General features: G+C 63.6%; 52 protein-coding genes and 1 pseudogene (2 of these 53 running past the window's edge). 32 read left to right on the top strand and 21 right to left on the bottom strand.

All coding sequences use genetic code 11. The features are described 5' to 3' along the window. A protein-coding gene (locus BLR26_RS13500; RefSeq protein ID WP_093381304.1) for an ABC transporter substrate-binding protein crosses the window boundary here: on the bottom strand, positions 1-114 show its start. It extends 1,602 nt beyond the left edge of the window; only the first 114 of its 1,716 coding nucleotides appear in the window; the start codon lies at positions 112-114; its stop codon lies off the left edge, out of view. A gap of 44 nt (positions 115-158) precedes the next feature. Next, complete coding sequence (locus tag BLR26_RS13495; RefSeq protein WP_093387463.1) at positions 159-2,246, bottom strand: TonB-dependent receptor family protein; 2,088 nt, start codon at positions 2,244-2,246, stop codon at positions 159-161. Positions 2,247-2,744: 498 nt separating this feature from the next. On the opposite strand from BLR26_RS13495, the gene fdnG reads away from it, so the two are divergent. The 9 genes from fdnG to BLR26_RS13450 all read left to right on the top strand — a co-directional run bounded on the left by fdnG (position 2,745) and on the right by BLR26_RS13450 (position 11,551). Continuing rightward, a complete protein-coding gene (gene fdnG / locus BLR26_RS13490) occupies positions 2,745-5,795 on the top strand; it encodes a formate dehydrogenase-N subunit alpha (protein WP_093381301.1) in 3,051 nt (1,016 codons plus the stop codon). Positions 5,796-5,812: 17 nt separating this feature from the next. Further along, on the top strand, positions 5,813-6,703 hold the full coding sequence (gene fdxH, locus BLR26_RS13485) for a formate dehydrogenase subunit beta (protein ID WP_305367322.1): 891 nt from the start codon (positions 5,813-5,815) through the stop codon (positions 6,701-6,703). Further along, positions 6,700-7,347, top strand: a complete 648-nt coding sequence (locus tag BLR26_RS13480; RefSeq protein ID WP_093381294.1) for a formate dehydrogenase subunit gamma — start codon at positions 6,700-6,702, stop codon at positions 7,345-7,347. The genes fdxH and BLR26_RS13480 overlap by 4 nt, the downstream gene beginning before the upstream one ends. After that, complete coding sequence (gene fdhE, locus BLR26_RS13475; protein ID WP_093381292.1) at positions 7,344-8,255, top strand: formate dehydrogenase accessory protein FdhE; 912 nt, start codon at positions 7,344-7,346, stop codon at positions 8,253-8,255. Before BLR26_RS13480 ends, fdhE begins: the two co-directional genes overlap by 4 nt. Positions 8,256-8,380: 125 nt before the next feature. Next, the gene (locus tag BLR26_RS13470; protein ID WP_045194298.1) at positions 8,381-8,608 is read left to right on the top strand and encodes a hypothetical protein; all 228 of its coding nucleotides are present in this window, start codon (positions 8,381-8,383) and stop codon (positions 8,606-8,608) included. Between the two features lie 118 nt (positions 8,609-8,726). Beyond that, entirely contained in the window at positions 8,727-9,341 is a 615-nt protein-coding gene (locus tag BLR26_RS13465; protein WP_093381290.1) for a LysE family translocator, read from the top strand. A gap of 12 nt (positions 9,342-9,353) precedes the next feature. Beyond that, positions 9,354-10,877 (top strand): FAD-dependent oxidoreductase, encoded by a 1,524-nt coding sequence (locus BLR26_RS13460; RefSeq protein WP_093381287.1) that lies wholly within the window; start codon positions 9,354-9,356, stop codon positions 10,875-10,877. 76 nt (positions 10,878-10,953) lie between these two features. Beyond that, positions 10,954-11,214, top strand: coding sequence for a YceK/YidQ family lipoprotein (locus tag BLR26_RS13455; protein WP_309475560.1), 261 nt, complete (start codon positions 10,954-10,956; stop codon positions 11,212-11,214). A gap of 1 nt (position 11,215) precedes the next feature. Then, the gene (locus BLR26_RS13450) at positions 11,216-11,551 is read left to right on the top strand and encodes a hypothetical protein (protein ID WP_045194304.1); all 336 of its coding nucleotides are present in this window, start codon (positions 11,216-11,218) and stop codon (positions 11,549-11,551) included. Positions 11,552-11,632: 81 nt separating this feature from the next. On the opposite strand, the gene BLR26_RS13445 is transcribed toward BLR26_RS13450, so the two are convergent. Continuing rightward, on the bottom strand, positions 11,633-12,805 hold the full coding sequence (locus BLR26_RS13445; protein ID WP_093381284.1) for a sugar transporter: 1,173 nt from the start codon (positions 12,803-12,805) through the stop codon (positions 11,633-11,635). A gap of 226 nt (positions 12,806-13,031) precedes the next feature. Here BLR26_RS13445 and BLR26_RS13440 point away from each other — a divergent pair, with 226 nt between their 5' ends. The 7 genes from BLR26_RS13440 (at position 13,032) to BLR26_RS13410 (ending at position 18,655) form a co-directional block, all read left to right on the top strand. Continuing rightward, positions 13,032-13,607, top strand: coding sequence for an NADAR family protein (locus BLR26_RS13440; protein WP_093381281.1), 576 nt, complete (start codon positions 13,032-13,034; stop codon positions 13,605-13,607). A 62-nt stretch (positions 13,608-13,669) separates the two neighbouring features. Next, on the top strand, positions 13,670-13,894 hold the full coding sequence (locus BLR26_RS13435) for a hypothetical protein (RefSeq protein WP_010222367.1): 225 nt from the start codon (positions 13,670-13,672) through the stop codon (positions 13,892-13,894). Between the two features lie 133 nt (positions 13,895-14,027). Continuing rightward, positions 14,028-15,527, top strand: a complete 1,500-nt coding sequence (gene glcD, locus BLR26_RS13430; protein WP_093387457.1) for a glycolate oxidase subunit GlcD — start codon at positions 14,028-14,030, stop codon at positions 15,525-15,527. Then, entirely contained in the window at positions 15,527-16,582 is a 1,056-nt protein-coding gene (glcE, locus tag BLR26_RS13425; protein ID WP_093381277.1) for a glycolate oxidase subunit GlcE, read from the top strand. The genes glcD and glcE overlap by 1 nt, the downstream gene beginning before the upstream one ends. Before the next feature lie 3 nt (positions 16,583-16,585). Further along, complete coding sequence (gene glcF, locus BLR26_RS13420) at positions 16,586-17,821, top strand: glycolate oxidase subunit GlcF (protein WP_093381274.1); 1,236 nt, start codon at positions 16,586-16,588, stop codon at positions 17,819-17,821. Between the two features lie 41 nt (positions 17,822-17,862). Next, entirely contained in the window at positions 17,863-18,126 is a 264-nt protein-coding gene (locus BLR26_RS13415; RefSeq protein WP_045194315.1) for a PepSY domain-containing protein, read from the top strand. Between the two features lies 1 nt (position 18,127). After that, entirely contained in the window at positions 18,128-18,655 is a 528-nt protein-coding gene (locus BLR26_RS13410; RefSeq protein WP_093381271.1) for a cytochrome b/b6 domain-containing protein, read from the top strand. A gap of 77 nt (positions 18,656-18,732) precedes the next feature. Here BLR26_RS13410 and BLR26_RS13405 read toward each other — a convergent pair whose 3' ends face one another. Together BLR26_RS13405 and BLR26_RS13400 are read right to left on the bottom strand one after the other, a co-directional pair. Next, positions 18,733-19,215: a copper chaperone PCu(A)C gene (locus tag BLR26_RS13405; RefSeq protein ID WP_093381268.1), complete on the bottom strand. Its 483-nt coding sequence runs from the start codon at positions 19,213-19,215 to the stop codon at positions 18,733-18,735. After that, entirely contained in the window at positions 19,215-19,826 is a 612-nt protein-coding gene (locus BLR26_RS13400; RefSeq protein WP_038995914.1) for an SCO family protein, read from the bottom strand. Before BLR26_RS13400 ends, BLR26_RS13405 begins: the two co-directional genes overlap by 1 nt. 230 nt (positions 19,827-20,056) lie before the next feature. Here BLR26_RS13400 and BLR26_RS13395 point away from each other — a divergent pair, with 230 nt between their 5' ends. From BLR26_RS13395 to BLR26_RS13365, 7 genes are all read left to right on the top strand, one after another. Next, positions 20,057-20,476: a heme-binding protein gene (locus BLR26_RS13395; RefSeq protein ID WP_093381264.1), complete on the top strand. Its 420-nt coding sequence runs from the start codon at positions 20,057-20,059 to the stop codon at positions 20,474-20,476. A gap of 106 nt (positions 20,477-20,582) precedes the next feature. Beyond that, positions 20,583-21,266, top strand: a complete 684-nt coding sequence (locus BLR26_RS13390) for a TetR/AcrR family transcriptional regulator (protein ID WP_093381261.1) — start codon at positions 20,583-20,585, stop codon at positions 21,264-21,266. A 108-nt stretch (positions 21,267-21,374) separates the two neighbouring features. Further along, positions 21,375-23,318, top strand: a complete 1,944-nt coding sequence (locus BLR26_RS13385; protein ID WP_093381258.1) for an autotransporter outer membrane beta-barrel domain-containing protein — start codon at positions 21,375-21,377, stop codon at positions 23,316-23,318. Between the two features lie 198 nt (positions 23,319-23,516). After that, positions 23,517-24,497, top strand: a complete 981-nt coding sequence (locus BLR26_RS13380) for an aliphatic sulfonate ABC transporter substrate-binding protein (RefSeq protein WP_045194328.1) — start codon at positions 23,517-23,519, stop codon at positions 24,495-24,497. Positions 24,498-24,506: 9 nt separating this feature from the next. Beyond that, a complete protein-coding gene (locus tag BLR26_RS13375) occupies positions 24,507-25,868 on the top strand; it encodes an LLM class flavin-dependent oxidoreductase (RefSeq protein ID WP_093381255.1) in 1,362 nt (453 codons plus the stop codon). Positions 25,869-25,916: 48 nt separating this feature from the next. Then, the gene (locus BLR26_RS13370; protein ID WP_045194331.1) at positions 25,917-26,531 is read left to right on the top strand and encodes an START domain-containing protein; all 615 of its coding nucleotides are present in this window, start codon (positions 25,917-25,919) and stop codon (positions 26,529-26,531) included. Between the two features lie 102 nt (positions 26,532-26,633). Next, positions 26,634-28,610, top strand: coding sequence for an alkyl/aryl-sulfatase (locus BLR26_RS13365; protein ID WP_093381252.1), 1,977 nt, complete (start codon positions 26,634-26,636; stop codon positions 28,608-28,610). A gap of 96 nt (positions 28,611-28,706) precedes the next feature. Here the strand turns inward: BLR26_RS13365 and BLR26_RS13360 are convergent, their stop codons facing one another. From BLR26_RS13360 to BLR26_RS13350, 3 genes are all read right to left on the bottom strand, one after another. Beyond that, the gene (locus BLR26_RS13360) at positions 28,707-30,044 is read right to left on the bottom strand and encodes a DUF1329 domain-containing protein (protein WP_093381249.1); all 1,338 of its coding nucleotides are present in this window, start codon (positions 30,042-30,044) and stop codon (positions 28,707-28,709) included. A gap of 14 nt (positions 30,045-30,058) precedes the next feature. Continuing rightward, the gene (locus BLR26_RS13355) at positions 30,059-31,840 is read right to left on the bottom strand and encodes a DUF1302 domain-containing protein (RefSeq protein ID WP_093381246.1); all 1,782 of its coding nucleotides are present in this window, start codon (positions 31,838-31,840) and stop codon (positions 30,059-30,061) included. Positions 31,841-31,949: 109 nt separating this feature from the next. Then, positions 31,950-32,786, bottom strand: a complete 837-nt coding sequence (locus tag BLR26_RS13350) for an AraC family transcriptional regulator (RefSeq protein WP_093381243.1) — start codon at positions 32,784-32,786, stop codon at positions 31,950-31,952. Between the two features lie 97 nt (positions 32,787-32,883). Between BLR26_RS13350 and BLR26_RS13345 the strand changes: the two genes are divergently transcribed. Together BLR26_RS13345 and BLR26_RS13340 are read left to right on the top strand one after the other, a co-directional pair. Beyond that, positions 32,884-33,804: a LysR family transcriptional regulator gene (locus tag BLR26_RS13345; RefSeq protein ID WP_045195674.1), complete on the top strand. Its 921-nt coding sequence runs from the start codon at positions 32,884-32,886 to the stop codon at positions 33,802-33,804. Then, on the top strand, positions 33,801-34,811 hold the full coding sequence (locus BLR26_RS13340) for an AraC family transcriptional regulator (protein ID WP_045194343.1): 1,011 nt from the start codon (positions 33,801-33,803) through the stop codon (positions 34,809-34,811). The genes BLR26_RS13345 and BLR26_RS13340 overlap by 4 nt, the downstream gene beginning before the upstream one ends. Before the next feature lie 5 nt (positions 34,812-34,816). On the opposite strand, the gene BLR26_RS13335 is transcribed toward BLR26_RS13340, so the two are convergent. Genes BLR26_RS13335 through BLR26_RS13315 form a run of 5 tightly spaced genes read right to left on the bottom strand, consistent with a single transcriptional unit; the run spans position 34,817 to position 40,646 of the window. Continuing rightward, on the bottom strand, positions 34,817-36,001 hold the full coding sequence (locus tag BLR26_RS13335) for an acetyl-CoA C-acyltransferase (protein WP_093381239.1): 1,185 nt from the start codon (positions 35,999-36,001) through the stop codon (positions 34,817-34,819). Between the two features lie 15 nt (positions 36,002-36,016). Next, positions 36,017-36,445, bottom strand: a complete 429-nt coding sequence (locus BLR26_RS13330; RefSeq protein WP_093381235.1) for an acyl-CoA thioesterase — start codon at positions 36,443-36,445, stop codon at positions 36,017-36,019. Continuing rightward, complete coding sequence (locus tag BLR26_RS13325; protein WP_093381232.1) at positions 36,445-37,608, bottom strand: iron-containing alcohol dehydrogenase; 1,164 nt, start codon at positions 37,606-37,608, stop codon at positions 36,445-36,447. Before BLR26_RS13325 ends, BLR26_RS13330 begins: the two co-directional genes overlap by 1 nt. 39 nt (positions 37,609-37,647) lie before the next feature. Next, entirely contained in the window at positions 37,648-39,411 is a 1,764-nt protein-coding gene (locus BLR26_RS13320) for an acyl-CoA dehydrogenase C-terminal domain-containing protein (protein WP_045194351.1), read from the bottom strand. Then, positions 39,408-40,646, bottom strand: coding sequence for a 3-hydroxyacyl-CoA dehydrogenase (locus BLR26_RS13315; protein ID WP_093381228.1), 1,239 nt, complete (start codon positions 40,644-40,646; stop codon positions 39,408-39,410). The genes BLR26_RS13320 and BLR26_RS13315 overlap by 4 nt, the downstream gene beginning before the upstream one ends. A gap of 96 nt (positions 40,647-40,742) precedes the next feature. On the opposite strand from BLR26_RS13315, the gene BLR26_RS13310 reads away from it, so the two are divergent. Beyond that, a complete protein-coding gene (locus tag BLR26_RS13310; protein ID WP_371128644.1) occupies positions 40,743-41,636 on the top strand; it encodes a LysR family transcriptional regulator in 894 nt (297 codons plus the stop codon). A 96-nt stretch (positions 41,637-41,732) separates the two neighbouring features. Here the strand turns inward: BLR26_RS13310 and BLR26_RS13305 are convergent, their stop codons facing one another. Then, complete coding sequence (locus tag BLR26_RS13305; RefSeq protein WP_045194356.1) at positions 41,733-43,151, bottom strand: amino acid permease; 1,419 nt, start codon at positions 43,149-43,151, stop codon at positions 41,733-41,735. A gap of 445 nt (positions 43,152-43,596) precedes the next feature. Between BLR26_RS13305 and BLR26_RS13300 the strand changes: the two genes are divergently transcribed. From BLR26_RS13300 to BLR26_RS27735, 4 genes and pseudogenes are all read left to right on the top strand, one after another. After that, a complete protein-coding gene (locus BLR26_RS13300) occupies positions 43,597-45,015 on the top strand; it encodes an aminotransferase-like domain-containing protein (RefSeq protein WP_093381222.1) in 1,419 nt (472 codons plus the stop codon). A 271-nt stretch (positions 45,016-45,286) separates the two neighbouring features. After that, a complete protein-coding gene (locus BLR26_RS13295) occupies positions 45,287-46,675 on the top strand; it encodes an APC family permease (RefSeq protein WP_093381219.1) in 1,389 nt (462 codons plus the stop codon). Between the two features lie 75 nt (positions 46,676-46,750). Further along, positions 46,751-48,019: pseudogene (locus BLR26_RS27740) on the top strand (HAMP domain-containing protein); the annotation flags it as partial. A 102-nt stretch (positions 48,020-48,121) separates the two neighbouring features. Continuing rightward, the gene (locus tag BLR26_RS27735; protein ID WP_371128676.1) at positions 48,122-48,877 is read left to right on the top strand and encodes a methyl-accepting chemotaxis protein; all 756 of its coding nucleotides are present in this window, start codon (positions 48,122-48,124) and stop codon (positions 48,875-48,877) included. A gap of 189 nt (positions 48,878-49,066) precedes the next feature. On the opposite strand, the gene BLR26_RS27485 is transcribed toward BLR26_RS27735, so the two are convergent. After that, on the bottom strand, positions 49,067-49,399 hold the full coding sequence (locus BLR26_RS27485) for a YdcA family protein (RefSeq protein WP_093381213.1): 333 nt from the start codon (positions 49,397-49,399) through the stop codon (positions 49,067-49,069). Between the two features lie 293 nt (positions 49,400-49,692). Here BLR26_RS27485 and BLR26_RS13280 point away from each other — a divergent pair, with 293 nt between their 5' ends. Further along, positions 49,693-51,030 carry a ferredoxin reductase family protein gene (locus BLR26_RS13280; RefSeq protein ID WP_093381210.1) on the top strand — a complete coding sequence of 446 codons (1,338 nt, stop codon included), beginning with the start codon at positions 49,693-49,695 and terminating at the stop codon, positions 51,028-51,030. A gap of 3 nt (positions 51,031-51,033) precedes the next feature. Here the strand turns inward: BLR26_RS13280 and BLR26_RS13275 are convergent, their stop codons facing one another. The 6 genes from BLR26_RS13275 to BLR26_RS13250 form a co-directional block, all read right to left on the bottom strand. Beyond that, entirely contained in the window at positions 51,034-51,786 is a 753-nt protein-coding gene (locus tag BLR26_RS13275) for a sulfite exporter TauE/SafE family protein (protein ID WP_093381207.1), read from the bottom strand. Positions 51,787-51,881: 95 nt separating this feature from the next. Continuing rightward, entirely contained in the window at positions 51,882-52,754 is an 873-nt protein-coding gene (locus BLR26_RS13270; RefSeq protein ID WP_093381204.1) for a hypothetical protein, read from the bottom strand. Between the two features lie 285 nt (positions 52,755-53,039). Next, positions 53,040-53,468, bottom strand: a complete 429-nt coding sequence (locus BLR26_RS13265; RefSeq protein WP_093381201.1) for a hypothetical protein — start codon at positions 53,466-53,468, stop codon at positions 53,040-53,042. 1 nt (position 53,469) lies between these two features. After that, positions 53,470-53,889 carry a hypothetical protein gene (locus tag BLR26_RS13260; RefSeq protein WP_093381198.1) on the bottom strand — a complete coding sequence of 140 codons (420 nt, stop codon included), beginning with the start codon at positions 53,887-53,889 and terminating at the stop codon, positions 53,470-53,472. Continuing rightward, the gene (locus BLR26_RS13255) at positions 53,886-54,794 is read right to left on the bottom strand and encodes an NAD synthetase (protein ID WP_093381195.1); all 909 of its coding nucleotides are present in this window, start codon (positions 54,792-54,794) and stop codon (positions 53,886-53,888) included. The genes BLR26_RS13260 and BLR26_RS13255 overlap by 4 nt, the downstream gene beginning before the upstream one ends. A gap of 187 nt (positions 54,795-54,981) precedes the next feature. Next, complete coding sequence (locus tag BLR26_RS13250; RefSeq protein WP_093381192.1) at positions 54,982-56,247, bottom strand: phospholipase D-like domain-containing protein; 1,266 nt, start codon at positions 56,245-56,247, stop codon at positions 54,982-54,984. A gap of 112 nt (positions 56,248-56,359) precedes the next feature. Between BLR26_RS13250 and BLR26_RS13245 the strand changes: the two genes are divergently transcribed. After that, positions 56,360-57,087 carry the 5' portion of a hypothetical protein gene (locus tag BLR26_RS13245; protein WP_093381189.1) on the top strand. 616 nt of this gene lie beyond the right edge of the window, so only the first 728 of its 1,344 coding nucleotides appear in the window; the start codon lies at positions 56,360-56,362; its stop codon lies off the right edge, out of view.

Genomic DNA, 57,087 nt, shown 5'->3' with positions numbered 1-57,087 from the left:
GCCGTCGATGCCGCTGCTGCCCTGCTCCGGCGATTGCTCCACCGGCTTGCAGGCGCCCAGGGCCAGCAGCGCGCCAAGCACGGCGGGCGCGCCCAGCCTTGCGATTACTCTCATGCGGTTCTCCTGCAGGTGCCGCGCGAACGGCACCCGCCCCTGGCTCAAAAGTTGTAGGCAATCCCGGTGTAGGCGCCGAAGCCGTCACCCGGGTACAGCGAGGCGGTGTCCTGGCCCTTGGCGTCGTAGCTGGGCACCAGGGCGGTGACGTAGTCCTTGTCGGTGAGGTTCTTCAGGTCCAGGTACACCTGCCAGGTCTTGTTCGGCGCGTCATAGCCCAAGCGTGCGCCCCACAGGGTGTAAGACGGCGCGTAGAAGCTGTTGGCGTAGTCCACCGCCGTGCTCGATGCCGAGCGCACGTTGATCCCGGCGTAAAAGCCGTTGGCGTACTGGTAGAACAGCTCGCCCTGGTAGATGTGCTTGGGCAGGCCCGGCAGCTCGTTCTTGCTGAACAGCGGGTCGTTGCGGTAGTGAAAGTCGTTGAGGGTGTAGGCCTGGCGCCAGCTCAGCACATCGCCGTTATCGCGTTGCCAGAGCTTGGTGGTCAGCCCCGCCTCGATGCCCTGGTGGATGGTCGGGCTGGCGTTGGAGGTCGAGACCACGGCGGCCGAAGTGTTGGTGGCCGGGAGGATTTCGACGTTGAGCAGCTCGTCCTTGATCCACGATTTGTACAGGGTCAGGCTGCCGTCGAAAATGTCCGAACGCCCGCGAATCCCCAGTTCAACCGTGTTGGCGCTTTGTGGCACCAGGGTCTTGGCGAAGTTGGTGGTCACCCCCGAACCGGAACTGGACCAGGAGCTGGGCGGGTCGATCGAGCGGCTGACATTGCCGAACACCTGCACGTCCGGGGTCAGGTAGTAACGCAGGCCGAGCCGTGGCGCCAGTTTCCATTGCTGATAGCGGTAGTGGCTGGGGATGCCGCTGGTGTTGGGCCGGTCGCTGAAATTGACATCGACATTGCGCTTGACCTCAATGGCCGAGAGGCCCGTGGACAGGTACAGGTTGTCGGTCAGGCCGAGGTCGTTGCCCAGCGAGAACACATGGTCGAACGAGCCGTCGTACTCGACCTGCTTCTGCAACCGGCCCAGGTCCTTGTCGCCGCTGTAGGTGCGCACCCCGGAGCGGATGTGCTGGGTGCTGCTCCAGCCGACCGTGGTGGTGCTCGGCAGGCCAAACAGCTGGTCGCTGCGGGTGTACTTGAGCGAATAGTTGATGTCGCGCCAGTCCCAGTAGTTGGGGTTGACCGTGCTCTTCTTGCTGAGGATCTGCGGGTAGTTGTGATAGACCAGCCCGGCCACCAGGGTCGAATCGTCATCGAAGGTGTAGGTGGTCTTGCTGCCGACCCAGGTCGAGCCTTCCTTGGTCGAGTCGCCGCGGGTGGCGCGGGTGCTGGGGTTGGTTTGCGAGGAGTTCTTCTTCAGTTGCGCCAGGGTCAGGGCCCCGGAGTTTTCGTGGTATTCCTCGCGGTAGCGGATGTACAGGCGGGTTTCCAGCTTGGGGTTGAAGCGGTAGCCGAAGTTGCTCACCACGCCCTTGGCCTTGGTGAAGGTGAAGTCCTGGTAACCGTCGCGCTTGGAGTTGTCGACACTGATGAAGTAGTCGGCATTGCCAGCCACGCCACCGGTGCTGAGGGTCTGCTTCTGCCAGCCGAAACTGCCGCCTTCGACCTTGATGCGGTTGCCCGGCGCAGTGAGGCCGGAGTTGGTAACGAAGTTGATCGCCCCGCCCAGCGACAAGGCGCCGTATTCGAAGGCGTTGGCACCGCGCAGTACCTCGGTGTAGCTCAGGCCCTGGGTGTCGAGCAGCTCGTAGGGCGTGCCACCGGCGCCAGTCAGGGCCAGGCCGTCGAAGAGAAACTTGGTGCCTTCGCGAAAGTAGCCAGGCGATGTGTTGGCGCCCGAGCCGCGAATGGAAATTTTGATCGCATCGTTGCCGCCGGCCGCCTGCGCATACACCCCCGGCTGATAGGCCAGGGTGTCTTCGAGGGTGGCCGAGCGGCCCTTCTCCACCTCCGCCTGCTGGACCAGCCCGGTACCGCCGGGGATCTCGTCCAGTTGCGCCTGCGCCGCTTCTACCGGGGTGGCTTTGGCGGCCTGGACGGTAACCGTCTCCAGGCGTTTTTCAGTCTGTGTGGCGTCTTCGGCCTGGGCCAGCGGCGCCAGGCTCAACAGGGCGGCGCCGACGCTGGCCAGCTTCCAGTCCTTGCCTACTACTTTGGTCGAAGATTTGGATAAAACGGATGTTGCCCGAGGCACGAAATTCAAGGTCTTGCTCCCCACCTGATTAAAAAATAGGCGAGTTTCTATTGGTATAGTCAATCTCGAAGGGAGCTGTTGCAGCGTCCGTGCCAACCACAAAATCCCTTGAAATCCTTGGGTTTGAGCGGTTTCAACGGTTTAAACAATTGTTCGAATTGCGGGTATCTGTCCAACTGCTGTTGCCTGGCGAACAGTTGATCATGGCCCAGGCCTTGATAGATCCTGTCGATAGACCTATCAACAAGGTCGATTAGTCCCACATTCCGTACGGGAATACACTAGCGCGCATACGTCCGCTTAAAACCCTGCGCCAGACAGGGACCTGCGACACACCGTGCTTCGACACCCCAGCCAACTGCGCTTGCGACGCCTTGTTGCCGGGCATGCCTATGCCCGCAGCTTTGTGCAGCCGATAAGAACGAGGAGATACCCATGGGACTTGGCAGACGACAGTTTTTCAAGCTGTGTACCGCCGGCGTCGCCACCGCCACCTGTGCAAGCCTGGGCTTTGCCCCGGGCGTGGCCCAGGCGACCCAGTCGCGCCAGTACAAGCTGCTGCGCGCCAAGGAAACCCGTAACAACTGCACCTATTGCTCGGTCGGTTGCGGGATACTCATGTACAGCCTCGGCGACGGCGCCAAGAACGCCAAGGCGCGGATCTTCCATATCGAAGGCGACCCTGATCACCCGGTCAGCCGTGGCTCGCTGTGCCCTAAAGGCGCCGGCCTGGTCGACTATGTGCACAGCGAACAGCGCCTGCTCTACCCCGAATACCGCGCACCGGGCTCGGACAAATGGCAGCGCATCAGCTGGGACCACGCCATCGAGCGCATCGCCCGACTGCTGAAGGACGACCGCGACGCCAACTTCATCGAAAAGAACGCCAAGGGCACCACGGTCAACCGCTGGCTCAGCACCGGCATGCTCTGCTCGTCGGCGGCCAGCAGCGAAACCGGCTCGCTCGACCAGCGCTTCACCCGTGCCCTGGGCATTCTCGGCACCGACAGCCAGGCGCGGGTCTGCCACGCGCCGACGGTTTCGGCCCTGGCGCCGACCTTTGGCCGTGGCGCCATGACCAACAACTGGGTCGACATCAAGAACGCCAACGTTGTGCTGATCATGGGCGGCAACCCCGCCGAGGCGCACCCGGTGGGCTTCAAGTGGGTGATCGAGGCGAAGATCCGCAACGGCGCCAAGGTCATCGTCGTCGACCCGCGCTTCAACCGCAGCGCCGCGGTGGCCGACATCTACTCGCCGATCCGCGCAGGCTCCGACGTGACCTTCCTGATGGGCGTGGTCAACTACCTGATCAGCCACGACAAGATCCAGCACGAATACGTACGCCACTACACCAACGCCAGCCTGATCGTGCGCGAGGACTACCACTTCGACGACGGCCTGTTCAGCGGCTACGACGCCAACAAGCGCAGCTACGACCGCAGCTCCTGGACCTACGAGCTCGACAGCAAGGGCTACGCCAAGCGCGACCTGACCCTGCAGCACCCGCGCTGCGTGTGGAACCTGCTCAAGGCCCACGTCAGCCGCTACACCCCGGAGATGGTCACCAACGTCTGCGGCACGCCCAAGGACGACTTCCTGAAGATCTGCGCGATCCTTGGCGAAACCAGCGCCCCGGACAAGACCGCGACCTTCCTCTACGCCCTGGGCTGGACCCACCACACCAACGGCGCGCAGATGATCCGCGGCTCGGGCATGATCCAGCTGCTTTTGGGCAACATCGGCATGGCCGGTGGTGGCGTCAACGCCCTGCGCGGCCACTCCAACATCCAGGGCTACACCGACCTGGGCCTGCTGTCGCTGCGCCTGCCCGGCTACATGAACCTGCCGTCCGACGAGCAGACCGACATGGCCACCTACCTCAAGCAGGTGACGCCGGTGGCGCTGCTGGAGGATCAGGTCAACTACTACAAACACACGCCGAAATTCTTCGTCAGCCTGATGAAAAGCCTTTGGGGCGACAAGGCCACCAAAGACAACGACTGGGGCTTCGACTGGCTGCCCAAGTGGGACGACAGCTACGACGTGCTCAACTTCAGCAACCGCATGTACGAAGGCAAGGTCAACGGCTACATCGCCCAGGGCTTCAACCCGGTGGCGGCCTTCCCCGACAAGAACAAGGCCCAGGCAGCGCTGGCCAAGCTCAAGTTCCTGGTGATCATCGACCCGCTGGCCACCGAGACCTCGAGCTTCTGGCAGAACCACGGCGAGCAGCATGACGTCGACACCGCGGCGATCCAGACCGAAGTGTTCCGCCTGCCCTCCTCGTGCTTTGCCGAGGAAGACGGCTCGATCGTCAACTCCGGGCGCTGGCTGCAGTGGCACTGGGCCGGCGCGGCGCCTCCGGGCGAGGCCTGGCACGATGGCAAGATCCTCGGCCACCTGTTCCTGAAGATCCGCGAGCTGTACGAAAAGGAAGGCGGCGCCAACCCGGCACCGATCCTCAATATGGCCTGGGACTACGCCGACCCGCTGGACCCCAAGCCCGAGGAAGTGGCCAAGGAGTCCAACGGCCGCGCCCTGGCCGACCTGCACGACGAGCAAGGCAAGCTGATTTTGCGCAAGGGCCAGTTGCTCAGCGACTTTTCGCAGTTGCGCGACGACGGCACGACCCAGTGCTTCAACTGGATCTTCGCCGGCTCCTGGACCGAACAGGGCAACCAGATGGCCCGCCGCGACAACGCCGACAGCGGCCTGGGTTGCACCCCGGGCTGGGCCTGGGCCTGGCCGCAGAACCGGCGCATCCTCTACAACCGCGCCTCGGCCGACCCGCAGGGCAAGCCGTGGGATCCGAAACGCAAGCTGATCGGCTGGGACGGTGTGCGCTGGAGCGGCGTCGACGTGCCCGACTTCGCCGTCAGCGCCGCCCCCGGTGGCAAGGTCAACCCGTTCATCATGCTGCCCGAAGGCCTGGGCCGGCTGTTCTCGGTCGGCGCCATGAACGACGGGCCGTTCCCCGAGCACTACGAGCCGACCGAAAGCCCGCTGGCGAGCAACCCGCTGCACCCGAACGTGACCTACAGCCCGACCGCGCGGCTGTACGAAAGCGACCGCCAGCGCATGGGCAAGCGCGAAGAGTTCCCCTACGTGGCGACCACCTACTCGATCACCGAGCTGTTCCGCCACTGGACCAAGCACGCGCGGTTGAACGCCATCGTCCAGCCCGAGCAGTTCATCGAGATCGGCGAGAAACTCGCCGCCGACAAGGGCATCGTTCAGGGCGACCTGGTCAAGGTCAGCACCAAGCGTGGCTACATCAAGGCCAAGGCCGTGGTGACCAAGCGCATCCGCCGCCTGGCCGTCGATGGCCAGGATGTCGACACCATCGGCATTCCTTGCCACTGGGGTTACGAAGGCAGCACGCGCAAGGGCTTCCTGGCCAACACCCTGACCCCGGGCATCGGCGAGTCGAACACCCACACGCCGGAGTACAAGGCGTTTCTCGTGAACATTGAAAAGGTCTGAGGGCGAATACCATGTCCATGCAATCCCAAGACATCGTCCGCCGCTCAGCCACCAACGTGCTGACCCCGGCGCCGCACACCCGCGATCACCAGGCCGAAGTGGCCAAGCTGATCGACGTGAGCATCTGCATCGGCTGCAAAGCCTGCCAGGTGGCCTGCAACGAGTGGAACGACCTGCGTGACGAGGTCGGCCACAACGTTGGCGTGTACGACAACCCGGCCGACCTGTCGGCCGAAACCTGGACGCTGATGCGCTTCGATGAAGTCGAAGACGAAAGCGGCAAGCTCGAATGGCTGATCCGCAAGGACGGCTGCATGCACTGCGCCGACCCCGGCTGCCTGAAAGCCTGCCCGCAACCGGGGGCGATCATCCAGTACGCCAACGGCATCGTCGATTTTCAGTCCGAGCACTGCATCGGCTGCGGCTACTGCATCGCCGGCTGCCCGTTCGATGTGCCGCGCATCAGCCAGAAAGACAACAAAGCCTACAAATGCACGCTGTGCGTCGACCGGGTTTCGGTCGGCCAGGAGCCGGCCTGCGTCAAGACCTGCCCGACCGGGGCGATCAACTTCGGCAGCAAAGAAGACATGCTGCACCAGGCCAGCGAGCGGGTCACCGAGCTGCAGGGCCGCGGCTTTGCCGGCGCCGGCATCTATGACCCGCAAGGCGTCGGCGGCACCCACGTGGTCTACGTGCTGCAGCATGCCGACAAGCCGCAGCTGTACCACAAGCTGCCCACCGACCCGCGCATCAGCAACGCCATCCAGGGCTGGAAAGGCTGGATGAAACCGGTGGCCGCGGCGGCGTTCTTCGCCACCCTGGCCGGCACCCTGTTCCATTACATCGGCGTCGGCCCCAACGAAGTCGATGAACAGGACCAGAAGATCGAAGAGGATACCCACGCATGAACAAGGACAAACTGATCCTGCGTACGCGCTTCATCGAGCGCGCCAGCCACTGGTTCATGGTGATCTGCTTCTTCGCCGTGGCGCTGTCGGGGCTGTCGTGGTTCTTCCCCTCGCTCAACGGCCTCAACGCGGTGTTCGGCACCCCGCAGCTGGCGCGCATCCTCCACCCGTTTTTCGGCGTGGTGGTATTTTTGCTGCTGATGTTTCTGTTCGTGCGCTTCGTGCGCTACAACCTGCCGGAACGCGAAGACCTGCAGTGGTTCAAGAACGTCAAGCAAGTGCTGGCCGGCAAGCATGAGCCGTCGCTGAACATCGGCAAGTACAACGCCGGGCAGAAGATCCTGTTCTGGGGCATCATGGCCCTGATCAGCCTGCTGCTGCTCAGTGGCGTGGTGATCTGGCGGCCGTATTTCGCGCCGCTGTTCAGTATCCCGACCATCCGCATCGGCTTGCTGGTGCATGCACTGGCCGGCATCAGCCTGATTCTGCTGATCATCGGCCATGCCTACCTGGCATTCTGGGTCAAGGGTTCGATCCGCGGCATGCTCACCGGCTACGTCAGCCGCAGCTGGGCCAAAACCCACCACGACCGCTGGTACCGCCAGCTGAACAGCAAGCAAGGCAAAGCCGGGAGCGACAAATGAGCAGCATCCAGATGACCCCGGTGCAGACGCCCAGCGGTGGCGTCAACGAGATCGTCGCGGTGCTGCTGCCGTCGCTCAAGGACCGTTACTCAAAACGCGCGGCGCGCCTGCGCCAGCTGGCCGACGGTCACGCCATGGGCGATTACCTGGGGTTTTGTGCCGGTATCGCCGAGGCTCAGCAGCAACTGCTTGCCACCCTGCCACTGCCTGAAGCGCTGGCGGCCGGGCTGGCGGCGCGCCTGGACGCCGGCCGGGCGCCGCTGGCAAGCGCAGAGTACCCGCGCGACGCTTACTGGCAGCAACTGCTCGGCGCCTTGATCGAGGCACTGTACGGCGACGCCACGCCAGCGGTGCGCAGCACCCTCGACGCCTTGCGCGGCTACTCGCCAGCGCAACTGGAAGAGCGCGCCAGCGCCTTGCTGGCCGGTAGCTACGAGCAGGTCGACAGCGGCCAGGCGCTGTTCCTCTGGAGCGCGCTGTCGCTGTACTTCACCCAGTTGGCCAATGCCCTGCCGGCTTCGGCCAGGGCCTCGCTGGGCGAACAGCGCCAGCACTGCCCGGTGTGCGCCAGCGCGCCGGTGGCCAGCGTGATCATGAACGGCGCCCAGGCCGGCCTGCGTTACCTGCATTGCAGTTTATGCGAGAGCCGCTGGCACATGGTTCGGGTAAAATGCAGCAACTGCGAAGCCACCGGCGCCCTCGACTACTGGTCGCTGGAGCGTCAGGATGCCGCGATCAAGGCCGAGAGCTGCAACGACTGCCACAGCTACCTGAAAGTGCTGTACCCGGAAAAGGACCGCGACCAGGAAGTGCTGGCCGATGACCTCGCTTCCCTGGCGCTGGACGCCGAAGTGGAGCGCGAGGGTTATGGGCGCAGTGGTGTCAGCCCGTTTCTGTTTCCCGGCTGATAAAGCTATCGCGGGTCAAGTCGGGTCGCCGCACCGCCGCTCCCACAAGGTCTGTGGGAGCGGCGGTGCGGCGACCCGACTTGACCCGCGACTGCCCCCCTTTTCACCCCACACCCGGAACCCCCATGGGCATCAAGAAATCTTCCGCCGAACTCAAGCGCGACCTCAAGGCCGTCGCCGGCAACCTGGAACGCACCGCCGGTGAAATCAGCAAGCTGGCCGAGCGCATCGACGGCGTCGACGTGGTTGCCGTGCTGCACCTGATGAATCGCCTGTACAAAGACTCCGACAAGCTCAAGGCCTACGCCGACGAAATCAAGGTCGGGCGCATCGTGCGTGGCAAGGCCGAGTAGCCAGGCCATGCGCCGACGACTGACTAGCAAAAGCTGCCAGGGCTCTTACACTTGATCTGAACGGTTGACGTCTGTAGACATGCTTGCAGCCAACCTTGATGAGATGGAGCCTGTCGCGATGCCGAGCCTGGATTTTCTCATTACCTCATTGATCGTCGTGCTGATTCCCGGCAGCGGCGTGATCCTGACCATCTCCACCGCTCTGGTGGCCGGCAAGCGCGCCAGCCTCTACACCGCGCTGGGCTGTACGGCGGGGATCGTCCCGCACCTGCTGGCCTCGATCCTCGGCCTGTCGGCGATCCTGCACACCAGTGCCCTGGCCTTCCAGGGCCTGAAGTTCGCCGGCGTCGCCTACCTGCTGTACCTGGCCTACGCCACCTGGCGCGACCGCTCGGCCTTCGCCGTCGACAGCATCAGCGCGGTGGGTAGCGCTGGCAGCCTGATCCTGCGGGCCTGCCTGCTGAACATCCTCAACCCGAAACTGACGATTTTCTTCCTGGCGTTCCTGCCGCAGTTCATCAGCGCCGAGGCGGGCACGGTGAGCGGGCAGATGCTCAGCCTGAGCGCAGTGTTCATGCTCATGACCTTCGTGGTGTTTGTGCTGTATGGCCTGCTGGCCAACCTGTTCCGTCGCGCGGTGATTGAATCGCCGCGGGTTCAGAACTGGCTGCGCCGCAGTTTTGCTGCCTCTTTTGCCGGCCTGGGCCTGAACCTGGCGTTCGCCCAGCGCTGAGGAGCGCCTGCGATGAACCGCTGTGACGTACTGATTATCGGCGCCGGCCCCACCGGGCTGGTGCTGGCGCTGTGGCTGAGCAAGCTGGGCATCAAGGTGCGGATCATCGACAGAACCAGCGGCCCCGGCACCACCTCCCGGGCCCTGGCGGTGCAGGCGCGGACCCTGGAGCTGTACCGCCAGCTAGACCTGACCGAGGCAGTCCTCGCCCAGGGCCACCAGGTGCCGGCGGCCAACCTGTGGGTCAAGGGCGAAACCGCCGCGCGGCTGCCGTTCAACAGCATTGGCGCCGAACTTACGCCCTACCCGTTCCTGCATATCTACCCGCAGGACCAGCACGAGCAACTGCTGATCGAGCGCCTGCAGCGCTTTGCGGTGGCCGTCGAACGGCAAACCGAGCTGCTTGGCTTCAGCCAGGACGCCGAAGGCGTCACCGCCCGCCTGCGCCATGCCGACGGCGTCGAGGAAGTCTGCCAAGCCGATTACATCGCCGGTTGCGACGGCGCCCGCTCGACGGTGCGCAAGGTCCTGGGCATCGGCTTTCCCGGCGGCACTTACGAGCAGGTGTTTTATGTCGCCGATGTCGATGGCGCGGGGCCGGCGTTCAATGGCGAGCTGCACGTCGACCTCGACGAGGCCGACTTTCTCGCCGTATTCCCACTGGCCGGCAGCGGCCGCGCGCGGTTGATCGGCACGGTGCGCGACGCGCGTGCCGAACACCCCCGCGACCTGCGTTTCGAGGATGTCAGCCAGCGCGCCATGGAGCACCTGAAGGTCGAGATCCATCAGGTCAACTGGTTCTCTACCTACCGCGTGCACCACCGGGTGGCCGAGCAGTTTGGCCACCAGCGCGCCTTCCTGCTTGGCGACGCCGCCCACGTACACAGCCCGGCCGGTGGCCAGGGCATGAACACCGGCATCGGCGATGCCATCAACCTGGCGTGGAAACTGGCGGCGGTGTTGCAAGGCAGCGCCACCGAGGCCCTGCTCGAAACCTACGAAATCGAGCGCAGTGCTTTTGCCCAGCGGCTGGTGGCGACCACCGACCAGGTGTTCAACTTCATCACCGCCGACGGCCGCCTGGCCGCCCTGCTGCGCACCCGCCTGGCCCCCGTGCTGCTGCCGCGGGTGGCGGCGCTCAAAACTGCGCGGACGTTTTTGTTCCGCACCGTTTCGCAAATCACCCTGAACTACCGCGACATGCCCCTGAGCGTCGGCAGCGCCGGCCAGGTACATGGTGGCGAGCGCCTGCCGTGGGTCAGCGACGGCGCCCACGACAACTTTGCCGGGCTGGCGCGGATGCGCTGGCAGGTTCAGGTGTATGGTGCGGCCAGCGGCAGCCTGGTGGCCTGGTGCAGCGACCGCGGCATGCCGCTGGAAGTGTTCGAATGGTGCGACGCCCACGAGGCGGCCGGCTTGCAGCGGGACGGCGTGTACCTGCTGCGCCCGGACAGCTACGTCGCGCTGGCCCAGGTCGGCGCCGGGCCAGAGGTGCTCGAAGAGTACTTCAGTGCACGCGGGATGCGCGGATACTAGCGCTGTTGTGCGAGAATGCGCGCAGGTTTCGCCTCTCTATCTGCTAAGGAATGGCATCATCAGAATCCTCACCTCTTTGCTCCTGGCCTCGACCCTGCTCCTGGCCAGTTGCGGCACTTTTCTTGCGCGCGGCTCCAACAGCTACGGCAGCGGCGACTACTACAAAGGCACCCAGGCCAACGTCCAGTTACTGACCACGATTGGCGCCAGCGGCTACGAAGGTTATTCAACGATATTCTGCTGGGTGACCATCGTCTGCCCGGTGGCTGCGATTGTCACCCTGCCGGCGGACATGGTGGTCGACACCGCCCTGCTGCCCTATGACTCGATGAACTGAAATGCCCCAGCTCGACTACCGCCGCGTGGCGTTTCTGAATATCTACATCAATGACTTCATCATCTATATCGGCGCGCCGCTGATGGTGCTGACCCTGTTCGACTGGATGCCGAAAAGCCTGGGCACCACCATTATCCTGGTGGTTCTGGGCCTTGGCTGCCTGACCTTTCCGTTGTCGATGCTGGTACGCTGCCCACTGTGCAACGCAGCGATGATGCACTTGTACAAGGATGAGGTTGGCACCGCGCTGTCACGCCGGGTCGGCTTCAGCGAAGTGCGCAAGCTGAAAAAGGTGCGTTGCCTGGGCTGCGATGGGCTGCTGAAGATTCGCGATTGATCGCGGGGCAAGCCCGCTCCCGCAGGTTTTGCGCAGTCCGTGTGGGAGCTGGCTTGCCGGCGATGGGCTGCAACGCAGCCCCTAGGCGCGGGCAAACCTGTAGGTCGTCACCCCGCACAACAGCAACCCCGCCAGGGCCAGCGATCCGCCGACATAGCCGATGTTACCCAGGCCCATGTGCACGCTGACCAGGCTGCCGATCAGCGCCCCGGCACCAATGCCGATGTTATAAATGCCGGAGAACATGGCCATGGCCACGTCGGTGGCGTCCGAGGCGAGGATCAGCACCTTGGACTGCAACGCCAGGCTGAAGCACATGATCGACACACCCCAGAACACGCTCAAGGTACCCAGCAGGCTGAAGTCGCCGGCCAACGGCAGCAACAGCAGCAGACAGGTCGCCAGCATGGCGATCGCGCCGATCAGAAAGCCCTGCGGGAATCGCTCGCTGTAGCGGCTGAACAGCACCGAGCCGAACACCCCGGCGCCGCCAAACAGCAACAGCAGCACGGTGGTCAGTTCGCCGCCGATCTGCGCGACGTTCAGGGCAAACGGCTCGATGTAACTGTAGGCAGTGAACTGCGCGGCAATCACCAGCGCCACCAGCACATACACGGTGACCAGCGCCGGGCGCTTGAACAGCACCGGTACGCTGCGCAACGAGCCGGAGTTCTGGCTCGGCAGCAGCGGCAGCGATTTGACCAGGCACAACAAGGTTGCCAAGGCCACCCCGGCAATCGCCAGGAAGGTGGTGCGCCAACCCAGGGCCTCGCCCACCACCCGCCCCAGCGGAATGCCCATGACCATCGCCAGGGTGGTACCGGTTGCCAGCAGCCCCAGGGCCTTGGCCTGTTGCCCCGGCGGCGCTACGCGCACTGCCAGCGAGGCAGTAATGGCCCAGAACACCGCATGGGCCAGGGCGATGCCGATACGGCTGACCAGCAGCATGCCAAAGCTCTGCGCCACCCCCGAAAGCAAATGGCTGAGGATGAACAAGGCAAAGACGATGATCAGCAACTTGCGCCGCTCGATATTGCGGGTCAGCAGCATCATCGGCAGCGAGGCCAGGGCCACCACCCAGGCATAGATGGTCAGCATCAGGCCGACCTGGGCGGTGGACATGTCGAAGCTGCGGCCGATGTCGCTGAGCAGCGCCACCGGGACGAATTCAGTGGTGTTGAAAATGAAGGCCGCCAGGGCCAGGGCGATGACACTCAGCCAACTGCCGGTTCGCGCATCCACGGATGTATTCATGAGTAAAGCCTTGCTCCGAGTCGTTTGCGGTTGCCGGGAACGAAAACGCGCCCAGCGCCAGACACTCATGCCGGTCGGGCCTGAGTGAAGCGTGTGCGCTGAGGAATGATTTATAAGTATGCGGGGTATCGCTTGCTGGCAAGGATAGTACGTCAGCACCGAAGCTGTCACAACCGCGCGGGCGTGGAGTACCATGGCCCGATTCGTTCATGGAAGACTCCCCGCTATGTCGCAACCCTCCCAGGCTTTGGCCAACATCCTCGACAATGACAGCCTGATCGGCGCTATCGACCAGGGCCTGGCGCCGCAGTACCTGTACTTCTGGGGCCACCGGCAAAAGGTCGAGGGCAAGCCGGACAAAAGCTGCTTCAGCCAGTGGTTCGAGGCCGGCTTCAAAGAGCAAGGCCTCCACTACCCCAGCGCCGAGCACTACATGATGGCCGGCAAGGCGCGGCTGTTCGACGACCAGGCAACGTTGGCGAAAATTCTCGCCGCGCGCACGCCGGCCGAGGCCAAGAAGCTGGGCCGCGAAGTCGCCGGCTACGATGACGCCGCCTGGGTGGCCGAGCGCTCGGCGATCGTCGAGCAGGCCAACCTGCTCAAGTTCGAACAGAACCCGGGGCTGCGCACATTTCTACTCTCTACCGCCGGCCAGGTGCTGGTCGAGGCCAGCCCGGTGGACAGCATCTGGGGCATCGGCCTGGACGCCAAGGCCGCGCAAGCGGCCGATCCACGCCAGTGGCAAGGGCTGAACCTGCTCGGTTATGCGCTGATGCGGGTGCGCGAGCGCCTGGCTGGCTGAGGGCCCAGCGCAGGATTTTTCTGCGCTGCTACACTTTATTCGCGCAGATGGAGGATTCCCTCATGTCCGATAAAGAGATCACCACAGCCCTTAACCTGATCAACCAGCGCCAGGCCCGGCTCGCTTCGGCGTGCAAGGAGATTGCCGACTGGATCGACCGCCAGGGCGATGTGCCGGTGGCCGGCAAGATCCGCGACACCCTCAAGGCCGTCGAAGCCGATGATCAGCTGGTCAGAAAAACCCTCACCTCGCTGAGCGTCGAACGCCCGCTGCCGCGTTTCCGCTAGCCCGCAAAGGCGGGTGGCGGGTGCGCGACACGCGTGAGGTCAATCGCCCAAGAGCCTGGGTCGCCAGTGCCAGGTGCTGTTTATCGTCTACGATTTCCAGCAACTTCTGGCACATTCCGGTGACTGGCTGTCAATGAATATCCTTTACGACGAAAACGTCGATGGTGCCCTGCCCGCCGTCGACAAGCAGGCGCTGCTGCAGGCCTTGCAGGCACAACTGCCCGATCTCGATATCCTCCACGCCGAGGAAGACCTCAAGCCCTACGAATGCGATGGCCTCTCGGCCTACCGCACACTGCCGCTGCTGGTGTTGCTGCCGCATACCCTCGAGCAGGTGCAAGGCATCCTCAGGCTGTGTTTTGCCCGCAAGGTGCCGGTGGTCGCCCGTGGCGCCGGCACTGGCCTGTCGGGCGGCGCCCTGCCCCTGGAAAAAGGCGTGCTGCTGGTGATGGCGCGCTTCAACAAGATCCTCGCCATTGACCCCGCCGCGCGCACCGCGCGGGTGCAGCCGGGGGTGCGCAACCTGGCGATCTCCCAGGCCGCCGCGCCTTATGAGCTGTACTACGCACCCGACCCGTCGTCGCAGATCGCCTGCTCGATCGGTGGCAACGTCGCCGAAAATGCCGGCGGCGTGCACTGCCTGAAATATGGCCTGACCGTGCACAACCTGCTCAAGGTCGAGATCCTTACCGTTGAAGGCGAATGCCTGACCCTCGGCGCCGACAGCCTCGATGCCCCGGGCTTTGACCTGCTGGCGCTGTTCACCGGCTCCGAAGGCATGCTCGGGATCATCACCGAAGTAACGGTCAAGCTGCTGCCCAGGCCGCAGGTGGCCAAGGTGCTGCTGGCGGCTTTCGACTCGGTGGAAAAAGCCGGGCGCGCGGTTGGCGACATCATCGCTGCCGGGATCATTCCCGGTGGCCTGGAGATGATGGACAACCTGGCGATCCGCGCCGCTGAAGACTTCATTCATGCCGGCTACCCGGTCGACGCCGAGGCGATTCTGCTGTGCGAGCTGGATGGCGTCGAAGCCGATGTGCACGACGATTGCGAGCGGGTACGTACCCTGTTCGAACAGGCCGGTGCCAGCGAAGTACGCCAGGCCCGTGACGAGGTGGAGCGGGTGAAGTTCTGGGCCGGGCGCAAGAACGCCTTTCCGGCGGTCGGGCGAATTTCAGCCGATTATTACTGCATGGACGGCACCATCCCACGCCGCGAGTTGCCCCATGTGCTGCAACGCATCGCCGCGCTATCGCATAAATACGATCTGCGGGTGGCCAACGTCTTTCATGCCGGCGACGGCAACATGCACCCGCTGATCCTCTTCGATGCCAACCAGCCCGGCGAGCTGGAGCGCGCCGAAGCCTTTGGCGGCGAGATTCTCGAACTGTGCGTGAGTGTCGGCGGCAGCATCACCGGCGAGCATGGCGTCGGCCGCGAGAAGATCAACCAGATGTGCGCGCAGTTCAGCAGCGACGAGCTGACCCTGTTTCACGCAGTCAAGGCGGCCTTCGACCCCCATCGCTTGCTCAACCCCGGCAAGAACATCCCGACCCTGCAGCGCTGCGCCGAGTTTGGCGCCATGCATGTGCACGCCGGGCAACTGCCCTTCCCCGAGCTGGAGCGCTTCTGATGCTGGCGCACAACAACGATGCCAGCCAGGCGCTGCTCGAACAGGTCAACCAGGCCCGCGCCGAGGGCACGCCCTTGCGCATTCGAGGCGGCGCCAGCAAGGCTTATCTCGGCCGCCCGGTAGCCGGGATCGAGCTCGATACCCGCGAGCACCGCGGCATCGTCAACTACGACCCGACGGAGCTGGTGATCACCGCCCGCGCCGGCACGCCGCTGACGGAATTGACGGCGACGCTTGAGGCCGCCGGGCAGATGCTGCCCTGCGAGCCGCCGCACAGTGACGACGGCGCCACCCTCGGCGGCATGCTCGCTGCCGGGCTGTCGGGGCCGCGCCGGCCCTGGGCCGGCTCGGTTCGCGACTACGTGCTCGGCACCCGGGTGATCAGCGGCCTGGGCCTGCACCTGCGTTTTGCCGGCGAGGTGATGAAGAACGTCGCCGGCTACGACCTGTCGCGACTGATGGCCGGCAGCTTCGGCTGCCTGGGGTTGATCAGCGAGGTGTCACTGAAAGTACTGCCCAAGCCGCGCTGCGACGCGCACATCGCCCTGCAGCTCGACCCGCAGCAAGCCCTGCTGAAACTGGCGCAATGGGGCCAGCAACCGCTGCCGATCAGCGCCGCCTGCCATGACGGCAATGTGTTGCGCCTGCGCCTTGAAGGCGGTGAAGGTTCGGTCAAGGCCGCCCGCGACCGGCTCGGCGGCGAGCGCTTCAAGGCTTGCTGGTGGCAAGACCTGAACCACCAGCGCCTGGGGTTTTTCGCCGACCCGCGCCCGCTGTGGCGCATATCCTTGCCCAACCACAGCCCGCTGCTGGAGCTGCCCGGCGAGCAACTGCTGGACTGGGCCGGTGCCCAGCGCTGGCTCAAGTCCGAGGCCCCGGCCGAGGCCATTCGCGCGGCTGCAAGCCGACTGGGCGGCCATGCCACCTGCTACAGCGCCAGCGACAGCCCGTTCCAGCCGCTACCCGCGGCCTTGCTGCGCTATCACCAACAACTCAAGCAGCGCCTCGACCCGCAAGGGATCTTCAACCCCGGGCGGATGTACGCGGAGATCTGAGCCATGCAAACCACCCTGAGCGATGCCGCCAAACGTCTGGCCCGCGCCGAAGAGGCCGAGCGCATCCTGCGCAGTTGCGTGCACTGCGGCTTTTGCAACGCCACCTGCCCGACCTACCAGTTGCTCGGCGACGAACTGGACGGCCCGCGCGGGCGCATCTACCTGATCAAGCAGGTGCTCGAAGGCCAGCCGGCCAGCGCCAAGACCCAACTGCACCTGGACCGCTGCCTGTCGTGCCGCAACTGCGAAACCACCTGCCCGTCCGGGGTCGATTACCACAACCTGCTGGACATCGGCCGCGCCGTGGTCGACCAGGCGGTGGCCCGCCCGCCGCTGCAGCGGGCCTTGCGCAGCGGCCTGCGTAACCTGGCCAGCCACCCGACAGCGTTCAAGCGCCTGGTGCAACTGGGGCGCAGCGTCGACAGCCTGCTGCCGGCAGCGCTCAAGGCCAAGCTGCCGCGCTCGGCAGCCACGGCCCAGGCGCGCCCGCAAGCGCACCATGAGCGACGGGTACTGCTGCTTGAAGGCTGCGTGCAACCGGGCCTGTCGCCCAACACCAATGCCGCCACGGCGCGGGTGCTCGATCGCCTGGGTATCAGCGTTACCGCCACGCCCCAAGCCGGCTGCTGTGGCGCTGTCGACTATCACCTCGATGCCCAAGCCCGTGGCCTTGAACGCGCCCGGCACAACATCGACGCCTGGTGGCCGGCCATCGAGGCCGGCGCCGAAGCCATCGTGCAAACCGCCAGCGGTTGCGGCGCCTTCGTCAAGGACTACGCCAAGCTGCTGCACGGCGATGGGCAGTACGCAAGCAAAGCCCGGCGGGTCAGCGAACTGGCCAGGGACCTGGTCGAGGTCGTCGCGGCCGAGCCCCTGGATAAACTGGCCTGCCACAGCGGCCAGCTGCTGGCGGTGCATTGCCCGTGCAGCCTGCAGCATGCGCAGAAGCTTGGCGGCAGCGTCGAGGCCCTGCTCAAGCGCCTGGGTTTCAACCTCAGCAATGTGCCCGACGGCCACCTGTGCTGCGGCTCGGCGGGCACCTATTCGCTGACCCAGCCGCAACTGGCCAGGGAACTGCGCGACAACAAGCTCGATGCCCTGGAAAGCGGCCGGCCGGATGTCATCGTCAGCGCCAATATCGGCTGCCAGACCCACCTCGATGGCGCCGGGCGCACCCCGGTGCGGCACTGGATCGAGCTGGTGGACGAGGCGCTAGCGAAGTCGCCAAGCCTGGCATAAGCTCAAACGGGCACCCCTGTTCGACAACCCGAGGACTCGTCATGCGTCATCTTCTGCTTGTCTCACTGCTGGTCATCAGCCCCGCCGTCCTGGCCAAGACCGAATGCAGCACTGCTGAAAAGAACCAATGGCAGGACCAGAACAACTTTCAGGAAGAACTGAAAAAGCAGGGCTACGAGATCAAGGAGTTCAAGGTCACCAAGGGCAATTGCTACGAGATCTACGGCAAGAACAAAGACGGTAAAAAAGTCGAGATCTACTTCGACCCGGTCACCGGCAAGAAGGTCAAGGAAGAGATCGACTGAGGTGAGCGACGATAGCCTGCGCCTCTGGGACCCACTGGTGCGCGTGTGCCACTGGTCGCTGGTGGTGGTGTTTGTCGGCGGCTATTTTCTCACCGAAGAAGGCGATGGCTGGCACCGCTGGCTGGGCTATTACGGCCTGACGATCGTACTGCTGCGCAGTGTCTGGGGCTTTGTCGGCAGCCCGGCGGCGCGCTGGGCGCACTTCTGGCCAACGCCCACGCGCTTGAAGTGGCACTTGCAGGCCCTGTTCAGCGGCCAAGACTACCACCGCCTCGGCCATTCGCCGTTGGGCGCGCTGGTGATGGTGCTGATGTTGCTGCTGATGGCCGGCCTTGGCGTCAGCGGCTTCATGATGGAAGAGATCTACTACTTCTGGGGCGACGACGGCCTGCGCGATATTCACGAGTTGATGGCCGATGCCCTGTTGGCGCTGGTGTGCCTGCACATTGCGGCGGCGCTGTTCGAGAGCTGGCGGCTGAAGGAGAACCTGCCGCTGTCGATGGTCACCGGCAGGCGCCGGCGGCGCTGAAACGATCGCGGGTCAAGCCAGCACCCACCGAACTGTGGAACTGGCTTGCCAGCGATGGGCTGCGCAGCAGCCCTCTATCAGTGCTGCATAGGCTGATGATCATGCCCATGCATGGCTTGCGCATTCAACGCCCGCACCGGCGCGTTCACTTCAATGCGCTGCTTGACGCCCTTGGCATCCTCGACCACCAGGGTCAGCGGCACGTGCTCGCCTTCCTTGAGTTGCTGGTTGAGGTCCATGAGCATCACGTGATAACCGTTGGGGTCAAGGCTCACCGCCTTGCCGGCCGGCAGCGGCAGGCTGTCGACCTCGCCCATTTTCATCACGTCGTTTTCCATGGTCATCTGGTGCACCTGCACGGTCCTGGCCACCGGCGAGGCGACGCTGAGCAGCTTGCTGTCGGTGCTGGCGGTAAGGGTCATGAAAGCACCGCTGGACTTCTGGTTGGGCACGGTAGCACGCGCCCAGGCGTCGCTGACGGTGGTTTCGGCCATGGCCGGCAGGGCCAGGCCGATCAGGGCCAGCGCGGCCAGGGTACGTTTGACAGGGTTGCGAAGCATTAACACACCTCCATGACAGTGAGCAGGTCTTCTGCGCACTCTTTTGCATTGAGCGAATGGGACAGGCCCAGGCGCAGCTGGCCGCGGGAATCGAAGACGTAGCTGGTCGAGGTGTGCGAGATGGTATAGGTATCGCCGGCTGGCACCTTCTCGTAGAACACACCGAACTCGCGGGCGGCTGCCGCGGTTTCTTCGAGGGTGCCGGACAACGCCACGAACGAGGGGTCGAAGGCCTTGACGTAGGCGTCGAGCACCTCGGGGGTATCGCGCTCGGGGTCGAGGCTGATGAACACCACCTGCAAAAAGCCTGCATCGCGGCCCATCAGCTTCTTGATCTGCACCGCGCGCGCCAGGGTGGTCGGGCACACCGCCGGGCACTGGGTGAAACCGAAGAACACCATCGGCATCGAACCCCAGAAACTCGAGAGGGTACGGACGTTGCCTTGGGTATCCTTGAGCTTGAACGAACGGCCGAGGATCTTGTTGCTCATGTCCTTGCCGTACTTGAAGTCCAGCGCGCCTCCGGAACGGGGGTCGCAACCTGCAAGGGCGCCGAGGCCCAGCAGGCTGATCCCGGCAACAACCTGGCGCCGGGTCAGTAAATCAGTCATGTAACCATCCTTTCGGGAAGGTGCCAGCCCCTGGATAGAGGGCATGTCGAGAAACCTTCGCATTTTGTCATGGTGGCGGACGCAGGTTCCAGCGCGCAGCGCCCCGTACGTCTGTATCCCAGTAATTACGGGGTGCGGCCTGTTGTCGCAGGCAGTGACAAGAAACATCCGGCAACGTCTACGGTAGTAATGACGCATCCTGCTCGCCTCTCACTCGTGGAGCCCTCCCCATGCTCAGCAAGGCCGTACTGACCCAACACGAAGTCGCGCAACTGCTTGCCGCCGCCCGCGTCGAAGCCCAGGCCAACCAGTGGCCGGTAAGCATCGCCGTGGTCGATGACGGCGGCCACCCGCTGGCCCTCGAACGCCTGGACGGCTGCCCGCCGATCAGCGCCTACATCGCCCAGGAAAAAGCCCGCACCGCGGCTCTGGGGCGCAAGGACAGCAAGGTCTATGAAGACATCATCAACGGCGGGCGAACGGCCTTTCTCTCGGTGCCAGTGCTCAACGCCACCCTCGAAGGCGGCGTGCCGCTGCGGGTGGACGGTCAGGTGATCGGCGCGGTGGGTGTTTCCGGGGTCAGGTCGGAGCAGGATGCGCAGGTGGCCAAGGTGGCGATCGCCGCGTTGCTGGCGACCCTGGGCAGCTAAAACCCCCTCGATTTTTTTCGCCACGGTCGCCTGACTGGGAAAGCCTGCGCCTATCGCTATATAATTTTGTATATTACGAAAATTGTACGCGATCAGCAGGCCGCAGATGGACCAGTCAAGTTACCCGGGCGCCCCTGACCCTTCGCACCTCGAGGTCTACGAGCCGGCCAGCCCGGCACCGATCAAGCCCAACAGTACCGGGCGGCGCAACCGTGCGCGGATCCTGCGCGAGGCGGCCAGAAGCTTTGCCTGCAAGGGTTTCGCCGCCACCACCATTGGCGATGTGGCGCGCTCGAGCGGGCTGCCCAAGGCCAATATCAACTACTACTTCAGCTCCAAGCAGAACCTCTACCAGCAGGTGCTGGAGATGGTCGCCGTGCCCTACCTGCAGGCTTTCGCCCTGCTGCAGCCCGACAGCGAACCCGGCCCCGCCCTGGGCGGCATGATCCGCGCCAACCTGCGGCTGATCCGCAAGCAGCCCTGGGCGGCGAAAGTGCTGGCGGCTGAATTGCTGCACGGCGCGCGGCAGTTGCCTGGCAGCCATATCGAACATCTGCAGGGTGAGGTCGAGCGCAGCCTCGATTGCCTGCGCCAGTGGATTGCCCGTGGCCAGTTGGCGGCGCTCGACCCGCAGCACCTGCTGATCAGCCTGTGGGCAACCACCCTGGCCTACGCTAATTTCGGCTCGCAACTGATGGCCGGCGGTGTCGGCAAGATCAACGAGAGCGAGCTGGAAGCGGGCGCGCAGACCCTCACGCAACTGTTGCTGCGTGGAGTGATAAACGCCTAAAACCGGATAAATTTCCTACATCAGTCACAAAACGGTACACATCCTGCTTACTGCGAGGCGACGCATCCTATGATGCGCCTTTCGTAACGACACATAAGGAAAAGTGCCGTGTTCAAACCGTTAGCAGTCGCTGTAAGCCTGGGTTGTGCAATGTTGTCCTCCGGCGCCAGCGCCTATGAATATGGGCAATATGCCGGGCAGACCCTGGACCGTCTGATCAACGACTACCCCGGACGTTACCGCGGTACCGCCAGTTTCGAAGGTGCTACCGCCCTGATGCAAACGCAACTGGGCTTCGGCTACCAGACCCGCCGCCAGGACTTCACCTGGGCCGGCAACCGCAGTTCGCAGAACGTCATCGCCTCCGCCGCGGGCCAGAACAGCACCTACGTGGTGCTCGGCGCCCACTACGACACCTACTTCGGCCGCCCAACCCTGCAAGGCCTGGACGACAACGCCTCGGGCGCCGCCGTGCTCACCGAGATCGCCCGCAACCTGGGCGGCGTGGCCCTGGAGAACGGCCTGGAAGTGGTCGGTTTTGGTGCCGAAGAAGAAGGCCTGCGCGGTTCGCGCGCCTATGTCGCGTCATTGAGCGACAGCCAGCGCGCCAACCTGTTGGGCATGATCAACCTCGACAGCCTGATCACCGGCGACAAGATGTACGCCCACGCCGCCAGCAACAGCATCGCCAACCCGGCCCTGGGCGCCTACCGCGACCAGTTGCTGCGCATCGCCCAGGAGATGAACATCGCGCTGTTCACCAACCCCGGCCTGAACCCCGAATACCCGGCCGGCACCGGCTGCTGCAGCGACGGCGAAAGCTTCAACAGCCTCAACGTGCCGGTGCTGTTCATCGAGGCCACCAATTGGGAGCTGGGTGAACTGGACGGCTACGAGCAGACCGACAACCCGGCGATCCCCGGCGGCTCGACCTGGCACGACCCGGCTGAAGACAACCAGCAAGTGCTGACCAACGCCTTCGGCCAGCAGCGCATCGACCAGCGCCTGAGCGACTTCTCGCGGTTGCTGACACGCCTGGTGCTGGAACTGACCAACGCCGACCTGCTCGCCTCTACCGCCTCCGGCGGCGCCATGGCGCGGCAGATGGAAGACCAGTTGCAACGCCAGCACCAGGCCCTGACCCGCCTGCATGACCGCCGCTGGCTGAGCCTGCTGGACGCCACACGGGCGGTCGGCAGCTTTGATGGTGAAGTGGGTGTCGAAGGCGAAGTTTCGCCAGACAGCGGTTTCGATGCGCCGGGCAACCCCGAGTCGAAACGCGTGGGCGTTTATGGCGTTGGCGATTACCGTCTCAATGACGCCCTGACTGTCGGTGCCAGCCTGAGCTTCCAGCGCAGCCGCGACGCCCTCGACCACGGCGGGCGCATCGAAGGCGACGCCTGGCAGGCCGGGCTGTTTGCCCTGCTCAACGACGGCGGCCCGCAATGGCTGGCCGGCGAGCTGAGCGCCGGGCATACAAGCTTTGATACCAAGCGCTCGGTGTACATCCAGGCCAGCAACGGCCCGGTGCTGCTCGACCAGCGCCTGTCCGGCGACACCTCGGCGTGGTTCTGGGGCGCGCGGCTCGACGGCGGCTACGACTTCAGCTTCGGCGCCTTGAAGACCGGCCCGGTGGCGGGCCTGGACTACATGCACTATCGCATCGATGACTTCCACGAAGACCAGGCCCTGCGCACTGCCCTGGGCTACGAAAAGCAGAACTACGACGCCCTCGAAGCCAGCCTCGGCTGGCGCCTGCATGGCAGCGTCGGCCTGGGGGCGAACATGGCCCTGCAACCCTACGCCAGCGTGCGCTGGGTACGCGAACTGGCCGATGGCCGCCTGGACGAGATCGACCTCACCAGCAATGCCGACGGCCGTGTGCGGGTAGCGGACATGGGCAGCGTCGACAAGGACTTTGGTCGCGCGCAAGTGGGCGCGCAGTTGATGTTCACCGAGCAGTTGGGGGTGTTTGCCGAGGTCAACAGCCGCTTTGCCCATAGCGAAGGTAATCAGGCTGGCTACTCGCTGGGCGTGCAATGGCAGTTTTAACCCTGTAGGAGCGGGCTTGCCCCGCGATAGCGGTCTGTCAGTCATATCGCAATCGCGGGGCAAGCCCGCTCCCAAAGGAATAAAAGGATATAAAAATAACAAAACAATCTAACAATTTGGAATAAACAAATTGAAGGGCCTGCGCGGGCTCCTTATATTTTCGGGCATGCCTTGCCCTTGAATCCCAGGAGTCCGCCCATGTCGCACACGCCCCATTCCCCTCTGCGTCGCCTGCTCACCGGCGGCCTGTTTGCCGCCCTGGCGGCGCTGATCCTGCCCGCCCCGCTGGCCCATGCCGAAGCGAGCAAGACCCTGCGCATCGGCTACCAGAAGTTCAACAGCATCAACATCCTCAAAGGCAGCGGCGCCCTGGAAAAAGCCCTGGAGCCACAAGGGGTGAAAGTCAGCTGGTACGAATTCGCCGCCGGCCCGCAGTTGCTTGAAGCGCTGAGCACCGGCGCCATCGACCTTGGCCATGCCGCCGATGCACCCTCGGTATTTGCCCAGGCTGCCGGCAAGCCGGTGGTGTACCTGGCCGCCGAGCAGCCCTACCCCAAGGGCATCGGCCTGGTGGTGCGCGACCAGGACCATATCGCCAACGTCGCCGCCCTCAAGGGCCAGCGCGTGGCCACCGGTCGCGGCTGGAACGCCCAGTACCTGCTGGCCGTGGCCCTGCAGGATGCCGGCCTGAGCTACAAGGACATCACCCCGGCCTACGTCAACAATGCCGCCGACGCCGTGGCCGCACTGCAGTCCGGCAGCGTGCAGGCCGTGACCCTGTGGGACCCGTTCCTCGCCGCCGCCGAACAGCAACCGGGCCTGAAGAACCTGCGCGACGGCAGCGGGCTGTCCAACAACCGCACCTTCTACCTGTCCTCGGCGGCCTTTGCCGACGACAACCGCGCGCTGCTGAAGACCTTCTTCAGCGAACTGGCCAAGGTCAGCAACTGGGCCAACCAGAAGCCCGACGAAGTCGCTGCCCTGCTGGCACCGCAACTGGGTATCGGCGCCGATGTGCTGCAGGTGGCCAGCGAGCGGCGCAACTACAACGCCGTGGCCATTGACGCAAAAATCACCGCCGAGCAGCAGAAGCTTGCCGACACCTTCCAGGGCCTGGGCCTGATCCCCAAAGCGCTGAAGGTGGCCGATGCGGTCTACCCGGTGTCGGTCCTGCCCTGAGTACAGACCATGTCCAAGACCATCCGCTTTAACGCTTTCAGCATGAACGCCGCCACCCACCAGTCCCCCGGGCTGTGGCGCCATCCGCGCAACACCAGCGTCGATTTCAATCGCCTGGGTTACTGGACCGACCTCGCCCGCCTGCTCGAACGCGGGCTGTTCGATGCGCTGTTCATTGCCGATGTGCTGGGTATCTATGACGTCTACCAGGGCAGCGCCGACGGCGCCCTGCGCGGCGGCGTGCAGGTACCGGTCAACGACCCGCTGCTGATCGTCCCGGCCATGGCCGGGGTCACCGAACACCTGGGCTTTGGCATCACCTTTTCGCTGACCTACGAGCACCCGTACCCCTTCGCCCGGCGCATGTCCACGCTCGATCACCTGAGCGCCGGGCGGGTGGGCTGGAACATCGTCACCGGTTACCTCGACAGCGCCGCACGCAACCTCGGCCTGGCGCGGCAACTGGGCCACGACGAGCGCTACGAGCTGGCCGAGGAATACCTGCAGGTGCTGTACAAGCTCTGGGAAAAAAGCTGGGACGACGATGCCGTGGTGCAGGACCGTGCCAGCGGCCAGTTCCTCGACCCGGCCCGGGTGCACCCGATCAACCACCAGGGCGCGCACTTCCAGGTGCCCGGCATTCACCTGAGCCAGCCTTCGCCGCAGCGCACGCCGGTGCTGTTCCAGGCCGGCGCCTCGCCGCGCGGCCTGCGCTTTGCCGCCGACCATGCCGAATGCGTGTTTATCAGCGCGCCGACCCAGGCGGCGCTGAGCGGCTATGTAGAAGGCATCCGCAAGGCCACCCGCGACGCCGGCCGGCCTGAACAGGACGTGCTGATCTACGCCCAGGCGCTGCTGATCGTCGCCGACAGTCGCCAGGCGGCCGAGGCCAGGCTGCAGGAGTACCGCCAGTACGTGGACGTCGAGGCGGCGCTGACCCTGCTGTCGGGCTGGACCGGGATCGACTTCGCAGGGGTCGACCCCGACGCGTTGATCGAATACATCGACAACGACGCCGGCCGCACTGCCCTGGCGGTGTTCACCAAGGCCGACCCGAACCGGCGCTGGACCGTGCGCGAAGCGGCCGAGTTCGTCAGCCTCGGCGGCCGCGGCCCGGTGTTGCTCGGTTCAGCGTCAGAGATTGCCGATCAACTGGAAGACTGGCTCGACCACACCGGTATCGACGGTTTCAACCTCACCTATGCGGTAGTGCCCGACGACCTGCAAGCGGTGGTCGAGCAGGTGGTGCCCGAGCTGCAACGCCGTGGCCGTTATCGCACGGCATATGAAGACGGAACCTTGCGCCACAAGCTGTTCGGCCGCGGTGACCGTTTGCAAGCCGAACACAAGGGCCGGCTCGTCCAGATCTGATCCCAGGCACTATGCTCTGAACAGTCGCCCAACCGCTGGAGCCTGGTCATGCGCCTTCGCCTTGTCTTGTGCCTGTTGCTGGCCCTCAGCAGCGGCGCCAGCGCCACTGAACAGTGGCACCTGGCGCAGGATGAAGACGGCATCCAGGTGTACCTCAGCGAGGTGCCGGGTTCGCCCTACCAGCAGTTTCGCGGCGTGGCGTTGATCAAGGCCAGCGTGTCGACCTTGAGCGAGCTGCAGGAAAACCTGCGGGTTGCCTGCAAATGGCTGTACGGCTGCGCCGACATGCGCCTGCTCAAGGTCGAGGGCGACAGCACCTGGGTCTACCTGACCACCGCCCTGCCCTGGCCGGCCAGCACCCGCGACATGGTCATCCAGGTGCAGAGCGAGCGCCGCGACGACGGCAGCCTGGTACGGCGCATCAAGGCCGTGCCGGGCATGGTCAAGCATGTGCCGGGGCAGATCCGCGTGCGCCAGCTCCAGGGCCTGTGGACCTTCGTGCCCAAGGGCGAGCAACTCACCGAAGTGACCTACCAACTGCAGGCCGATCCGGCCGGCGACATTCCCTCGTGGCTGGCCAACCAGTTCGTCCTCGATGCCCCCAGCGTGTCCTTGCGCACCTTGCGCGCGGTGGCCGAGCGCCAGGGTGGCTCAGCGCCCTGAACAGCGCCCTGCATGGTTTTTGTCGTCCGCGGCTTGTTGGCGGCCCGCACCCGAGCCTTAGGCTCGAAAGGGTGTGCCATAACGACAAAAAATGGAGTTGCCATGCCCTTCCCAACCCTGCACCCACGTACCCGCCTGGCCTGCCTGATCACAGCGTGGTGCCTGAGCCAGCCCCTGCACGCCGCCCAGGCCCCGGCCAGCGCCAGCGAACCGACGCGCAGCAGCAATGCCGCTGTGCTGAGCCAACTGCCGTTTGCCGACCGCGCCGATTACCAGGCCGCTACCCGTGGCCTGGTTGCGCCGTTCACCGGCAAGATCAGCGATGCCGCCGGCAAGCCGGTATGGAGCCTTGAGGACTACAAATTTCTCGCCGCCCAAGACAGCCCCGACAGCGTCAACCCCAGCCTCTGGCGCCTGGCCCAGCTCAACGCCCATGCCGGCTTGTTCGAGGTCGCGCCACGTTTGTACCAGGTGCGCGGCCTGGACCTGGCCAACATGACGATCATCGAAGGCGACGACGGGCTGATCATCATCGACCCGCTGACCACCGCCGAAACCGCCCGCGCCGCGCTGCAGCTGTACTACCAGAACCGCCCGCAAAAACCGGTGGTGGCGGTGATCTACAGCCACAGCCACACCGACCATTTTGGCGGCGTGCGCGGGGTCATCGACGAGGCCGACGTCAAGGCCGGCAAGGTCAAGGTGTTCGCCCCCAGCGGCTTCATGGAACACGTGATGAGCGAGAACGTCTATGCCGGCAACGCCATGAGCCGGCGCGCCCAGTACCAGTTCGGCCTGTACCTGCCGCGCGGGCCCCAGGGCCAGGTCGACACCGGGATCGGCAAGGGCTTGACCACCGGTGGCACCATCACCCTGATCGAACCCACCGAGCTGATCAGCAAGCCCTACGAGACCCGCACCGTGGCCGGTATCGAACTGGAGTTCCAGCTGACCCCGGGCACCGAAGCGCCAGCGGAAATGAACCTGTACCTGCCGCAGTTCAAGGCCCTGGGCATTGCCGAAAACGCGGTGCAGACCCTGCACAACATTCTCACCCCGCGCGGCGCCCAGGTACGTGACGCCAAGGCCTGGTCGCAGTACCTGGACGCCAGCCTGAGCCGTTACGGCGACAAGACCGAGGTGCTGTTCGGCCAGCACAACTGGCCGACCTGGGGCGCAGAGCAAGTGCGTACGCTGATCGCCGACCAGCGCGACATGTATGCCTTCCTCAACGACCGTACCTTGCACTTGCTCAACCAGGGCCTGACGCCGATGGAAATCGCGCAGAACATGCAGACCCTGCCCGGGGAGCTGGCGAACAAGTGGTACGCCCGTGGCTACTACGGTTCGCTGAGCTTCAACGCGCGGGCGGTGTACCAGCGCTACATGGGTTTTTACGACGGCAACCCGGCCAACCTCAACCCGCTGCCGCCGGTCGAGAGCGCCCGGCACTATGTCCAGGCCATGGGCGGCGGCGAGGCGGTGCTGGCCAAGGTGCATGCGGCGATGGACAAGGGCGAGTACCGCTGGGCGGTGCAACTGGGCAACCAGCTGCTGTTTGCCGAGCCCGACAACGCCCAGGCGCGCAGCACTCAGGCGCAAGCGCTGGAACAGCTCGGTTACCAGAGCGAGAACGCCACCTGGCGCAACATGTACCTGACCGGTGCCATGGAACTGCGCGATGGCCCGCCGAGCCAGGCGGGCAGTTCGGTGTCGGTGGACATGGTGCGGGCGCTGACCGCGGACATGTTCTTCGACTACATGGCGGTGCGCGTCGATGTCGACAAGGCGGTGGGCCATGACCTGAACCTGAACTGGAGCTTTACCGACCCGGACCAGGCCTACAACCTGACCTTGCGCAATGGCGTGCTGACCCACCGCGCGGGCCTGAACCCCAAGGCCGATGCCAGCTTGAGCATGAACAAGGCGACCCTTGAACAGATCAGCCTCAAGCAACTGGACTTCCCGACGGCGATGCAAAAAGGCCTGATCAAGGTCGAAGGCAACGGCAAGAAAATCGCCGAACTGCTGGGCACCCTCGACAGCTTCAGCCCGCAGTTCAATATCGTTACGCCTTGAGGGCCCTCATCGCTGGCAAGCCAGCTACCACAGGTCTGAGTACACCGCACCTGTGGAAGCCGGCCTGCCGGCGATCGAGCCCGCAGGGCTCGTGTGCTACTTGGCCCAGCGACGCAATTGCGAAGGGGTGTAATCGTCAGTCCTGGCAGTAAACCCTACGCGCATCGGCGCCTTCTCTTCGTTGCTCAAGCCACCGGCGTAATAACGCCCGGAGATCAGGTCGTACGAAGTCTCCAGCACGTTGTAGGTAAAGTCGTGATCATAGTGCTGGATCGCATGCAGCTCCGAGCTGCGCCACAACTCGCCGCGGCTGTCGTACTGATCCACCTGGGCGATCTGCCAGCTGTCTTCGTCCAGATAAAACCTGCGCTTGCTGTAGATATGCCGGGCACCGGGCTTGAGCGTGGCTTCGACCACCCAGACCCGATGCTTTTCATAGCGGGTATAGGCCGGGTTGATGTGGTTGGGCTTGACCAGTTCATCAAGCCTCACGGCGCGGCTGCCCAGGCGATAGCTGTTGTAGGGAATGTACAACTCCTGCTTGCCGATCAGCTTCCAGTCAAAGCGGTCCGGCGCGCCATTGAAGCCATCGATATTGTCGGCGGTGATCAGGCCGTTGCTGTAGCGCGCGCTGTTGTCATAAGCCAGCATCGGCGCCCGTCGCACTCGCCGTTGCGCCGGCAGGTATTGCCAGGCCGCACGCGGCTCGACGACCTGGTCGAGCGGTTCGTGCACCAGCACGGTCTCGCCGGCCAGGCGCGCCGGCTCCAGCACCCGGCTCTTGAACATGAACAGCACATTGGCGTTGGGTTCAAGGCCGGTGACCGCTTGGGCAAAACTTACCAGCGACTGCGCGCGGATATAGCTGACCGCACCGTTCTCACGCACCAGGGCAATACTGCTGAAGCGCTCAAAGCTGCCACCACGCCAGCGGGTCATGTGGTTCCACATCACCTCCATGCCTTCGGTCGGCAGCAGGAATGGAATACCGCGTGTGTAGTCGTGCAGGCCGTTGCCGCCATCGGCGAGAGTGGTCTTGCTGGCGTTGCTGCGGCTGTCGGCAAGTATCGCAGCGGGCAAACGCGCACTGCGATGGGTCGGGTACACCGGCATCTGGTAGCTGCCCGGGTAGCGCTTGAACATCGTTATCTGGCCGGGGCTGAGCGCACTCTGGTACTGCCCGAGGTTTTGCGCGGTGATGGTGAACAGCGGCTTTTCACTGGCGAACGGGTCACTGTAGCCGCCGTTGCCATCGAGGCTGCCGGCGGTTTTGTCGAGGCCGCCGGTCCAGGCCGGGATGCTGCCGTCGGCATTGCCGGCGCGCTCCGAGCCCATGGGTGTGAGGGTCTTGTCCAACTGGCCGAGGTCTGTGCTCTTGGCCTGGGCCAGGGCGCTGACGCAGGTCAGGGCCAACAACAGGGGATGGATACGCATTTTTATTGTTCTCCTTAGAAATCGACCTTGAAGCTGACCGAGGCAAAATCACGGTCATCAAGGGTGCTGTAGTGGTTGGAACCGAAGAAGCTGTTGTAAGCCAGCTCCACGCTGTAATCGTTGAGGTAGTTGGCGGTAAGACTCAGGCCCAGGGCCTGCTGGCCTTCCTGGAACGGCCCGAGCGGGTCGTAGGAATAGCCCTCGACGTCATGGCGCCAGTTGACCGCCGGAATCAGGTTCAAGCCGGGCAACACATCGCTGTATTCAAGGCTGGCGCGCAGGCGATAGCCCCAGGACCAGTCGGTGGCAAAGCCCTTGTCGGTGCAGTAGCGGTTGGTCACTCCAGAGGCGACGCTGTTGCAGGTGCTGCCGTTGCGCGGCGCGCTGCGGCCAAAGGCGGCATTGCGGCCCAGGCGCTCGTCACCGAGGCCGTCGATATGCACCACGCCGACTTCACCGAACAGGCTCAGGCGGGTGGCGCCGAGCACGTTGTCGATGGCCTGGGTCGCCGAGCTGGTCAGTTGCCACACGCCTTTGCGTTCCCAGCCATCCAGGCGATCGCCAGCGCGGATGTTGAAGCCCTCGGGCAATTGCACCCACGAGTTGCCGGCCGCTCCGGAGACCACCGCGGTGGTGACATCCGGGGCGTTGAAACTCAGCGGCATGTTCGGCCGATAACTGAGCTCGGCCGCCAGCGATATGCCGCTGTTGGGCTCGACGCCGTTGATGCTCAGCCCGTACAAGCGGATGTTCTCGGGGAAGGCCGCAGCGTACGAAGGCCCCTGCCCGCCCCCGGGAAAATCCCCTGGCAGCGCGGTGTTGCGCGCATCGAGGGTCAGGTACGGCAGGCGCGAGTGGTAGTTGATGAAGTACAGCGCCGCCTCGGCATCATTGAGCGCCGGCAGCATCTGGCGCAGGGCAAAACCGAACTGGCCGTTGTCGGACGGCGACTCGTTGCCACGCGCACTGGCGTACAGGCCGCTGGCCTGCATCTGCTGGTCAGTGAGCACCTGGCCCAGGTACAGCGGCCCGCAGCCCGGCTGGATGACATCGCTGCCGGCAAAGAAGGTGCCGCAGCCATCGAGCACGCTGGGGCGCCAGTTGTACTGGTAGAAACCTTCAAGGTTGAGAGTGTCAGATACGCCGAAGCTGAACGAGAGCATCTCCACCGGCAGCTGGCCTTCCTTGATCTCGACCCCGGGGCGGTTGAAGGCGGTGATGTCCAACGGGTTGATGACGTTGATACCGTTCTGGATCAGCAGCGCCTCACCCCACGACAGCACCTGCTTGCCAAACTTGAAACTCAGCGGATGACCGGCCAGCTCGAAGTCTTTCCACAGGTAGGCGTCGAGCACTTGCAGGCCCTGGAACCTGGCCAGGTCATCCCAGCCGCTGTCGTCGAAATCCTTGAAGCGGCCGTCGCCGGTTTCATAGGCATGGTCGTACCAGTACTTCAGGCGCACAAAGGCGCCCTGGCCCTGGCCGTCGAGGCTGAAATCGGTCAGGCCCTTGAAGGTTTGCGAGATCGGGTCGCCCTTCTTGAAGTTCAGGCGGTTGTCGTCGGCACTCACGCCCGTGCCATCGGCGTTCACGCCCTGGGCCTGCAGGGCATTGGCGCGGGTCATCAGGTGGCGGTCGGGGCTCTGGGTCGACCAGCTGCTGCCCAGGCTCAAGGTGCTGCGGGTGGTGAAACTCCAGTCTTCATTGATGTCGAAACTGGCGGCCTGTGCCGGTACTGCGCAGGCCGCCAACAAGGTCAGCAGCAAAGGTGATGGGGTTGAGCTTGTTGTTGTCATTATCGAGCTCCAATAGGGATCAAGCCCGATCAAGATGCCCAAGCGCCCGCCGCCACACGCAAGCGGCGCACGACAAAAAACGATCATCAAGGCGTTGCGAAAAATGCCCCTAGGCCGGTTGCAATCCGCTCAGGCGAAACTGCTTGGGCGTGACCCCGAACTGCTTGCGAAAGGCCCGGATGAAATTGCTCGGCTGGCGGTAGCCGAGGCGTTCGGCAATTCGCTCGATGGGCTGGTCGCCCGCCGCCAGCCAGTGGCGAGCCAGGTGCAGGCTGTCTTCGCGTACCTCGGCCAGGCCCGCGCCTTGCCACTGGCGCAGCATGCCCTGGTGCAGAAAAGCATTGGCACCGGGCAACGCCAGTTCGAGCGCGCCCGGCGCCAGTTGCAGGCTCAACCATGGGCCACTGACCACCGCCACGCCCCAGCCCTGCAACCAGCGTCCTGCCGCCTGCTGCGGTAGCACGCTGACCTGAGTGAACACCTGCGCCGGCGTGCGCCCGGCGCGTCGGGCGATGTTGCGCACCAGGCTCAGTACCACGGCGTCGAGCATGTAGTGATGGGGTTGCTGCTGATAGCGGCGCAGGTGCAGGCTCGACGCCTCCAGGCTGACCAGCAGGCAGTTGGTCACCAGTGGCAGGTAGCGGATAAAACACTCAAGGCTGTCGCCGACGGTGGCGGCCGAGTCGAGCAGGATGTTCAACCCCTGCAGCGAATGGGTGGCCATGCCCGGGACCAGCTCGCACCCGAACTCATGACCGGCGCCAGCGGCCTCGCATTCGCGCAACAGCTGCTCGACCTGCGCCGCCCCTATCCGGCTTTGCCCGTGCAACTGCGCAGGCTCCATGCCGGCCCGTTGCAACAGCAGGTTCACAGGCAGCCCGCAGCCCTGGGCATGAGCGACCAGGGTGCGGGTCAAGGCGGCGCAGACATAGGGCGAAGCAAGCATGGCAGGTCACGCAAAATGATCAGGCCCTGAGTTATGCCAGCGGCTACACTATCGATCAAATGCATAAAAAGTATCCGTAGCATGCAAGAGGCGCATGATGGACCTTCGACAACTTCGCCACTTCGTGGCCCTGGCCGATTATCGCGGGTTCGTGCGCGCTGCCGATGCCGTCAACCTTAGCCAGCCGGCCTTCAGCCGCAGCATCCAGACCCTGGAACGCGATCTGGATTGCGCCCTGGTCGAGCGTGGCAGCCGTGAATTTCGCCTGACCGGCCAGGGCCAACTGGTGCTGCAACATGCCCGGCGCCTGCTGGCCAGCAGCCAGAGCCTGCACAACGAGCTGCTGCAATACAACGGCCTGGAAGGCGGCGAGCTGAGTTTCGGCAGCGGCCCCTACCCGGCCCAGTTGCTGGTGCCCGAGGCGCTGGCGCAGTTCATTCACGACCACCCGCTGGTGCGCGCGCGCTTTCACCAGGGCGACTGGGAGCAACTGGGCAGCTGGCTCAAGGAGCAGCAGATCGAGTTCCTGGTGGCCGACTCGCGCTACTTCAAGGACGACCCGCGCTACCAGGTGCAGGCGCTACGGCCACGGCGCGGGCGGTTTTTCTGCCGGGCCGGGCACCCGCTGGCCGCGCGCGCCGGGCTCACCCTCAGGGCCCTGCTCGACTACCCGATCGCCGGCACGCGCATCCCGCCGATGATCCGCAAGATCCTCGCCCGCGCCCAGGGTACCCAAGACTTTGTCACCAGCGTCGAATGTGCGCAGTTCGATGCCATTCGCCGGGTGGTGATGCGCTCGGACGCCATTGGCCTGGCCACCGCCGAAGCCCTGCACGAACGGGTCGAGGCCGGTGAGATCCAGCTGCTGAGCTTCGTCGATGTGGATGCCAACGACCCTGACCTGCAGCTGCAGTACGGCATCGTCAGCCGCGCCGGCGACAGCCTGACACCCGCGGCGCAGGCGATGATCGCGGCTATCCTCAGTGTCGATCAACAATTGCTGGTGAGCCGCTCATGAAGCCCGTGCCGCCCAATGCCTTCTACGCCCCGACCCTGCTGCCAGCCATCGAGGAACTGCAGCAACGCGGGGTGAGCCAAACGCTGATCGAGGCAGTGTTTCGCCGTAGCCTGTTCGAGTTGCGCACGCCGTTCCTGCGCGTGCCGTTGCTGCTGTCGCGGCGCTTCTGGACCCTGGCCCTGAGCGAAAGCCACGACCCCTTTATCGGCCTGGCCGCCGGCCGGCGTTTTGTTTCCACCGCCACCAACGGCCTGACCTACCTGTTCGATGTCGCCGCCTCGCTGGACAGCGCCTGCGCCTACTTTGTCGAGTACTTTCCGTTTTTCAACGGCCATTTCCGTGCCCGCATCGAGCGTAAAAATGGCCAGGTCAGCCTGCGCCTGCAGGACTGCGGCAGCCTCAAGGCCACAGCACCGATCACCGATTACATGCTCACCAGCCTGTGCAGCCTGCTGCGCCGCAAACTGCTGGCCAGCGGCCTGGAGCAGGACCCGATCATCGCCATCGAGCTGGCCCACCCGGCGCCGGCCGACACCCGCGTGCATCCGCACGCCTGGCGCACGGCGGTGAGCTGGGGCCACGCCGAACATGGCATCGGCCTTGACCCAGGGGTGTTCGAACAGGCGCTGACGCCGGGCAACCAGGCACTGGAACAGTTGCTGGTGGAGCTGCTGCAACAAACCCAGCGCAACAGCCAGCCGACCCTGCTGGAACTGGCCAGCGACCACCTGGCCGTGAGCCTTGCCGACAGCGAGCGCTGGCCGACATTCTGCAGCCACCAGCACCTGCTCGAACGCACCGCGGCCCGGCGCCTGAAAGCACTGGGCTGGAGTTATACCGAGCTATTGGACGAATACCGCCGCTACCGCGCCGAAGACCTGCTGCACGGCAGTGAGCTTGAGTTGGTGCAGATCGCCGACCAGCTCGGCTACAGCGACGTGCAGAGTTTTCACCGCGCCTGCCTGCGCTGGTTCGCCTGCGCGCCCGGGGCCTATCGCGGGCGCTGAGGGTTTCAGAGCACTTCGAACAAGCCGGCGGCGCCCATGCCGCCGCCCACGCACATGCTCACCACCACGTACTTGACGCCACGGCGCCGGCCTTCGAGCAAGGCATGGCCGACCATGCGTGCGCCACTCATGCCGTAGGGGTGGCCGATGGCGATGGCGCCACCATTGACGTTGAGCCGCGCCGGGTCGATGCCCAGGGTCTGTGCGCAATACAGCACCTGGCAGGCGAAGGCTTCGTTGATTTCCCACAGGCCGATGTCATCGACGCGCAAACCGTGCTGACGCAGCAACTTGGGGATCGCCAGCACCGGGCCGATGCCCATCTCCTCGGGGGCCAGGCCGGCCACGGCGATGCCGCGATACAGGCCCAGCGGCCTGACCCCGCTACGCGCCGCCAGCGTCCCGCTCATCAACACGCTGGCACTGGCACCGTCAGACAACTGGCTGGCGTTGCCGGCGGTGATGCAGCCGCCTTCGCGCACCGGCGTCAGGTTTTGCAGGCCCGCCAAAGTGGTTTGCGGGCGGTTGCCTTCATCCTGGGTCAGCTGCACGTCCTGGTAGCTGATCGCCCCGCTGAGCTTGTCGACGACTTTCTTGCGCACGCTGACCGGCACGACCTCATCGGCAAACAGCCCCGCTGCCTGGGCTGCTGCCGTGCGCTGCTGGGATTGCAGGCTATAGGCATCCTGGGCTTCGCGGCTGATGCCGTAGCGCTTGGCGACGAGCTCGGCAGTGAGCAGCATGGGCATGTAGGCATGCTCGGCCATGCGCACTACGCTTGCGTCCTGCTCGGCCGCTGCGGCCTGCATATGGGCGTTCTGCACCAGGCTGATCTGCTCCTGGCCGGCGCCGATCACCACCTGCATGCCGTCGACCATGATCTCTTTGGCGGCAATCGAAATCGCCATCAGCCCCGAGGCGCACTGGCGGTCGATGGTCTGGCCGCTGACCGACAGCGGCAAGCCCGCCGCCAGCACCGACAGGCGCGCCAGGTTGGTCGCAGCGGTGCCGCTTTGCATGGCGGTGCCTAGCACCAGGTCGTCGATCTCGCCGGGCTCGATGGCGGCGCGTTCGACCGCCGCGCGAATGGCCACGGCACTCATCGACGGCGCCTTGAAGTCATTGAAGGCGCCGCGAAAGGCCTTGGCTATCGGCGTGCGCGCGGTTGAGACAATTACGGCGTCTTGCATGGCGATGTACTCCAGTCAGTCACAACGCAAACGGCCCAATGCCGCCCGCAGGGGTTCAGGGATGGTTAGCGGACGGTTGCTGGCGCGCTCGACAAATACGTGAACAAAGCGCCCCACTGCACTGGCCTGCTGCTGCCCGGCCTTGAAGATGCCCAGGCGGTAGTGCACCGAGCTGTTGCCCAGCTTGCTCACCGCCAGGCCGACCTCGATGCGCTCGGGAAAGGCGATCGAGGCGAAGTAGTCGCAGCTGGAATTGACCACCAAGGCAATCACTTCACCCTGGTGGATATCCAGCCCGCCGTGCTCGATCAGGTAGCTGTTCACCGCGCTGTCGAAAAAGCTGTAGTAAACGACGTTGTTGACGTGGCCATAGACGTCGTTGTCGTGCCAGCGCGTGGTGATCGGCTGGAAGTGACGAAAGGCCTCGCGCCCGGGCTGCTCCATCAGAACGCCTCCCGATAAATCGCCAGGGCATCGGCTTCACTGACCTCGCGCGGGTTGTTGACCAGCAGGCGTTGCTGTTGCATGGCATCGCGGGCCAGCTGTTCGAGACTGCCCTCAGGCACACCGGCATCGCGCAAACGGCTCGGCAGGCCGCAGCGCGGGCTCAGTTCCGCCAGCTCATCGATCAACTGCGCGGTGAGGCTGTGCACATCGCCGGCGCGCAGGCGCTCACTCAGCAGCAGCGGCGCCAGCTCGGCATACAGGGGCGCCGCCGCTTCAGCGTTGAAGCGCAGCACATGGGGCAGCACCAGGGCGTTGGACAGCCCGTGGGGGATATGAAAATGCCCGCCCAGCGGATAGGCCAGCGCATGCACCGCCGCCACCGGCGCGTTGGCAAACGCCTGACCGGCCAGGCACGCGCCCAGCAACATGGCCTGGCGCGCCTCGCGGTTGCTGGCGTTGTGCACCGCCTGGTCAAGATTGCCCGCCAGCAACTTCAACGCCTCGCGGGCCAGCAGGTTGGACAACGGGTTGCGCTTGAGCTTGCTGGTGTAGGCTTCGATGGCATGAACCATGGCGTCGATGCCGGTCGCAGCGGTAACGGCTGGCGGCAGGCCGAGGGTCAGGTCGGCGTCGAGCAGCGCAAGATCGGGCAGCAACAGGTTGGAGACCACGCCCATCTTGCTGTGCTCGCCAGTGGTGACGATGGCAATCGGGGTGACTTCCGAACCGGTGCCGGCGGTGGTCGGTACCTGGATCAACGGCAAGCGCCGGCCACGGGCCTGGTCGACGCCATAGATATCGCTGAGCAGTTGCTGGCATTGCGGGTGCGCCAGCAGCGCCACCAGCTTGGCGACGTCCATGGAACTGCCGCCGCCAAAGCCGACGATCAGGTCGGCGTGCATCGCCCGCGCCTGCAACACCACCTCCAGCACACAGGCTTGCGGCGGGTCGGCCTGCACCTGGTCGAACACCTCTACGGCCAGGCCGTGCTGGGCAAAAGCGGGCAACAGTGGCTCGAGCAAACCCAGGCGGGCAATGCCCGGGTCGGTGACGATCAACACCGCCCGCGCCCCCCGCTCGCGGCACAGGCTGGCCAGGCGCAAGGCGGCGCCGGCTTCGCAGAGGATCTGCGCGGTGGTAGCAAAACTGAATGAGTGCATGCGGCGTCCCTCGTTGTTGTTGTGATGCTCGCAGGTAAATCAGAAAGCGAAATCGGCCTCCGGCAGGCTCATCAGGCAACCAGCACCGGCCAGCAAGGCTTCGCGATGGGCGCCAGCACGGGGCAAAACTCTGCGCAGGTAAAAGTCCGCCGCCTGCAGCTTGGCCTGGTAGAACGCCGCCTCGCTGCTGCCGGCCGCCAGGGCCGCGCTGGCGCGCTCTGCCGCTTGCAGCCACAAGGCCGCCAACAACACATAGGCCGAGTAGGCGAGAAAATCCACCGACACCGCGCCGATCTCTTCCGGGTCGTGGCGGCAGGCCTGCAACACCGACTCGCCCAGCGCCCGCCACTGCTGCAGGCACTGCCCTACCCGCTCGGCCATCTGCGCCTGACGGGTAGCCTGGTTTACCTGCGTTGCCAGCTCATCGATCAGCGCATTGAGCTCACTGCCGCCATCGCCAAGCAGCTTGCGCCGAACCAGGTCCAGGGCCTGGATGCCGTTGGTGCCCTCGTACAGCTGGGTGATGCGGCTGTCGCGCATCAACTGCTCCATGCCCCACTCGCGGATAAAGCCATGCCCGCCGTAGAGCTGCACGCCGAGGCTGGCGACTTCCTGGCCGCAGTCGGTGAAGAAGGCTTTGACGATCGGGATCAGCAAGGCGGCGCGGCGTTTTGCAGCGCTGCAATGGTGTTCAAGATCGAGCTGGCGCGCGGTGTAGGCGGCGAGCATGCGACAGCCTTCGCTGAGGGTCTTCTGGGTCAGCAGCATGCGCCGCACATCGGGGTGGACGATGATCGGGTCGGCGGCTTTGTTCGGCGCCTTGGCGCCGCTGATGGCCCGCGACTGCAAGCGCTCGCGGGCATACACCAGCCCCCCCTGAAACGCCGCCTCGGCAATGCCCAGGCCCTGCAGGCCGACCTGAAAGCGTGCGTCGTTCATCATGGTGAACATGCAGGCCAGGCCCTGGTTGGCCTCGCCCACCAGCCAGCCGCTGGCGCCGTCGAAGTTCATCACACAGGTGGAAGCGCCCTTGATGCCCATCTTGTGTTCCAGCGCGCCGCAACTCAAAGCGTTGCGCGCGCCGAGGGTGCCGTCGGCGTTGACCAGCCGCTTGGGCACCAGGAACAGGCTGATGCCCTTGACCCCGGGCGGCGCATCGGGCAAACGCGCCAGCACCAGGTGGATGATGTTGGCGCTCAGGTCCTGCTCGCCGCCGCTGATGAAAATCTTGCTGCCACTGAGCTGGTAGCTGCCGTCGGCCTGGGGCATGGCGCGGGTACGCAACAGGGCCAGGTCGGTGCCGGCCTGGGGCTCGGTAAGGCACATAGTGCCGGTCCATTCGCCGCTGACCAGTTGCGCCAGGTAGCGTTGCTTGAGCGCGGCGCTGCCATGGCGATCCAGCGCCAGCACCGTGCCTTCGGTGAGCCCGGAGTAGATGCGAAACGACAGCGACGCGGCCATCAGCATCTCGTGAAAACTGGCCGAAACCATCTGCGGAAAACCCTGGCCGCCGAAATCCAGCGGCCCGGTCATGCTCGCCCAGCCCTGCTCGACGTAGCGTTTGTAGGCCTGGCGAAAGCCATCGGGCGTGGTCACCTGACCGTCGTGCAAACGACACCCCTGCTCGTCACTGTTGCGGTTCAGCGGTGCGACCACTTCGGCGGCAAAACGGGCGCCCTCTTCGAGCACGCCATCGATGGTTTCGCGGTCCAGGCCGTTGCCCAGTTGCTGGCAATGGCCGCTGACATCGAACAGCTCGTGCAGCACGAACCGCATATCGCGCAGCGGTGCCTGATAGCTCATGCCCGGCCCTCCTGGACAACAGCAAAGTCTTTGCCGGCGGCAACCAAGCGGGCAATCAGCGGCGCTGGCCGCCAGTGTTCACCCAGCATGCGCTGCAGGCGCTCCAGACGTTCCTGGATCGAGGCCAGGCCCTGGCTGTCAGCCCAGCGCATCGGCCCGCCAACCGCGGCCGGGAAGCCGTAGCCATTGAGGTAAACCCGATCGATGTCGTGGCTGTTGGCGGCAATGTTCTCTTCGAGGATCTTCGCCCCTTCGTTGACCAGCGCCAGCAGGCTGCGCTCGACGATTTCCGGGGCGCTGATCAGCCGGCAGCGATAGCCCAGGTCGGCAGAAACACGCTCGATCAGGGCATCGACCTCTGGGTCGTGCTCGGCCTCGCGGCTGCCCTCGGCGTACTGGTAGTAACCACGACCGGCCTTCTGGCCGAAGCGGCCGAGCTCGCACAGGGCGTTATCGACCTGCACCAGCGGGCTGTCCATGCCCTGCCCGGCCAATTGGCGCGCGCGCCATTCAAGGTCGACACCCACCACGTCGTACATGCGAAACGGGCCCATGGCAAAACCGAACGCCTGCAAGGCGCCATCGACCTGGTGGGGCAGCGCGCCTTCGAGGAGCATCTTGCGCGCCTCGTCGGCGTAGGTTTTAAGCATGCGGTTGCCGATAAAGCCGCGGCAGTTGCCGGCCACCACGGCGATCTTGCCCAGGCGCTGGCCCAGGGCTTTTGCCTGTTCGAGCACGGCCGCCGAGGTGTGCTGGCCGCGAACGATTTCCAGCAGTTTCATGATGTGCGCGGGGCTGAAAAAGTGCAGGCCCAGTACCTGTTGCGGGCGCTGGGTGACGGCGGCAATGGCGTCGATATCCAGCGCCGAGGTGTTGCTGGCGAGGATCGCGCCGGGCTTGAGGGTGCGGTCCAGGGTGCGGAAGATTTCCTGCTTGAGCTCGAGGTTCTCGTGCACCGCCTCGATCACCAGGTCGACATCGGCCAGCGCTGCGTAGTCGTCCACCGGCCGAATGCGCGCCAGGTTCTGTTCGGCCTGCGCCTGGCTGATACGGCCCTTGACCACCTGATGGGCCCAGGTGTCGGCAGCCATCTTCAGGCCGGCGCTGACCATCTGCGCGCTGGCATCGAGCCACAACACCGGAATGCCGGCACTGGCCAGGCTGATGACAATCCCCCGGCCCATGGTCCCCGCCCCTATCACTGCGGCCTGCTGCACATCGAAGTCGTTGCTCACACCGGCACCCCTAAGTCGAAAAGAAGGATTGCCGACACCCTAAGCAGCTGCCTACTATTTGAGAAATTTCATTTTCATATGTGTGATATTTGCAATATGAATATATCTACCTTCGACCTCAACCTGCTGCGCATCCTCGACGTGCTGCTGCGCGAGCAGAATGTCTCACGCGCCGCCGAGCGCCTGGCCCTCAGCCAGCCGACGGTGAGCAATGCCCTGGCGCGCCTGCGCGAACTGCTCGACGACCCGCTGCTGGTGCGCATCGGCCGGCGCATGCAACCGACGCCCAAGGCCCTGGCCCTGGAAGGCCCGATCCGCTCGGCGCTGCAGCAGATCGAGCAAACGCTGAATGTCGGTGAAAGCTTCGACCCGCACCTGAGCCGGCAGACCTTTCGCATTGCCATGACCGACTTCGTCGAACAGCTGTGCATGCCCGGCCTGCTGCGCCGCCTGCAGGAGCGCGCGCCGAACCTGCGCCTGGACATCGCCCCGCTGGCGCCAAGCCTGCCGGTGGATGCCCTCGACCGTGGCCAGCTGGACCTGGTGCTGGGGCGCTTCGACGAGATTCCGGCGCGCTTTGCCCGTCATCACTGGCGCAACGAGACCTTGCAGATTGCCCTGCGCCAGGATCATCCGCTGGTGAACGGCGCACTGGATCTGGACACCTTCCTGCGCCTGCGCCACCTCTGGGTGCATGGCGGGCAGACTCGCGGCATGGTCGATCAATGGCTGGGGGAACAAGGCCTGGCGCGGCAGATCGTCTACACCACGCCCAACTACCTGCAGGCGGCGCACCTGGTGGCGGCGTCGGACTTGTGCGTGGTGCTGCCGACGCAACTGGCACGTCACTTCGCCACGCTGCTGCCGTTGCAGCTGCATGACTTGCCGTTTGCGCTGGAGGCGTTCGAGCTTGAGCTGGTACACCTGGCCCAGCGCGGGCAGGACCGGGCGCTGGGCTGGTTGGTGGGGGAGATTTTGCGGGTAACTTGAGGGCCAAATCGCGGGTCAAGTCGGGTCGCCGCACCGCCGCTCCCACAGGAGGTTTGTATAACCTGTGGGAGCGGGCTTGACCCGCGATCGGGTGCTTCAGGACAGCGCTTTTTTCGCCGCCCGCACGTGCAATACCGCGCCCATCAGGGCCACGACAATCGCCGCCGCACCGGTGGAGAACACCAGCACCTGGTAGTCCGGGACAAAGGCCATGGTTACCAGGCAGCCGATGATGAACACGATCACCAGGTAGGTCAGCCACGGGAACAGCCACATTTTCAGGCGGATCGGCTTGCCCTCGGCTTCGAGCTTGCGGCGCATCTTCAGTTGCGAGAAGGCGATCACCAGGTACACCAGCAAGGCGATCATGCCGGTGGTGTTCATCAGCACGTCGAGCACATCTTTCGGGCGCAGGGTTTCGCTGAAGTTGATCAGGGCCACGAACACCGCCACCGAGCACGAGCCGATGATCGAGAACACCGGCACGCCGGTACCGGCACGGGTGATCTTGAAGAACGACGGTGCATCACCACGGGTCGACAGCGAGAACAGCATGCGCGAGGCGGTGTAGTGCGCCGAGATCAGGCAGCTGCTTACCGAAGTCAGCACCACGAAGTTCATCACAAATTCCGCACCCGGAATACCCAGCAGCTCCAGGGTACGACGGTACGAGCCGTAGCCCGAGGTGCCCATCAGCGGGTCGTTCCACGGCACCAGGGCGACGATCAGGAAGATCGAGCCGACGTAGAACAGGCACACCCGCCAGACCACCGAGTTGGTCGCCTTGACGATCTGCTCGGACGGGTTCTTCGACTCGGCGGCAGCAATGGTGACGATTTCGGCGCCGAGGAAGGCGAACATCACCCCGAGCATGGCCACCACCACCGCCTCCATGCCGTTGGGCATGAAGCCTTGGGCGGTGAGGTTGCTCAGGCCGTGGACTTCACCGGTGGGCCACAGGTTGACTACCGCCAACCCGCAGACCACCAGGAAACAGATGATCGCCACCACCTTTATCAAGGCGAACCAGAACTCGAACTCGCCGTAGTGCTTGACGTTGAAGAAGTTGACGCTGATCAGCACCAGGGTGGTGGCCAGGACGAACACGTTGACGCTGATCGACGGGAACCAGCCGTGCAGAATCTTGCCGGCGACGTAGGCTTCCCAGGCCATCAAAATCACCCAGAACCACCAGTACAACCAGCCGATGGTAAAGCCCGCCCAGCGGCCGATGGCGCGCTCGGCGTAGGTGGAGAACGAGCCGGTGTCGGGCGATGAAGTCGCCATTTCACCGAGCATGCGCATGATCAGCACCACCAGGATGCCGCCGGCCAGGTAGGCCAGGATGGCCGCGGGGCCGGCGCTGTGAATCACACTGCCGGAGCCGACGAACAATGCCCCGCCGATAACCCCGGCGATCGACATCATGGTCAGGTGGCGAGACTTGAGCGAAGCGCTGAGCTTGCTCTCGTGCTCCACCTTCGCTGTGGAAGTGGATGTGGATGTTGCGTCCATCAGTAGCTACCTCGTGTTCTTTTTATGCAAGGAAACTCGTGACACCGCCTGCTACAGCGGTCTCACCCATTCGAATCGGTAAAGGTGCGGGCAGCCGCAATCGCCCGGCCCAGGTCATGGGTCGGCGACGCTGCTCACAGGGCCAGCGGATTACCTCTGGTCGGATTGAACGGTGCAATGGCGCGATGGCGGGTCAGTGCCACCTGTGCGCAAGGAGCGGTTGGGCGGTGCCCAAGGGTGAAAGCATGTGTGTCATTGTGATTATTCATACTGCTTCAACGTGCTTTAGCTAGCGATAACAGACCCCTAATGTAAAAATGTCCGACACATAGAGCCATGCACAGCGCGATGAAAAATCCACTGCACTGTACAGGCCGCCGATGCAGTACACCGCGTTTTCCTGCAGGCGCCCGGCGTTACGCACACCTGAAGGCACAGCTTCCCCATGCTTGAATTACGACCCGACGCATCGCCCCCGCTGGTCAACCAGATCATCAACGGGCTGCGGGAGTTGATCGAGAACCAGACCCTCAAACCCGGTGCCAAGGTGCCCTCGATCCGGGCCTTCGCCGCCACCTATTCGGTCAGTACATTCACCGTGGTCGAAGCCTACGACCGCCTGGTCGCCCAGGGTTTGCTGGTCAGCCGCGGCAATGCCGGGTTCTTCGTCAACCGCTCGGCCGTGGAGCTGATCGAAAGCCAGGCCAGTGAGCCGGCGCCGGGCAAGCCGGAATTCAACTCCGAGTGGTACCTGCAGCAAATCTTCGAAAGCCGCCAGCTTGCGTTCAAGCCCGGCTGCGGCTGGCTGCCCAACGACTGGATGTTCGAAGACGGCCTGCGCCGGGGCATGCGCCAGGTTGCCAGCAGCGTGCTGGAACTGAGCGGTTACGGCGACCCCATGGGCCTGCTGGAACTGCGCACCCTCACCGCGCAGAACCTGCAACAGGACCTGCGCATCGTCGCCAACCCCAACCAGCTGATGCTCACCCACGGCGCCAGCCAGGCCCTGGACCTGGCCGTGCGCACCCTGGTGCGCCCGGGCGACGTGGTGCTGGTGGACGACCCCGGCTACCCCAACCTGATGAGCATTTTGCGCTTTCAGGGCGCGACCCTTCTGGGCGTACCGCGCACGCCCAACGGATACGACCTCGACCACCTCGAACGGCTGCTCGAACACCACCGGCCGACGGTGTTCTTCACCCAGCCGCACCTGCACAGCCCGACCGCCTCGCGCACGCCGCTGGCGCAACTGCACCGCCTGCTGCAACTGGCCGCGCGCCACGGCTTTCGCCTGGTGGAGAACAACCTCTACGCCGACATGATCAACGAGCCGCTGCCGTGCCTGACCAGCCTCGATCATCTACAGCAGGTGGTGTACGTCGGCAGCTACTCGAAGAGCATCTCGCCGAATGTGCGGGTCGGTTTCATGCTGGCCAACCCCGAACTGATGCAGCAACTGCTGCAACTGAAAATGCGTTCGGGCCTGACCACCTCGCAGGTGATGGAACGGGTGGTGTACGCGGCCATCACCGACGGCCGCTGGCGTAAGCACCTCAAACGCCTGCGCCAGCGCCTGGCCGATGCGCAGCAGCAGGTCAGCGAACAGCTCACGCGGCTGGGTTTCGAGCGCTTTATCGAAGGCGATGAAGGCATGTACCTGTGGACCCGCCACCCGGCCATCGCCGACAGCGCGGCGCTGGTCGACGACGCCCTGGAGCAAGGCATCATGCTCGGCCCCGGGCAGTTGTTCATGGTCGACTCACAAGCGACCGGGTGGATGCGCTTCAACGTCGCGTTCAGTACCGACGCGGCGTTGTGGGAGAAGCTTGAGAAATTGCTGGTCAAGCATGGGCGGCGTCAGTAGGAGCGGGCTTGCCCCGCGATGGCGACAAGGTAATCGATATAAATCGATTACTTTGAAAAACACAAAGCTCAGCGTCTATTTTATTCAACACGCACTCTTACCCAAAAACCCCGCCATAGAGCCACACAGATCGCTTTTTCGAACCCCGCACCGTACCAACCAGAAATTTCTTGTAAAAATTTAATTGACACACCTCTGTCACTCTTCTTATTTTCCCTCCCTGCCTCACCTTCATAAAAATAATTTCAAACCCTACGGGCAAGCGCCATCCATGCCAGTCTCTTCGCGTGCAGCACACCAGCAGAACACAGGAACGGTTCTCGACTCCGCAGCGGACGCACACTTCAAAAAGACCCTGAAACTCTGGCAAGTGGTCATCATTGGCCTGGCCTACATCGCCCCGATGACCGTGTTCGATACCTTCGGCATCGTCTCCGGCATCACCAATGGGCATGTGCCCAGCGCCTACGTGCTGGCGCTGCTGGGCATCCTCTTCACCGCGGTCAGTTATGGCGTGCTGGTTCGGCGCTTTCCCGAGTCTGGTTCGGCCTATACCTACACGCGCCGGGCAATCAACCCACACGTGGGCTTTCTGGTCGGCTGGTCGTCGCTGCTCGATTACCTGCTACTGCCGATGGTCAACGCCCTGCTGGCCAAGCTCTACCTGTCGGTGATGTTCCCCGAGGTGCCGGCCTGGGTCTGGGTGGTGGGCTTCGTCACGGTGATGAGCCTGATCAACATGCGCAGCATCAACCTGGTGGCCAACTTCAACACCTTGTTCGTCGCCATCCAGGCGCTGATCATCGGCGTGTTCATCTACCTCACCATACGCGGCCTGCACAGCGGCGAAGGCCTCGGCACTTCGTGGAGCCTGCTGCCGTTTGCCGACCAAGGCACGCACTTCAACGCCCTGGTCGCCGGCGCCACCATCCTCTGCTTTTCGTTCCTGGGTTTCGATGCGGTGACCACCCTGTCGGAAGAAACCGAGAACGCGCAGAAAGTCATCCCACGGGCGATCTTCCTGATTGCCTTGATCGGCGGCCTGGTGTTCATCGTCGTGTCCTACTACATCCAGGCGTTTTTCCCGACCATGGACCGGTTCCAGGACCACGAAGCGGCCCTGCCGGAAATCGCCCTGTATGTCGGCGGCAAGCTGTTCCAGTCGATCTTCATCTGCTGCACCTTCATCAATACCCTGGCCTCGGGCCTGGCTTCGCAAGCCAGCGTGTCGCGCCTGTTGTACGTCATGGGCCGCGACAACGTCATCCCGCGGCGCTACTTCGGCCGCCTGCACGGTAAATGGAAAACCCCGGTGATCAACATCGCCATCGTCGGGCTGATCTCGCTGTCGGCGATCTTCTTCGACCTGGTGACCGCCACCTCGGTGATCAACTTCGGCGCGCTGGTGGCCTTCAGCTTCGTCAACCTCTCGGTGATCGTGCACTGCTACCTGCGCGAAGGCTGCAACAAGACCTGGCTGGACAAGCTCAAGTACCTGGTGGTGCCGACCATCGGCTTTTGTATCATCGCCATCCTCTGGCTGGACCTGGACAGCCACTCGCTGCTGTTCGGCGGGGTGTGGGCGACGCTGGGGGTGTTGTACCTGGCGTACCTGACCAAAGCCTTCAGGGTCGCACCGCCCAGCTTCATTGCCGAGTAACTGCCCGTAGGAAACAGCCCGTCGATACTGACGGGCTTTGTGCATTCAACAACCCGACAGAACAAGGACGCCCTCATGCTGCTGCGCCGCCTGCTGATTCAATGGAAGATCACTTTGCTCGCCGGCCTGTGCCTGCTAGCCATCGTGGTGGTGCTGATGGCGGCCACGCTGATGCAGTCGAGCCGCAGCGCCGCGCTGGTCAACACTGCCAACACGCAGATGCTCGACCACAACGCACGGCTGCGCCTGCACACCTCGGCCCAGCTGCAGGCGGCGAATATCCAGCGCTACTTTCGCGATGCGTACCTGTATGGCGATGGCGTCGCGCAACTGGTGATGTTCTTGAAGGCCCAAGGCAACGACAACCTGCGCCACGACCTGACCGAACAGACCCGCAAGGCCTTGGGCAAGAACCCCGACCTGCTCGGCCTGTACCTGGTGTTCCTGCCCAACGCCCTGGACGGCAAGGACAGCGCCTTCAGCGATCAGGCCGCGGTCGGCAGCAACGAGAACGGACGCTTCTCGCTGTACTGGTCGCAGCCCAAGCCCGGCGAGCTGGAGTCTGAAGCCATGCCCGAGTCGATGCTTGCCGACACCAGCCTGTCGGCCAACGGCTCGGCCTACAACCGCTGGCTCACCTGCCCGCTGGAAACCGGTGAAGCCTGTGTAGTCGATCCGTACTTCGACAGCGTCGGCGACCGTACGCCATTGATGACCAGCATCGCCTTCCCGCTCAAGCAGGACGGCAAGATCGTCGGCGTCATGGGCTTGGACATCAGCCTCGACAACCTGCAGCAACTGAGCCTGGACGGGCGCAAGGAGCTGTTCGACGGCAACGGCCAGGTCAGCATCGTCAGCCCCGCCGGTTTGCTCGCCGGGCATAGCCGCGATGCCGCGCAGCTAAGCAAGAAATTCGAGCAAGTGTTCGGCCAGCACGCCAGCGCCGTGGCCGCGCAGATGCGCGCCGGCAAGGCGGCTGAGTTCAGCGACAACGGCGTGCTGCAGGTCAGCCAGTCGTTCGCCCCGGTGCCCGGCGCACAACCGTGGAGCGTGCTGCTGGAAGTGCCCGAACAGGTGCTGCAAGCGCCGGCGATTGAACTCAACGCGCGCCTGGACGCGCACAACAGCAGCGCCAACCTCAGCAGCCTGCTGATGGCCCTGGCCGCGGCCTTGGTGGGCCTGGTGGTGATCTGGCTGACCGCCCGTGGCGTGACCCGGCCGATTTTAAGTGTGGCGGCGATGCTCAAAGATATCGCCAGCGGCGAAGGCGACCTGACCCGGCGCCTGGACTACGCCAACAAGGACGAACTCGGCGAATTGACCCACTGGTTCAACCGCTTCCTCGACAAGCTGCAACCGGTGATTGCCGACGTCAAAGCCTCGGTGCAGGATGCGCGCAGCACCGCCGACCAATCGGCGGCGATTGCCAGCCAGACCAGCGCCGGCATGCAGCAGCAATACCGCGAGGTTGACCAGGTAGCCACAGCCTCCCAGGAAATGAGCGCCACCGCCCAGGATGTCGCCCGCAACGCCGCGCAAGCCGCCGAAGCTGCGCGCGGCGCCGACCTTGCCAGCCGCGAAGGCCTGAGCATGATCCGCAACACCACCCAGGCGATCGAACGCCTGGCCAATGAAATGACCGCCGGCATGCAAGAAGTCCAGCAACTGGCCAGCCGCAGCGAGCAGATCGGCTCGGTGCTGGAAGTGATCCGCGCCATCGCCGAGCAGACCAACCTGCTGGCCCTCAACGCCGCCATCGAAGCGGCCCGCGCTGGCGAGGCCGGGCGCGGCTTTGCGGTAGTGGCCGATGAGGTGCGCAACCTGGCCAAACGCACCCAGGACTCGGTGGACGAAATCCGCGTGGTGATCGAAGGCCTGCAACAAGGCACCCGCGAAGTGGTCGACACCATGCACAGCAGCCACCGCCAGGCCCAGGACAGCGTCGCCCAGGCCGAACAGGCGCTACCGGCGCTGCAGCGAATTGGCGAAGCGGTGACGGTGATCACCGACATGAACCTGCAGATCGCCTCGGCGGCCGAAGAGCAAAGCGCGGTGGCCGAAGAAGTGAACCGCAACGTAGCGGGGATTCGCGACGTGACCGAGTCGCTGTCGGGGCAGGCGCAAGAATCGGCGCAGATCAGCCAGGCGCTGAACCGCCTGGCCAATCATCAGCAGGGGTTGATGCAGATGTTCCGGGTGTAGCGCTCCCCTGTGGGAGCGGCGGTGCGACGACTCGACTTGACCCGCGATGAGGCTAGGATTGCGACCGCTGCGCGCTCGATCGCTGGCAAGTCCAGCTCCCACAGGGCCGGCATACACAGATTCACTGTGGGAGCGGCGGTGCGACGACTCGACTTGACCCGCGATGGGACCAGCAGCCAATGCACGATCTCACCGCCGCCGATAACTCTTCTTGCCACTGGGCGTCAGGCAGTACACCCCACCCCGCGGCCCCGTGCAGAAGCTTCCGGTCCCACAACCACAGCCCTCACTCGCCCCGCGCAACGACTGCAGTGAAGGCCGCGCAGCACTGCCGCCCCTATACGCCGTGCAACTGCGTTTCGACGCACTGATCGACCCGTCATTACACAAAAACAGATCGCCATCACATCCAGCAATCCCCCCCTTGCGCCCGGAGCAAGGCGTGTTGCCCGCCAACGCCGTGGACGCAGCCAACACCAGTACCAGGGCCAACCCTAGCCGCCCGTAAAAACAACGTGCCACAGCATTCCCTCCGTAGAATATGGCCGAATGCTATCAGCGTTGCCATAGCTCAGCAAAACCCGGCCATCCGTGCTCCCAGGGCAAAGCTGATTGTCCCCGTCGACTATCAACCCGGTGGCGATCCGCTAAAGGCGTAATGAGTAACGTTCACAGCAAAGTCCAGCGAAAAATCTCACCTTAATCGCTAACTGATTGATCTATATCAATATTTAACCAGTTAACCTATCAACAGATGCCCGCAACTGCCCGTTTAATGTCGAGAATGTCTACACCATTCACGGTGGAGAGTAGAGTTGAAGCGCATCAAGATAGTGTTGTGGACGTTGTTCATCGGCTTGACCCTGCTATGGGCACTGGCAGATACCTTTGTGCCCACCCCACTGACTTACTTCTCGCTACGTTCAGTGCTGGTGCAATACACCGGCGTCATCGCCATCGCCGCCATGAGCGTGGCGATGATGCTGGCCGTGCGCCCACGCCGCCCGGAACCGCTGCTGGGCGGGCTCGACAAAATGTACCGGCTGCACAAATGGCTCGGCATCAGCGCCCTGGTATTCGGCAGCGTGCATTGGGTCTGGGCCAAGGGCACCAAGTGGGCGGTTGGCTGGGGTTGGCTGGTCAAGCCGGCCAAGGGCGGCGGCGCGGCGCCGGAACTCGGCGCGATCGAGCAGGCGCTGCGCGGCCAGCGCGGCCTGGCCGAAACCCTGGGGGAATGGGCGTTCTACGCCATCGGCGTGCTGATCATCCTGGCCCTGGTCAAGCGCTTCCCGTACCACTGGTTTGCCAAGACCCACACGGTGCTGGCTGCGCTCTATCTGGTGCTGGTGTTTCACACCGTGGTGCTGCTCAAGTTCGACTACTGGCTGCAACCCATCGGCATCGTCACCGCACTGCTGCTGGTGGGCGGCACGCTGGCGGCATTGCAGGCACTGTTCAAGCGCATCGGCAAGCAGCGCAAGGTCCAGGGCCAGATCCAGACCCTGATCCACTACCCGCAGGCGAACCTGCTGGAAACCCACATCGCCCTGCAAGCGGGCTGGCCCGGGCACCAGGCTGGCCAGTTTGCTTTTGTGACCTCATCCGAATCGGAGGGGCCGCACCCGTACACCATCGCCTCGGCCTGGGACCCGCAAGCGGCGCAACTGCGCTTTATCACCAAAGGCCTGGGCGACCACACCCGGCGGCTGCCAACGCGGCTGAAAGAAGGCGACCCGGTGACAGTGGAAGGCCCCTACGGCTGCTTCACCTTCGAAGACCAAAAGCCCCGGCAGGTCTGGATCGGCGCCGGCATTGGCATCACCCCCTTCGTGGCCCGGCTCAAGCAACTGGCGCTGGAGCCGGACCGGCAACACAGTATCGACCTGTTCCACCCGTGCGGCGCGGATGCTGCCGACGCCATCGACAACCTGCGCGCCGACGCGGCCGCGGCCGGCGTGCGTTTGCACCTGTGTGTGTCTGGCCAAAATGGCCGGCTCAGTGGCGAACGCCTGCGCAAGGAAGTTGCCGACTGGCAGCAGGCGAGTTTCTGGTACTGCGGGCCTGCGGACTTTGGCCAGGCCCTGCGTGACGACCTGGTAGCCCATGGGCTGAAGCCGAAAGACTTCCACCAGGAGTTGTTCCAGATGCGCTGACGATCAGAGCACGTGGCGCGCCAGCAACCCGGGCACGGCCGCCACCAGCATCGCCACCCCGGACAGGGTCAACAGGCCCAGTACCAACCGGCGGAAGGTCACCTCGCTGATGCCGATGTACACCCGCGTACCGATCAGCGTCGGCAGCAGCATCGCCGGCGCCACCACCGCGAACATCGGCAGCATCGACGCGGTCACCAGGCCAGTGCCCAGGTACGTGAGCATGGTCACCATCAACATCGACAGATTGAAGTTCTGGATTACCGCTCGCTGCGCGTCGCGATCAAAGCCGCGCAGCGTGCACCACAGCGTCGGTACCGTACCGGTAAAACCACCGATGCCACCCAGCGCCCCGCCCGCCATCCCCACCACCCCGTCTGCCAGACGCCCGCCGCGCAACCGCGGCAAGCGCGGTGCGGCCAACATCAACGGGCACCAGAGCACCAGCAAGGTGCCGAACACCGCCTTGAACCAGAGCATATCCAGGTAAGGCAACACCCACACCCCCATGGGAATGCCCGCCAGCCCGCCCAGCACAAACGGCCACAACAATCCCCAGCGAAAGCCCCGGCGCATGCTGAACGCCGCAATCAACTGCCCGGTCAGCCCGCCGAACACCGTCAACACCGCCGCCACCTGCGGCTCCAGGCTCCAGGCCCAGAACGACATCGCGACCATGCCGAAGGCAAAGCCCGACAGGCCCTGGACAAAGCCGGCGACCATGGCGCCGAGGGCGATCAGGTAAAGAGGGTCCATGAGGAGTGGCGTCCTTTTCGTGATGACGGAGAATCAGAACTGGCACACATGCTATTACAGTGGGAGCGGGCTTGCCCCGCGATAAGGCCGCCAGATCACTTACCAGCCTTACGCAACCGCAACCGCCGCAGCACCGCAAAACGTTTACAAAACTGCCGATGGTGGTGACTGTTCAACAAAACCAGCGCCACCGAGGGCAGTGCAATCGACGTCGCGGAAAAAAACAGATGGAGACCGGCTCCCAAACTGGCGATGGCCATCAGCAGACTCGTCACCGCAACCGCAACGAGACACCATACCCCCCAGGCAAAACCGTTAGCGATCAGACCAGCGCCTACGCCACACACCGCCGCCCCGAGCAAAATCACAATCAGCACATACCCCATGTTCTCGAGATGCCCGGCAAAGTAGGCGTACTCCAGCTGCACCGTTGCCAGCGCAATAGAGGCCATGGTCAAGAAAAGCGCGGCGCAGGAGCGGCCCATGTAACGCCCCAAGAACGCCGCCATTCCTGGATACCGCAACACATCCACAGGCTCACCGGGCAAGCGCTTGGCTCGCGGAGCCTTGCTGATCTCGACAAACCTTGCATATAGCCGCCGATAGCCCTGGCTGTTGAACACCAGCAGGCCAGCCAGGGGACAGAAAAGCGCCAGGTAATAAACCAGCCCAGGTGGACGCTGGGCATACATCCCCAAAGCGACCAGCAAGCAACACACCAGCAGTGCCACCAACCACCAGATCAACCGCGTGCTCCCCCACACCAGCAAGAGGTGCAGCAGGGTCGGGATAACCACGCCGTTCTTCACGCCGCGCAAGATGTCGGATGAACTCATGGCGCTCAGAGAGTGTGCGCCGTTAATCACCAGCATCAGGCTCATGAGGGAAGCAACGGACAGCAACCAGCTCAAGGTCAGCAGCGGAAAATTGCGGCGCAGGCACGCGTTGATTTGTTCTTGGTGATTCATCCGTGAACCTTTGAGGGTGAGGGTTCGATTTTATCGTTTGCCAGACACAGGCTTGAAGTGATTGCGCCGGATATCCGACAGGGTTTTGCTCATTTCTCGATAACGGCGGCTGTTATACGCCAACAGCGCCACCTGCGAAACACGCCTCTCCCAGGCGGATGATCGCATCGGTGAAGGAGATGAAAGTCAGGAAAAATCCGCTCCATAGCAAGGAGTGAGCATTGACGTATGTAAGCCGGCAATTGCGACGGATCTAGCACTGGCCCGTTCTCCTTGCCGAACTCGCTAAGTGAACCCGTCCCGTCCTCGGTTCTCCCTCTCCCGCAACCTCATCAGCCGCCGTCGCATCTCGCGGTGGCGCTCGCTGTTGAACAAAAGCAGAGCCAGCAACGGTGCCAACAGCGCCAGGGTAAAAAGTGGCATGGGCGTGCGGGGGCCATAGGTGGAAAGGGTTAGTAGCATGCACGCGCCAAGCACCATGACGACAAGCCATATGCCGGAGCGCCGCCCTCGAAGCTGAAGCATGTTGCCCACGCTCAGCAGCAAAGAGCAGACCACGAGTGAAGAAATGATGTACTCGGGTAGGTCGGGATGGGTCTTGAAATGAATCAGGCTCGCGAGTGCTATCGCCAGTGAGAAGGAAAAACAGCTCAACATCAATGCTGCGGCATAGACGGGGAAGTAGCGGTGTGAAAACCGCGAAGCCATGCTCATCTCAACGGACTCTCCACTTTTTACGCTGCTTACGTATCACCACTAGGCGTTTGCACATCATCCGGTAACGGCGGCTGTTGATCGTGAGCAGGGCAGATAATGCAGTGATCAACGACACTGCGAAAAACACACGGTTAGTCGATGCCCCGTATGTAGCAAAAGTTGCTAAAAGGCTAGTCAAAACAAGCGCAACGGTGATCCAGACAGCGTGGACAAAGCCTCTCAGCAACAAGATGTGAGCTAGGAACAATACAAACGAAGCCCCAAGTACCGCCAGCATTACCTGCTCAACGTCATGCAGATAAACACCTAGAACATGTACCGACGCAAAAACCATGGAAAACAGCGCAAGAAAAAAACCGTTTGCAAAATACGAAAAATATCGCATCATTCGTTCGACGACCGCAGGAACTAGCATCATTCGTCTAATTCCTCAAAAAGCCCCAAGACGATTGTCTGGACGTTAGTATTACTACCAATCCCCAATGCCACACCCAATGCGTCCTTGATCAAAGTGGTAGTGGAATGTTTGATCTCTGTTGGTGTATATCGCTTAGGTAGATTGCCTAAACGCTGCTGCAACCTGATCTGCTTAGCAGTTAACGAAGGGTGTTTGATTGATAGCAATTCTGCCGTCAAACTCTTGCGCTGTTGACGACTCAGCCCTCTCAGCAGATCGAACCAACCTCTATCTGTAGCGTTCCTACGAACCTGTAAAAGCCGAAAAATACTCATAGAAGAAGTTGCCAACCCCGCAGACGAAATGGCTTCAAGCGACGACTCAATTAAACGCACAGCAACCATATCATCTAGGAAATCATTCAGTTCAGGCTTGGCAACTTCAATAGTGGTTCTCATACCCCCGATAACACACAGTCCAATTCCTGCCACGACGGCCGCTGTGCTCACAACCGAAATCGCGACGCCAACCGGGCCGCCGAAAGCTACGGCAATGGAACCGCTGTATAGCACCCGCCAACTGATGTAGGTACTCACGCAGGTGGCAGCAGTACCCAATAGCCTCTCGAAAACTCTAGGCTCTCGTGGATCGCTGCTGAGCTGCTCCAGATACTGTGCAGGAGCCAAATACCTTTTCACCTCCCGCAACACCACCCGCTTGGGCAGCACACTACAAATCGGCCGAAACTCCCGCAACGTCACCACGTTGTAGTCCGCATCGATGTACACCACCCCTGCCCCAACAATCCCAGGGTCGGCATCAATCGCCGCAAACAACCTCGGCACATTGACCAGACTCTCAATCCGCTGGCGCGCAAAGTACTGCGACGGGCTCGCGCCAAGCCCGCTCATCCTTGAGTCGTTCATGGGGTCTCCTGAAACGTGAAAGCGCCTGCAAACCCGAAGGTTGCAGGCGCTTGAGCGGCCTAGTTTTAGCAGCTAAAAACCAACGTTTCAGAAGTGTATTTTTGCCGGTTATGTCGTCCTACACACTCAAAACAAGAATGAAAACAATGCCTTGTAGGAAGAAACCCTCAGAGCACTTGTAGACCTGTTACCCAGCCATTGTTTCCACCGGGTCAATCACCTGTAACGCTACGTTTGAGCTCAGTTCGACCAGGCAGAGCAGGTGCGAGGTTCCATCACCGCCGAAGAACTTGTCTGCCCGATCTCCGGTCAGTTTTTCCTGGAACTTGAACGGTGTCGTGATAATCCGCTTGATATCTTCCTTGAAGCTCTGCGTATTGGCGTTGATCCATTCGGCTGCTTTGCGTCGCTCGGCAATCGGCGCTTTGGGCGTGTCTGTGCTCCTGAGCAAGACGGCAGGATCGATATCAAGGTCTTCGGTGTTGTAGCGCATGAACACATGGCACAGCTCATTACCCTGGTGGTCAGCAACCGCCACACGCAAGTTGTACCCGCCCCTCCTCGCCTTGCACGCCTGCTCGGTTGCATCAACGCCAACCTCCCACTGCACCTGGCCTCTGATTTCGCCCTTTTCCATATCGATCTGGTTTTCAATGAACGAGTACACCGTTCTGTTCACCCTGACCCAGCCGAGCTTGCCGGCACCGGATATACACAAATAGCGGTGCTGAGGCTTGAGCTCGTGGGGGGCCTTGCCGACGGACCAGGTCAACAGTTCTTCGCCTTTCAACGAATGTTGAAGCTTGGCGTTTTTTTCATCGTAGCGCGAAACGATGGTGCACTTTCTGGGGTTGGACTGCGGCCGCTTGGCCAACTCCGAGCGAACCTCGGCATCGATTGCCCGCTCGCCGCGTTGCACACTTGCACGCGATTTTTCAGCAGCAATCAAGTCGCGATCCAGTTCTTCGGCCTGCTTGCGCAACGCATCGTATTTGCCAGCCAGCGCCTTCGCAGCATTGTTAACCGACTCCAAAAAGCCCGACGTCAGCAAAGTGGCCTTACGCTCCATCTTCGCCACCAATGCCTCAACGCCCTTGCTGACCCCAAGAACGCGAACGTTGGTCTCAAAATTCGCGCTCGCACCCCGCTCGGTAAAATTCTGGCTGCCCAAGATCACAAAGCGGTCCTTGGCAACGACCATCTTCGCGTGAAGATTGGGCAAGTAGTAAACCGGGATCTTTTTCTTCAGGAGGGATTTGATGGCACTGTAACTGGAGGCGCCAGAGGCAAGCACCTGCACATTGACCAACGTATAAACTTTGGCGCTTTTACCCAGCTGGGCAATTTCCAGCGCGACCGAACCGGTCAGGTACGGCGAGAAAATCTTCAGATCAACCTTGTCGTTTTGCAGCTGTTCTTTTATCAGCGGCACGATATTGCTAGTGAACTTCAATCGTCGGCTACCTTGTACGAATCTCTGCCGATAATACTACATTGCCACTATCAACCGATTAGCCCAAAATCCCGCCCCTCGCACGCCCAAGCCGCCCTACAAGGAAACCGCCATGGCCCAGCCCCTGCTCGATGCCTTCATTGCATGGATGAGCGCCAACCTGGACAACGCCACCCTCGCCCACGGCTACCAGAACCGCATGAGTGGCGAGCCCTGGCACTGCAGCAGCCTGTTCAACGCCTATGAAACCTACCACTGGCCGCACCCGGCGATTGCGCACCTGGACATCGACAAGGGCAGCGACATCACCAGTAACACCCGCGCACTGACGGCGCTTGAGCAGCAACTGCAACGCGCCCTGGCGCCCGCGCCTGAAGACCTCGCCGCCAGCCGCGCAGCCATTGATGTGATGATCTGGGGTGGCGTACAAAACGGTAACGTCAGTTGGCTGACCAACAATGCCGAGGGCTTGGCCCAGCTGTTGATCCACACTCGCGACGCAATCGACAGCGGTGCTCTGAATCATCAACTGCTACTGGACCCCGAGCTGCGCTTCAACGCCGGCATGACCAAGGTCTACTCGCTGATCTGCAAGCAGTTGGTGATTTACGACAGCCGCGTTGCTGCCGCGCTGGGCTGGGCGGTGGTGAAATTTTGCAAGCAGGTCGAGCCTGAACTTACCCAGGTTCCGCCCGAGCTGGCCTTCCCCTGGGCGTCGGCCAGGCCGAACAAGGGCATCTGCAAACAGCGCGATCCGTCCCAGGGCAACTTGCAGTTCCCGCCGCTGCAGGCCGGCACCCTGCACGCGCAGTGGAACATCCGCGCCAGCCAGATACTGGC

The sequence above is a fragment of the Pseudomonas sp. UC 17F4 genome (genome assembly GCF_900101695.1).
Taxonomy (GTDB): Bacteria; Pseudomonadota; Gammaproteobacteria; order Pseudomonadales; family Pseudomonadaceae; genus Aquipseudomonas.
The sequence above is the reverse complement of the archived record's forward strand: the minus strand, read 5'-3'. Positions and strand labels throughout refer to the sequence as shown.

What these genes read in the sequence shown, in the direction of transcription:
- BLR26_RS13300 (WP_093381222.1), top strand. Translation starts at nt 43,597, where the DNA reads ATGCTTGAATTACGACCCGACGCATCGCCCCCGCTGGTCAACCAGATC.
- BLR26_RS13295 (WP_093381219.1), top strand. Translation starts at nt 45,287, where the DNA reads ATGCCAGTCTCTTCGCGTGCAGCACACCAGCAGAACACAGGAACGGTT.
- BLR26_RS13255 (WP_093381195.1), bottom strand. Translation starts at nt 54,794, where the DNA reads ATGAACGACTCAAGGATGAGCGGGCTTGGCGCGAGCCCGTCGCAGTAC.
- BLR26_RS13355 (WP_093381246.1), bottom strand. Translation starts at nt 31,840, where the DNA reads ATGACAACAACAAGCTCAACCCCATCACCTTTGCTGCTGACCTTGTTG.
- BLR26_RS13450 (WP_045194304.1), top strand. Translation starts at nt 11,216, where the DNA reads ATGCCCCAGCTCGACTACCGCCGCGTGGCGTTTCTGAATATCTACATC.
- BLR26_RS13435 (WP_010222367.1), top strand. Translation starts at nt 13,670, where the DNA reads ATGTCCGATAAAGAGATCACCACAGCCCTTAACCTGATCAACCAGCGC.
- BLR26_RS13305 (WP_045194356.1), bottom strand. Translation starts at nt 43,151, where the DNA reads ATGGACGCAACATCCACATCCACTTCCACAGCGAAGGTGGAGCACGAG.
- BLR26_RS13270 (WP_093381204.1), bottom strand. Translation starts at nt 52,754, where the DNA reads ATGAATCACCAAGAACAAATCAACGCGTGCCTGCGCCGCAATTTTCCG.
- BLR26_RS13275 (WP_093381207.1), bottom strand. Translation starts at nt 51,786, where the DNA reads ATGGACCCTCTTTACCTGATCGCCCTCGGCGCCATGGTCGCCGGCTTT.
- BLR26_RS13260 (WP_093381198.1), bottom strand. Translation starts at nt 53,889, where the DNA reads ATGATGCTAGTTCCTGCGGTCGTCGAACGAATGATGCGATATTTTTCG.
- glcD (WP_093387457.1), top strand. Translation starts at nt 14,028, where the DNA reads ATGAATATCCTTTACGACGAAAACGTCGATGGTGCCCTGCCCGCCGTC.
- BLR26_RS13370 (WP_045194331.1), top strand. Translation starts at nt 25,917, where the DNA reads ATGCGCCTTCGCCTTGTCTTGTGCCTGTTGCTGGCCCTCAGCAGCGGC.
- fdnG (WP_093381301.1), top strand. Translation starts at nt 2,745, where the DNA reads ATGGGACTTGGCAGACGACAGTTTTTCAAGCTGTGTACCGCCGGCGTC.
- BLR26_RS13365 (WP_093381252.1), top strand. Translation starts at nt 26,634, where the DNA reads ATGCCCTTCCCAACCCTGCACCCACGTACCCGCCTGGCCTGCCTGATC.
- BLR26_RS13400 (WP_038995914.1), bottom strand. Translation starts at nt 19,826, where the DNA reads ATGACTGATTTACTGACCCGGCGCCAGGTTGTTGCCGGGATCAGCCTG.
- fdxH (WP_305367322.1), top strand. Translation starts at nt 5,813, where the DNA reads ATGCAATCCCAAGACATCGTCCGCCGCTCAGCCACCAACGTGCTGACC.
- BLR26_RS13440 (WP_093381281.1), top strand. Translation starts at nt 13,032, where the DNA reads ATGTCGCAACCCTCCCAGGCTTTGGCCAACATCCTCGACAATGACAGC.
- BLR26_RS13445 (WP_093381284.1), bottom strand. Translation starts at nt 12,805, where the DNA reads ATGAATACATCCGTGGATGCGCGAACCGGCAGTTGGCTGAGTGTCATC.
- BLR26_RS13360 (WP_093381249.1), bottom strand. Translation starts at nt 30,044, where the DNA reads ATGCGTATCCATCCCCTGTTGTTGGCCCTGACCTGCGTCAGCGCCCTG.
- BLR26_RS13345 (WP_045195674.1), top strand. Translation starts at nt 32,884, where the DNA reads ATGGACCTTCGACAACTTCGCCACTTCGTGGCCCTGGCCGATTATCGC.
- BLR26_RS13330 (WP_093381235.1), bottom strand. Translation starts at nt 36,445, where the DNA reads ATGGAGCAGCCCGGGCGCGAGGCCTTTCGTCACTTCCAGCCGATCACC.
- BLR26_RS13350 (WP_093381243.1), bottom strand. Translation starts at nt 32,786, where the DNA reads ATGCTTGCTTCGCCCTATGTCTGCGCCGCCTTGACCCGCACCCTGGTC.
- BLR26_RS13310 (WP_371128644.1), top strand. Translation starts at nt 40,743, where the DNA reads ATGAATATATCTACCTTCGACCTCAACCTGCTGCGCATCCTCGACGTG.
- glcE (WP_093381277.1), top strand. Translation starts at nt 15,527, where the DNA reads ATGCTGGCGCACAACAACGATGCCAGCCAGGCGCTGCTCGAACAGGTC.
- BLR26_RS13415 (WP_045194315.1), top strand. Translation starts at nt 17,863, where the DNA reads ATGCGTCATCTTCTGCTTGTCTCACTGCTGGTCATCAGCCCCGCCGTC.
- BLR26_RS13340 (WP_045194343.1), top strand. Translation starts at nt 33,801, where the DNA reads ATGAAGCCCGTGCCGCCCAATGCCTTCTACGCCCCGACCCTGCTGCCA.
- BLR26_RS13390 (WP_093381261.1), top strand. Translation starts at nt 20,583, where the DNA reads ATGGACCAGTCAAGTTACCCGGGCGCCCCTGACCCTTCGCACCTCGAG.
- BLR26_RS13380 (WP_045194328.1), top strand. Translation starts at nt 23,517, where the DNA reads ATGTCGCACACGCCCCATTCCCCTCTGCGTCGCCTGCTCACCGGCGGC.
- BLR26_RS27735 (WP_371128676.1), top strand. Translation starts at nt 48,122, where the DNA reads ATGCAGCAGCAATACCGCGAGGTTGACCAGGTAGCCACAGCCTCCCAG.
- BLR26_RS13465 (WP_093381290.1), top strand. Translation starts at nt 8,727, where the DNA reads ATGCCGAGCCTGGATTTTCTCATTACCTCATTGATCGTCGTGCTGATT.
- fdhE (WP_093381292.1), top strand. Translation starts at nt 7,344, where the DNA reads ATGAGCAGCATCCAGATGACCCCGGTGCAGACGCCCAGCGGTGGCGTC.
- BLR26_RS13395 (WP_093381264.1), top strand. Translation starts at nt 20,057, where the DNA reads ATGCTCAGCAAGGCCGTACTGACCCAACACGAAGTCGCGCAACTGCTT.
- BLR26_RS13265 (WP_093381201.1), bottom strand. Translation starts at nt 53,468, where the DNA reads ATGAGCATGGCTTCGCGGTTTTCACACCGCTACTTCCCCGTCTATGCC.
- BLR26_RS13375 (WP_093381255.1), top strand. Translation starts at nt 24,507, where the DNA reads ATGTCCAAGACCATCCGCTTTAACGCTTTCAGCATGAACGCCGCCACC.
- BLR26_RS13470 (WP_045194298.1), top strand. Translation starts at nt 8,381, where the DNA reads ATGGGCATCAAGAAATCTTCCGCCGAACTCAAGCGCGACCTCAAGGCC.
- BLR26_RS13460 (WP_093381287.1), top strand. Translation starts at nt 9,354, where the DNA reads ATGAACCGCTGTGACGTACTGATTATCGGCGCCGGCCCCACCGGGCTG.
- BLR26_RS13320 (WP_045194351.1), bottom strand. Translation starts at nt 39,411, where the DNA reads ATGAGCTATCAGGCACCGCTGCGCGATATGCGGTTCGTGCTGCACGAG.
- glcF (WP_093381274.1), top strand. Translation starts at nt 16,586, where the DNA reads ATGCAAACCACCCTGAGCGATGCCGCCAAACGTCTGGCCCGCGCCGAA.
- BLR26_RS13480 (WP_093381294.1), top strand. Translation starts at nt 6,700, where the DNA reads ATGAACAAGGACAAACTGATCCTGCGTACGCGCTTCATCGAGCGCGCC.
- BLR26_RS13325 (WP_093381232.1), bottom strand. Translation starts at nt 37,608, where the DNA reads ATGCACTCATTCAGTTTTGCTACCACCGCGCAGATCCTCTGCGAAGCC.
- BLR26_RS13405 (WP_093381268.1), bottom strand. Translation starts at nt 19,215, where the DNA reads ATGCTTCGCAACCCTGTCAAACGTACCCTGGCCGCGCTGGCCCTGATC.
- BLR26_RS13335 (WP_093381239.1), bottom strand. Translation starts at nt 36,001, where the DNA reads ATGCAAGACGCCGTAATTGTCTCAACCGCGCGCACGCCGATAGCCAAG.